Here is a 57,671-nt window from a genome sequence, read left to right on the forward strand (position 1 = left end):
TCCGTACCGCTCTCGGAAGAGACCCAGTAGCAAGTACGCGTATAGACCAGCACCGATAAGGGCAAGGAATCGCCCGATCCCCGTGCTGGCGTCGAACCCAGCGAGCGAACCGTACGCCTCCACGCCGACGCCAGCTGCGAGGCACCCCATCGAGGCAAGCGCTGTCCGGTCGTTGGCACCAAGGAACGTGCCGATCGCTGGCGGGTAGAACTGAAAGGCGACGCCGACGATCGTGAGTCCGAGGAAGCCCAGCAGGTTCAGTCGGTAATGAGCAATCGACCAGCCAGGAGACACACCGGCGAACGCGACGTGGGCGCCCAATGCAACTCCCATAACGCCCATGACGACTCCGGCCAGCGGCCCGTAGAGTCCGACTCGACGACGCTCGGAGCGAACGAAGAGTGAGATGTATGCAATGGCGAATCCGCCAACAGCGATGGATTCAGCGGCGGCGCCAACCCGAAACCACGTCCCTCCCCAGAGGTTCCCGGCGATGAGCGCGGGGCCGACCGCACCCGCAGTGAGGACCACGATGACGAGCACCAGCGGGGGTGAACTCACAAGGAACCGAGGAAGGAGGCGGAAACCCACCGCGAACACCAACAACGCACCAACACCGGCTGCGAGCAGGTGGCTCGCGCCGGCCATCCCGCGTCCGGTGAGCGTCGGAAGAGCCGCCGAGACGGCGACCGTTTCGTAGGCACCAGCAACGAGGTAGGCGAGAACGACCGGGACGAACGCGTTGGCGGCGCGGTCGACCCGCCGGCGATCGACGTTGACCTCGCCGGTGCCTGTCTCGCGTCCGGTGAGGTTGTCTCGGACCGTCCAGCCGACTGCGCCGACGAAGACGAGCGCGCCGAGCGCCCAGCAAACAGCGCCCGCGATACCGACGACGGACGGGATGTCATCGAGGGGCGCCACGGTAAGACCGACGGTACCGAGTGAGAGCAGCGGGAGACTCATGGCTGGCGCCCCAGGATGCGAAAGCGTCCTATCGAAGTAGGAGGGGACGAGCGCGTACCCCTTTCCAGCGACGGTGTGGAGGACGAACCCGTAGAGTCCGAGGACGACGCCTGAGCGGTGGGGCGCATCGACGAACGCGGTGATCTGCCACGCGACCAAGAAGAGTGCGCCGACGGCTACGTGCCGCCGAGCCCCTTGTGAGACGCGCGCTGCACTCATATGCTACCTCAATCGGAGTGGCACCCGCTAAGCGTTTCCCCGTCTCCAACGCCAGCACACCCACCGACATCTTGTCGCATCGGTCTGATGATTTCGCCTGCCCGCTGTCAGTGGTCATGTAATCGACCAGCGACGGACACCAGGCCATCTAGATGCAGGTGTTTGCAGGAAAGACGAATGGGAGCGAGATCTCGCTGTGGGGACCGGCGGCAAACAACCGTCGAATGACTCCAGCCCTTTCGAGCACTATACTGGCATCGTGACAGAACCCACAAGACGGAGCGACTATTGGGCAGGACGACCTACTAGTGACGAGCGGAAACACACTATGCGAGTCGAATTCGATCGCGATACCTGTACTGGGATCTTCAACTGTGTCCACGAGTGGGAGAAGTTCATCGAGGACCGTGATGCGGGCAAAGCGACACTCGTCGGAAGTGACGAAGTCGAGGGCGACCTCTACGTTCGAGAGGTCCCCGAGGGCGAGGAGTTCGATGCGGAAATGGCAGCTCGTGTCTGCCCCGTAGACGCGATCACAGTCTACGATGATGAGGGCGAACAACTGGTACCGTAACTCGGTCACTCGATACGGTCACTGAACTAGATTGACAGTATCGAACGGAACAGAGAAGCCGTAGCCCCACCGTTCCGGTTACCAGAACTTGAGGTTTCGTTTGATGGCCTCGCGTTTCATCTCCTGGATCTCTTCGGTGATCGGGATGTCTTTCGGACAGACCGTGGTACACGAAAACTGCGTGTGGCACTGCCAGACGCCGTGTTCTTTCTCGAGGAGTTCCAGCCGGCGTTCCTGGGCATCGGGCCCCTCGCGTTCGTCCATGTAGAACCGATACCCCTTGACGATCGCCGCCGGTCCGATGTACTCGTCGTCGGTCTGGGCCGGATTACACGACGACGTACAACAACCACACTGGATGCATCGAGAGGCTAGCTTGATCTGCACGCGGTTCTCGGGCGACTGCCGCTGCTCTTCTAGCTCACCGGAGGGGAGGTCGTCGGGCTGGAAGTACGGTTCGACGGCCTCCATCCGTTCGTAAAAGTGGTCCATGTCGACGACGAGGTCCTTGATGACCGGCTGGTGAGGCAGCGGTTCGACGCGAATCGGTTCGTCGAGATCCGAAATCTGCGTCTGACAGCCCAGTCGCTGCCGTCCGTTGATGAAGAACCCGTCACTGCCACAGACGGCCATGCGACAGGAATGGCGGAACGTAAGCGACGAGTCGTAGTGGTCGCGCGCGTAGATGAGCGCATCGAGGACGGTCATTCCCCGTTCGTAGGGGACGGCAAAATCGTCGAATCGGGGGTCCCGTTTGGCCTCGACATCGGGGTCATACCGAAACACTTCGAGCTGGATCGTGTCAGTGTCGGCATCGGCAGCCCGCTCGCCATCGGCCTGTGACTGAACAGCCATCGCCCTTTCGCGTTTCCGCTCAAGCCGTCGCTGCTGGGGTGTCTCTTCGTCGGCAGATTCAGGTTCCGTTGGAGTTGATGGCCGTTGGGAGCTCATAGGCCCCCTTCTGAAGAGTCAGGACCCTCTCGTTTCGCAGCGAGAACGAGCAACGCGGTACTGTCCGCCTTTGCAACCGGAGAGATGTCCTGTGCTCCATCGAAATGAACTACATCGCCCTGAGTCACGTGGTACGGCTCCCCATCGAGTCTGAGTTCGAGGCTGCCAGAGATGAGGTAGAGCACGATTTCTCGATCCGGATGCGCATGCGGCTCGACATTCTCACCCTCGGAGAGGGTTAATCGGATCGTCTTCGGTTCCTCGCTGGGAAAGGCGTTCGCGTGTGGTTCCCCTTCGAGTTCCGGTAGCGATTTGATGTGGACCATAGTGTTCGAATCGATGAGTGGACGGATTCACAGCCTGTCGGTGCCGTTCGCTGCGTTCGTGACGTTATTCGATGTGAGCGCGGACGACGTGGCCCCCACAGCCGCACTGTTCGACATACTCCCAGCGGACGTCCTCCTCCCCGAATCGTTTACTGAGAGCGTCATAGAGGTACGTCTCCGGATGGCCATGCGCTTCGTGGGTGACGAGATTGACGTGGTGACCGCTGGTCGTGTGTTCGATGGCCTCAATCGCGTGTCGTTTGAGCAGAGAACGATCGTCGGCGTATTGTGGTTTCTCGAGATTCGCCGACCACGAGTTGTCGTGAGTACGGTCAGTGACGGGTTCCGTCTCGCCGTGGCCGTGATCGTGATCGTGTGAGTCCGTTGCCATACCTGGCTGTAGGCCCGCTGTTATCAAAAGACGTTGGGTGCAGAATCTCCTGCTAGACGATGTCTTGAAGGAATTCGTATGGTGGGTATCGGTATTCCGCTGATTCTGTGGGGCTAACTCCTCTCAACGTTAGCTTTGGAACGCTGACGTCGCTCTTGGTATCAACGAATCGCGCGGCTACTGCTTCTTGATTAACCAACAACCGCGTCAGTTCCCGTTCGGTGTTGGTTAATGCTGGAACGTCTATCGTGCCCCGGGGAGCCCTGCGGGGCGACGGAATCCCGCAGGAGACTCCTCATGGCCATTCACGACAGCGCAGACCCAGTTAGCAACAGTACTACTGAGACACACTCTGACGCCCGGCAAGCGGCGTACGTGGCGTTCCTCCATCGGGTTCCGTTTGCGATCGATGCGCTGACCCTCGGCTTCCTCCCTGGGTTTCGCGAGGATTGCACGTATCAGCAGTTGCAATTCGATACCCTCGAGTGCCCGGTCGGAATGCTCGATAACGATTTTCGAAATCCCGATCTTGATCGGTACGTCAATCGGGCGCTCGAGTACGAGCCCGACGTGGGTATCATCGGTGACGCCTACGACGCTGCAGAAGCACAGTCGTACGTCGCTAAGATTCGAGAAGTCCAGAAGAGACTGCCCGAGACGGAGTTCATTATCGTCCCAAAATGCCGGGCCGCCATCGAGGCAATTCCCGACGATATCGTGCTCGGCTACTCGCGAGGGTATGCGGACAGACTTGCACACGAGTTCTCCGACCCCGTCGATTGGCGGGGCCGTCGCGTCCACATCCTTGGTGGCAGTCCACCCAAGCAACTCGAAGTCGTGGAGCAGCTCACCCAACCAACGCTGACGGGTGACCCGCCGGCCGACATCGTCGGCCTCGACTGGAATGGTCTGCATCGCGGGGCGCAGTTCGGCGAGTTCTGGACGGCCGACGGTTGGGACGACAGTGGTCGCGACGCCGACCACGTCACGGTCCGGAAGACGGTCCGGCATAGTCTCAGCCGGCTCAAAGAATTCTGGCAGGACCACGGCGTCTGGCCCGATTCGACACCCCAGGCGGACGAGACCGAACTCACCTATTCCGGGCCCACGCCAGGCGATATCGAGAGCGCGGCGTGTACCGAGTGCCGCGCGAATGTGTGGACGACCGATCGTGGCCCGTACGTCGCCGAGTACGACACGGGAGCGGTCTGTGGGTACTGCTGCTATGAGTGCTACTTCTCGCACCGGCATCGGAACAACCTTGAGGAGATTGCTGGCGATCGGAGCGTCTATCTCCCGCCTGCGTGACGCCGCGTCCTGTTTTTCGCGCCCTCCGGAGAGGACGAGGGCGTGCTAGATCAGGCCCTTCAAGATGGTGATTTCCGTGAGCCAACAACAGCATTCGAACGACGTCTCGATCGATGCAATTCCAGTCGACGTAGCGAACAGCCAGTCAACCGGGGTCGAACCAGAAGATGTCCCCGAGGAAATCCGGTCGATTACGCAGGCGCTCGCGTCCGAGCAGCCGCCGACGAATCCACTTGTCGTCCTGAAGGCCGCTCGCTGGTGGTATATCCACGGAAAGGGCGGCACTGATCCGGTGTTCCAGTGGGCCATCGAGTGGGCACGCCACCTCGCGACTGACACGCCCAGCGACGTCAACCAGTTCGATTCATTTCTCGACTACCTCGTCACAGTCGGCTTCGCTGATGAGAAATCCGCCCTCCGGTAACCGCCGTCACGGGTTTTTTATGCGCCGTCAGGGGTGCGGCGCGGGCTGAATCGAAGCGATCGCAGTAAGGCGAATTTCAGAACATCATGGCTACGACGAGCGACTCGTCGGCCTCCTTCGAGGAGACCGACACGCGAAAAGACGAGATGCACAGTACGATTGAAGCATGGATCGACGACCTCATCGACGGCGTCGACGACGCACAGGCCAGCTCGGAGTTCCAAGAGTGGCTCGACGTTCAGAGTCGCTTCCACGACTACTCGCATCGCAACACGCTGCTCATCAAACTCCAGTGTCCCGAGGCAACGAAGGTCGCAGGCTTCAACACCTGGCGGAATGAGTTCGACCGGCACGTCCAGGAGGGCGAACAGGCAATCTGGATCTGGGCACCGATCATCACGAAGCACTGCCCCGAATGCGAGAATTCGCCGAGCTACCACGAGCAATGTGACTGTGAGTACGACGAGACACCACCCGAGGAGTGGTCGAAAGGGCTGGTCGGGTTCAAACCCACTGCTGTGTTCGATATCTCGCAGACCGAGGGAGAGCCGCTTCCCGAGCTGGAGACCGAGGCGACTGGTGACGCTGCCGATCTGGTGCCCGCACTCACAGAGGCTGCGGATGAACTCGGCGTGACGGTTCGAATCGTTGATGCCGACGAGTGGGAGCATGGCGGCGCGAAAGGCGTCTGCACGCAACGGAGTCTTCACGATCTCACGCCGGTTGTCGAGGCGAAAGCCCGCACGAACCAGGCTGACCTTGCGGTCACGCTAATTCACGAGTACGCGCATGCACTGCTCCATTTCGACGTCGACGACGAGGACGAACGGTCGAAGCGCGAAGTCGAAGCGGAAGCCGTCGCATACATCGTGGGCCGGTATTGCGGCCTTGATACGAGCGGTTCAGCGTTTTATCTCGCCGCGTGGCAAGATGACGAGCCAGAGTCAATCCAAGATCGGTTCGGACGGATTAGCAGCACCGCAGAGGAGATCATCGACGTGATCGACGGGTAGGTCAGTGTAGCGCGTCGATGAACAGCTCTCCACGTCGCCGTGAGTTTCTATTGCGCCGTGGAAGGGTGGCGGCGCGCGTGATCGTGCGTCGACCGGGATAGAACGAACCCATGACTGGACAGTACCTCACGACGGTTCTCAACGAAGCCCGCCAGACAATCGAGAGCCATCCGCAAGTCGGCTACGGAACCGAACAGCCACTCCACGAACACCTGCGATTCGCGGTACTCCGGCTGCTGGAGAACGAGGCTGAAGACACCTATACGGGCGAATCACGTGTTCCAGGGATCACGGTCAGGTACGGGAACGATGCGGCGATGTTCGATCACTGGAGAGACGAGGTTGAGTGGTGGACCGACATCGAACCGCAAGAGCACTGTACTCGGTTTCGCATCTTCTACGAGCAGTTAGACCAGGACGAGTTGCCGCGACGGGCGTTGGAGGTGATGACGGCGCTCGGCGCGTGGCGCGTCTGGGAGGGGCCAGCTGCAGCGTGTGGCTCCTACGATCACCGCGGTCGACACGAAGCACACTTTCTCCTCCACTACAATCACCCGATTGAGGAGCACCTTGCTCGCCTCGTTGAACCTGACGACTCCGCTCTCGCCCCGGACGGTGGATGGGTGGCAACCAGAGACACCCAGAGCGCCATCAAACCAGAGACAGATACGGTTTCGGCAGAACCGTCAGCCGATGAACTCACACCGCGAACGCGGCGAGCATGCGACGAAGAGATGGACGTCTCACTCTTGAAGAAGGGCGGCGTGTACGAGGTTCATTCAGAGTCCGGGAATTTCTACGATGTCGATGTCGCTGCTGAGACATGCACTTGTCTCGACTGGCAGCGACGCGAACCTGAAGGGGGTTGTAAGCATATGCGCCGCGTCGATATCGAAATCGATGCAGGGCACGTTCCCCGACCAGACGGACGTCTCCCTCTCACGGAAGCGAATCAACAGTCAGATTCGGTACTGTAGGCTGTCACCATCCAGTTAGACTTAATCTTATTCTTAACATTAAGAGTAGGGCTAGACCGAATCCTCGGGAAGCTAACTAGCGGAACTCTCGTCCACGGTGAATTCTGCAGTCATAAGCACCGACTCAAGGCGCTCGATTTCATCGGCACACTCCAACTCGCCGGTCCATCGATCGGGGAGTGAGTCTGAATATTCGGGGAACGAGAGATCAGGTGAGGGGCGAGTAACTCCGAGCGGTCGAACCGCACTTCGAGGAACTGAATGAGGAACGCTCATCTACGGGAACCGAGACAGAACCAATCCTCAAGAAATATATCACATACAGAAATATATTCATTTCACCACCCGTGAGCCAATCGCGCACTGAACCTCCCGACATTACCGACGCAGACGACAACGACACGCTGCTAGCCAATATTCGTGAGCGGGCCTACATCTCGTATACCGGAGAACCAAGCGCGATCTACGGTGACTCAACGACGGAGACCGAGACTCAGGGGGACTACCACGATCGGTTTATCTATGAACTGTTACAGAATGCGGACGACGCGATCGAAGGGCGTGATGATGCTGCAGTGCGGTTCGAGTTAGATGGATCGACGCTCTATGTTGCAAATACTGGGCGGCCACTCACCGCTAAAGACGTCCACTCCCTGTGCATTCAGGGCTTGAGTTCGAAGAGTGACGACGAGGCGGCGATCGGCCGGAAGGGGAGAGGGTTTACGTCCGTACTGGAACTCACTGACCGACCGCGAGTATACTCAACGGAATACCAGTTCGTCTTCGATAGTTCGCAAGCGAAGGACGCCCTCCAGAAGAACACTCGCGTCGGCACCGACCTGTCGGACACTGATGTTCCGACGCTTAGGCTCCCGTTCGTTCCAGAGACGAAACCCGCCCGGGTGACCGAGCTGTTGGCTGAGGAGTCGCCGTTCACGACGGTCTTCGCGTTCGACCTCTTTGCGGAGATCCAGCCAGCTATCGGCGAAAAGCTACACGCAGTTGATCCCCAGACACTGGTATTCCTCCAGCATCTCCGACGATTGGAAATCAGTGTCGACGGCGACGAGACGACCTGGACGCTCGATCGGATGAAGCCAGCGGCAATGGTCGGGATGGAGGGTCAGCAGGTCATCCTTTCGAAGCATGAATCGGCAACCACGACGCCGCCAATAACCCGGCAGGCCTACGTCCAGTTCGCGCGGACCGGGATTGAGATTACCCAACGTGCCGGAATTCCGGAAGGAAGCTGGGAGGGAATCGAGACTACGCAAGTCGGAGTAGCCTTCTGTGTTGAAACCGACCAACACGGTGAGCCAGTTCGACTTCGACCGGTCCAAGATGACCCCTCAATCCACGTATTTCTGCCAACAGAGCAAGCGAGCCCCGGACGGTTCCTGATCAACGGCGCGTTCAAGCCCGAAAGCTCGCGAACGCGGCTGAAGTTGTTCGACCGAGATGAGGGATACAACGCGCTCCTTTTCGATCACGTCGCAAAACTGCTCACAAGTGACGTCATCAAGTTTGCCCAAGAGATAGAGACGTCCGTCACTGACGTGCTGGAGTGTCTCCATATCAACGCCGTCCGGCTAAACGACGACTGTGAGGAGTACTGTGCAGAGCGAATTCGCCATGAAATCGCCGATGTCCCGTTCATCCCGACTCCGGATACCGACGATACGTTCGAGGTGGACACTACCCGGGCGGCAATCTCTGACCTTCGAATCCCCTCGACCGAACTGCTGCCAGCAGACCTCATCAAGCGGTTTGTCGAGGTCGCCGGCCCCAAGTCGCTACCGGAGTCCGTAAGCGACTCTCCAGCGTATCTACCCAGTGGGGAAGTCGTCTCAGACGCTACCATCGAGGCACTGCTCTCTCTCGGCGCTGACGAGCTTCTGCCGGCGGATATCCCCGCCATACTGGCGGCTGCCGATCCTGAACGAGTCCGCCTCCAACCGTACGAAGCGGTTACTGGGCGGGCGGCAGTCGACCCAATCGTCGAGGTCTTGGTCAGCGTCGACGCCGCGATCGGTGGTGAGCCACAGGAAGCGTTCCGAGACACACTGCCGACGTATGACTTGTTCCCGATTAGGGTTACAGAATCGGGGCGAATTTTGCGGTCGATGACCGAAGACGTAACCCTCCTACTCCCACCCGAGGAAATTGAACTCACCAAGCAGTTCCACGGGCTGAAACTGTTCGCACCGGAGGTTTATCGCCCTGAAGGGTGGGAACAGCCAGCCGGCAAACAGGCCGAGAGTGACGGGTTCAAGGAAGCATTGCGGGGCATGTGGGATATCGACGAGTTCGATTTGGCCTCTCTCGTCCAGGGGGCGATCTTCCCATACCTTCCGCGTGGGTGGGGCGACGCTGTTCTCGAAGCAGAACTGCAGAACTCCGAGACACTCTCGATCCTCCGAGAGCTGGCGATGAGTGGCTCGAAGTCAGTCGTCGACCCGACGTCACCACTCCCCCATGAGTTCCGGAAGAAGTCCGACTATTACCGACTCTGTCTGCTCACCCTCCCGACGAAAGAGGGTGACTGGGTTCGTGCCCATCGTGTATACATGGGACCGGAATGGGTCGACGATGAGGGTGCCTCTGCCGTCCCGCTGCTGCGAGACTGTGATATCGGGCCAGCCGATGCGCCAGAACTCGTCTCGCCCGAATGGTTCCTTGAGTTGGAGGCTTCAGCTCCCGGTGGAACCGATGAGAATGGGGAGGACGAGACCGGGGACGACTCAGAGGAGATCGCGAACTGGCGAGCCTTCCTCCGGTGGCTCGGGGCGACACCCGAACTGAAGCTAACTCCTCTCTGGCACCCGGAACATGAACGAGAGTACCGTTCAACGAGCGGTATTGATCAGCCATCGGCGAAGCACCCAACGCTCGGGGCAGGCGGGCCAGCCACGGAGATTTGGGACCGATTTGCGTCGGAGCTTGAGACGGCTATCGACGACATCGAGGCCGAGGAATCGGTGAATTACTCCATCTATCGAGCGAACCGCCTCGACTTCTGGACGGAGTTGAAACCGAAGCTAGAGTCTCACCGCGAGCTCGGGAGCCGGTTGTTCACGCATCTTGCCTACTGGTGGGAGGAGGTATATGGATCGGCGACGACCGTCGGTGTCGGTCGACACAGCACCTCGGCATCAAACGTGGGGGGTCGGTCGGGAGGCGTTCCGTATCGACATGAGCGACTCTCACTTGGGACGAACATGTGGCTGTGTGAGCTGCAGGCTTCTGAGTGGTGTCCCGCCGATAGTGGCCAGTACTCACCACAGCGAGTGTGGCAGCGCCGCCCCGAGGTGATGGATCGGTTCAGCTTGGACGACGAAAGCGAGACGGTCGTGCTGCCGCTCCTCCCAGAGGCACTCTGGGGGGCGACGTCGGATGTCTCTGCGGACTTCTTCGAAGCGCTCGGGATTCACGCAGTTGTCTCAACGGAGACGTTTGAACCCGCAGATGCGATTGCCGGTGTGAACCGGATTTCGTCGTGGTGTCGAAAGCATCCCGAACAAGTTCGTGGAGCACAGCGCGAACTCCGCACAGGGTACAGAAATATTGCTCGCGCAGTTCCGGATGTCGATGCTGGTGGTGACAAATGGGGTCGGATGAAGGAGGCGCTCGCCTCGACAGAGGTGCTTTGTGAGGTCGGAGATGAGCTTGAATTGTGCCCGGCGGGTGAGGCGTATTTCGCCCTGGACCGACCGGAAGCGGACGCGATTCCGCTTGAGGTGCCGACGTTCGTCCTGAAAGAACCCGACGCAAGTCGTTTTGCATCGGTGTGTGGGATGAAGCGGCTGAAAAGCGCCGTTTCGAAAACGGTCATGCCCGGTGAGACAGTTAACAACGAAGACACGATCAGGGAGTTCCTGCGAGATCGAGAGGACGCGATCCGATGCGTGCTTGCAGGCGATCGCCCCGGACAGCAAGAGTCGGACGCTGAAGATGTGGATCGGTTTATCGATCAGCTTGCTGTCGTCGACTCGCTTGATGTTGAGTATGCACTCCCCGGATATTCGCGAGTGACTGAGTCCGTCGGGTGGGCGGTTGAACGGCACGAGTCTTCAGCCCGACGACGAACGCCATACGTCACTTCCAGTATGTCCGGAGAGCCTCCGATTCAGCGGGTCGCGAAAGCCCTCGCCGACTATCTTCCCTACCCTGGGGTGAGTGAGCTCATCCTCATCCTGCAGGCCGCCCCAGCGGAGTTCGAAGAGCGGCTCCGTCTCCTCGATGCCCCTTTTGACCTCCTCGAGGAGGATATTACGGGAGCGGAGCAATCTGTCGTGTCGTTCAATAGTGATGGTTCATCGACTTGGGAACCGACATCGACGATCGCCTCAGCAGTGGGTAATGGGCGGAATGCTGAACCTAGGTCGTCGACGACCCAACAAGACCCTGATGAGGGCCGCACTACGACAGATACTGACCCCCAGTCGGAGTTAATCGATCCTGCGGAGGTGACCTTCGCCTTCGAATCACGGTTCGACCTCGAGCCCGAGCCGACAGCTGGAACGACGATCGCTTCTGAGTCATCAACGCAATCTCGATCTTCGGGGGGAAGAAGGTCGAGCAATCCCCAGGCCGCAGGCAAGCGTAATGCGACTGATCGTGTTGGCTCGGCCATTCTGAAACGGTATGAGCTGAACCGCCTCGCACGAGATAATCCGTCATACTCCCAAGACGTCATCGAGTCCTGCATTGTCTCCGTTGAGAAGCCGGACGATGTCGCCAATGCACGTGAGACCGGGTCTATCGAAGCTGTGCTGGAGTGGCTGACCGAGACAGTCGAACTCGACCGACAATACCCAGGCTTCGACTATCTCGTCCTCGAACCGTCCTTCGTTGCTGGGTGGGACGGCGAACCGGTCGACGATACATCGGCGATCAACCGGATGATCGAACTCAAGTCACTGCGTGGGGATGGCCAGGTATCGCTGTCGCTCAACGAATGGCTGACTGCGACGACTGACGTTATCGCTGACCAGTACTATCTGTACGTGATCGGCAATCTGAGCATCGATCGAGGCGAAGAGTTCATTCGTGAAATCCAGAATCCGTCAGCTGTGCTTGAGACGCAGTGGGAGGAGCATCAGCAGACGGATGTCTCCATCAAGGTCAACTCGAAGCGGTTCAGTTCATCAGGGGCGGTCACACAGACGCCGTTAGAGCGCGAGGAATAACTCGCTGACCGAGTTCGATTGTGGATAGACAATCTCGGAGGATGATTTTGATGCGTGGCATAAACACATCACCTGAGCAATGAGTAGTGATCTTTTGTTCCGTCTATTTAGTAAACGAGCATTAGCATGGGATTCGATCGGAGTACGAATAGGAATAGAACGTTGTCTCGAAGAACAATCGATGTCCGGAAAAGATACTTACCAACTTACAACTAAGTACGGATAGATGGAATATTCGCGGAGACGATTTCTCGCTGCCGCCGCTACAACGGCCGGCACGCCCCTCTTCATACAGCAGGCTGCGGCCCATCCCGCGGATCCGCCCTCCTGCTACGAGTCACGCCAATACAACCATCCCACACCGACGGCACCAGACCAACCCGCTCACGACGCCGTCATCGCCGAAGCCTACGGCGAACTGGTGCTGAATGCAAACCGCCCATACTGGGTGTGGCCCGTTTGCTCGATCTCTGATCCCGTCACCATCGAATACGAGGTCCGAACATCGAACCGGACAGCCACACCAAGTATCCTCGTCGCCGATGACGAAGGCTTCCGGAAGTACGAGACGAAAGTCCGCGACCATCCACTGATAGACGGCCCGCTGATCTCTACCACCACAGAAGACTTGGGCCGACTGGGTTCGTGGGACGTCCCGACCGGCGTCAACACCGAGAACGTCCATCCGTGGAATCTATTCAAACAGGGCGACAGCAGACAGCCGTGGGATGAAGACTCGTCGATCGTGGATCTCTACACGTTGCAATGTCTCAATTCGGCCGAAACAGGGTCGGTCCGACGGCACCACACGATCGAGCCCGGCCGCTACTACGTTATATTCGATTGGACGGATGGCGTCCTACACTCCCCGACCGACGACCAGGTCGCCGCACAGGTGTCCTTACGGGCATCCCATTCCGTGGAGGACCAGGTCACAGAGACTGCACCGGCAACCATGGCACAGCTGTACGGGCAGCTGGCCGGTGGATCGTCTCCGGTGGTGACGACGGCGGTCTCTCTAGCCGAGGCCATCTGCCGGCAGGTCCCCGAGGAATTTCAGGATGTTTCGCTCACGGAAATCAATGCAGTCGCACCGCGGACAGGCCAACTGGTTTCCAGCGTGAACCTCGTGCTCACTATCGTAGCGGACCAGCTCGGGTTCAGTCCGTCAATCATGGACCGTGTCACGGCTCGTACGTCGGTCTGGACACGCTGGGGGTTGTCTGTCCTCCCGGTTGCCAGTAGCATCGACCAGCTGCTCAATGACGCCTGTGCCGTGGCGGCCGCAGATCCGGCCGAAGTTACGGACGACGTGGAGAATATGCTGATGAGTCTGGGGATTTTAGTCGCCGATCTCGTGGCTGCGTATTTCGGTGTTGCCGGCCGCGCTGGCGCGTTTGTGACGCGGTTTGCGCACAAGTACTTGCTCGGATTCGTGGCCCGGACGCTTAGCCTGCGAACGTATCTGGTGCTGCTCCGGGAGCTGTATACGTTGACGCGGAGCGGGGTTGCCGAAGTGCTCCGGATGATAAAGGCGGTGACGCGGACGATCGCCCGTAAATACGAGTTCCTGAGTGACGATGATATCGAGTCGGTCGAGAAACTCGATAGGAGGTCGCTGCACTCACTGGACCTGGATATCGATTTGTTCAGTCTCAGCCCCGAGTGTACGACGTAATCGCAGTAGCAAGGGCTGCTATCGGATGGAGAAGAAGTAGTTGATCGCCGCAGAGATACCGCCAAGATCACGGAAGAACTTCGCCAGGGTACCAAGCCCAATCGTCCCGAGGATACCGCCGACCAGCGGGTCGACCGCCATCCCGATCCGGAGCAGCGTCCCGAACTGGAACATGTCGACGAGTAGCAAACCGCCGGTGAACATGGCGAAGTCGACCGGGACAGCGATCCCGTTCTGGTAGAGGGTCCACAGCGTGGCACCCCCACCGGCCAGAACCCAGAATAGATACTTGCGGCCTCGCTGGGTGGCGCTCTCGGGGTCGCCCTTCCGCCAGTTACGGAAGTAGTTCGCCGTCTGCAGGAGGGCTTTGAGTAGTCCGGGCGCCATTCAGATGTGTTTACCAACCTCTGAAGCACGTATAAGCTTTATTCCGACGATAATCCGGCTTATGAGCCGCACGTAGACCGCCTGTATTAGGACCAGATATTTAAGGAATATTGACGTACAATTTGAAAATGACGGTAGTCGGCCGTCTTGGCGCTCTGTTCGTGGTCCTCGGCGGGGCAGCTCTCCTGCTCGTGGACGGCCTCCGTTCTCCACCCAGCCTCTGGTACGCGGCCGCAAGTATCGCAGCCGGAACAACGATGGCCCTGTATCCGGTTATTTCGTCGCCATCTCCGCGGCGTCCGCAGCCTGCTCCTGAACCCGCGTCTCCGAACACGTCCGAGGAGTCCACGACGGGTCCACCGATGCGGCAGACCGATTCACAGTCGGCTGATACAGAGCAGACGGCCGAGTCCACAGGATCGAGCGAGCAGGAACCTGAACCAGCGAACGACAACGATCCGTATCCACCGCAGCCGCTAACGTCGGAAGAACCGGAGCCGCCGACATCGGAGCAACCTGAACTGTTGTCGACCACGGTGAAGAAGCAACACTCACACCCGGCCGATACCGGGACGACACAGCGAACGACCTCAAACACCGGTTCCTCCCAGACAAGGAAAACGGCGAGAACCTTGACCCACCGGCAAAGACACGTCACCTCCACAGCGTCACCACGTCGGAACCCATCCGCCGAGACCAACAACCCGTATTTCAAGCCGGTCGATTCGAGCCGTGAGATCAAGTTCGTTCAGGTCGACACCAAGTTCAGTTACCTCGACATTGACTGGGGACCGGAATTCATCGGTTTCGACCCGATTCCGGACCTCGTCGAGGTCGATGTCGGGCCGAGTGTCGTGAGCCACGAGCTGGTGCGCAGCCCGATCGAGATTAAGATCTCCTCGTTCCTCAAGGCCTTCCTCACCCCCACTCCGCGTAGCTCCGGTACCGCGGCCTCGAACGACAGTACGTGGCCGTCGACGGCACCGGACAACCACGCTCGCCGGCGGACTGACGACACCGCCACCAGACGGAGATCGGCACCCCGCGATACCTGGGAGACTCGGTACCTTGAGCAAGACAGGCGTGTGGACCGCCGCCGTGAGCCGCTGACAGCCGCTGATAGACGGCAGCATCCAGCGGAGACATGGCCACGGTCATCCGGCCCGGAACCGGAGAACCACCGCCCAACAACTGCTGACACAAGCGGCTACGGTAGCCGTGAAGAGATTGGCACATTAGACGTCGGACGTTCCAGTATCCGTCGCTCCCTTGGCTCGGAGCCGGTCATAGACGAGGAACCGATTGGACCGCAGGATGTGGTTGTAGCCGATGAGCCGGCGGTTGATGTGGGGATGGATTATTCACCGCAGTGGGATGCCGATCCTTTCGGACTGACCGATGTCACCTCGGGATTCTCCGAGCTTGAAGAATCAGCGGTGGAACCGGTTGAACAGCCAGAATTCGGGTTTGGAATGTCCGACTGGCGGCCCGGAGTGTTGATCGAAGAACCCGTGATGGGTCCGGAAATCGGTGGGGAGATGTTGGGCTTGGACGGGTTCGCGGAGTCGCCAGAAAGCGCGGTCGATCTGCCTGGCCCCAACGTCGAAAACGGATCGAACCCGTTGTTCCCCGAAGCGGAGAGCTTCTTTCAAGAAGACGCGGAGGACGACTGGCTGACGTTCTGACGTCGCTTGCATGGGTTAGCCGAGGCAGGTCAATAGGCTGTGCAGCCATCGCCACCGATACTTGATTGAAGACAGGCGTCGACGGCGACATGCACCACGCGCCGGTTCTGACGGCAGGCGAGTGTGTCGAGTTGGTCGCTTCGGCATTGATACCGCCTGGCTGAGCGACGGATTCCCACCGGGTTCGCCGATTGGGAGTGGCAACGCTCTGGAGGAGCACCGAAATCCGCCCAATTTCTTATGCTCGCTCGATTACCTCGTCCAGAATGGGGTGGAAACTAGCCTCTTGATGGGAGATTGATTCTGAGTCAGTGGATATTTTATCCAAAACTGGCCTATTCACGCAACTGTGTTGGATAGAAAGAGCGGTAATCCATATCGCCATATACAGTTTATGTAATCAGATTCGGACCTTTCACAACCTGTATTAGCCGAATTCGGCAGTATTCAGATATCAACTTCCACTGTGTATTATCCCAGTTGTACACAGTAGATTTACGTGGGTCGCCGCCGTCGGTCGAGCACGAACCATGGAACCCGACGAGGGCGACGCTACACCCGGGGGAACACCAGTCGAGACGGCCATCCAGCAGTACCTCGACAGCGTCGAGGCTGGTAACTCCAGGAAGAACTTCGCGTCGACCCTCGCGACGTGGCGCACCTGGCTGTGCGAGGAGCGCGGTGTGACGAGCCTCGAGGACCTGGACGTCCTCGACTGCCGCCGATACGCACGGCACCTCAAACAGCGAGCTCGCGACGGCGATCTAAAAGCAAGCACCGCGACTACCTACTACGCGTACGTCCGCGCGTTCCTCACGTTCTGCGTCGCAGACGAACTCCTCGATACGAATCCGGCGAAAGCGAAGCGCGCGACGGACGAACTCCCGGAGGACCTCGGTGACACCGACCGGCAGTTCTGGCGGGAAAAGGAGCGGCAGGCGATCATGCGCTACGTCGACGAGCGTGTCGACCACGCCCTTGACGAAAAAGTGGACGTGAGTCGTGAGCAGGCCTTTCGTGATCGAGCAGTCGTTTATCTCCTGGGACTCTCGGGCGTTCGCGGCGCGGAGGTGTTCGCTGAACCCTCCGACGACAAGCGGAACGGCATCACCTGGGGAGACATCCAACTCGACGCCGGCGCCGTCCGCGTCCTCGGGAAGTCACGAGCATACGAGTACGCACAACTTCCCGAGCGGGCCGCCACGGTACTAGAGCGGTACAGGACTGTCCTCGATCCACCGACCGACGAGTGGCCAGTCTTTCCCAGCGGGCACGCTCCGTCGAAATATCGCGCCGTTCGCGAGCAGCTGGCCCACGAGGGAATTTCGGACGACGAGATCGAGACCATCCTCGACGACAGTGATATCGACACAGTGCTCCGAGAATATGAGGTCGTCCCACCAGCGCTCTCGACGAACGGTGCTCGCAACCTGATGAAGCGGCTGTGTGATGACGCTGACCTCGACGTCGACGGTGACTACCTGAAGCCACACGGCGCCCGTCGAGGGCTTGGTCACGAACTCTATGCGAGCGGCCACGCAGAACTCGCCCAATCAGCACTCCGACACGCGAGCATCGAGACGACCCACGAGTCTTACTCCGACATCCAAGCAGCTGAAACCGCGAAGCAAGTCGACGATCTCCTCGGGGAGTGAGTTAACCAACGGTATTCCAATTGTATGGAGACTGTTGGTTAAAGCAGATGAGAACTCCCCAGACCATCAGTTAATTCTAATATTAAGATTAATTCTGGGAACATCCGGTCAGCTGTAGTGACTCAGCTATCATTGGTTACGGATGGAAGCGTGAGAACTCCCAGGCTTTGTTGAGCACTTGAGGTCTGAGAAGTTTCTGGAGTCGTGCTGAACGTAGAGCGCTATCGGGTACGAAGGCGGGACGATGTGCCTGGTGACTATATCGCTAAGTACAGACGAAATATCTATTTCACACACCAATGATACTCTGGCAAGATGCCAGGTATGGACCACGGTCTCGAACGAGGTTTCGGGATGATTGTCGAGACCGTCGTTGTTGCCCTCCTGATTAGTGAACTCGTTCCTCTGCTGGTTGAGCAAGGTATGCTCCCATCAGGTATCTTCTGGTGGGTGATTCCTGTTTCAATTGTGAGTGCGGTAATGACTGTAGATGCGTCTCGATACTGGTCGTTCGGATACCTCGCAGGCGTCTGTATCGGAATCTATCTCGCGATCCCAATCTTCCTCGAAGCAGGATTACTGAGTCCACTTGACATACTGATTTACGGAGGTCTCGCACTTGCGGCAGTTGGCCTCCGAGTCAAGATTCACAGTTCGGGATTCTGACCAGCTGCCTGTCCAGTAGTTACATAGAACCCGGCGGCTCTGTTGAAATCCTATGCGTTCGACATCATCATCGCTAAAACAACCGTTCGGTAGGTGTGCGGACTTAGCGATTCGCCCTCTAACTCAAACGGCCTTGGAGAGCGCGAGAGGGTTGAGAATCGGTCAGGCTGAATCAGTCTTTTCGCGTTGCTTTTGTGCGAGATACACCAGCAACCCGAGTATTCCAAAGACTCCGTATACTACTCCGCGCAGTTTCGGTGAAGACAAGCCCCGCTTGGTGGAATCTCGATAGACGTAGTAGCCGACGGTGGGCCAGAAAATCAGGAGATACAGACCTACACGGACGAACAGCCCGTAATATGCCGTGAGCCAGTCCATATCGGATACAAAAGAACGAACTGACAAATACCTTGTCTACACCTCACGTTGAGAGGGCCTTGTCGATATTGTGGGTGAGACAGCCGACAGCGAGTTCCCGGAACTGCTTCCACCAGTGGCGTGAGCGGACGAATGCACCGTACTTGCGTTTGAGTCGGGAGTTCACCGTCTCGTTCTGACTGCGCTGACCGTAGATATCGGCGTCCAGCCGAGCGTTCCATGCCTTCTGTAGCGATGAAAACTCGCGGTGTTTGATGAGCGGTCGAACACCAGTTGCACGGGCTAATGTGCGAACCTTCTGGTCGTCGTATCCCTTGTCGCCGAGGAGAATCGCCACCTTCCCAGTATTTCGCTTGATGAGCGATGGTGCAATCTGAGAATCGTGCTTTCTGGTCGTCGTTACGTGTAAGTCGATGATTGCGTTCGACTTCGTGTCTACGAGAAGTGTGACTTTCAACTGCTGAATCGTCAGCTTTGTCCGCTTCGTGTAGTGCTTCGAGGCGTGACTCCGGTCGAACCCGGATGCATCGATACCGACGACACCGTTGGTCGGAAGGGGTGTGACCGAGAGGTTGAGCAGGACACGCCAAACCGCCATATCGAGTCGGTTGAACGCTTTACACAACGCCGAAGGCGATGGAAGTTCCTCAAGGTCGATAGCGCTCCGAATCCGAGGCATCTCGATGAGTTCGTCAAGCAGGATTCGGTACGTTGTATTCTTCCGCACCTTGAGACAGAGCAGGACGATGTGCTGGTGAAGTGTGTACCGTCGTTTCGAGAACTTCGAAGAGTAACGAGCGACAGCTCGCCGAGCCAAGTGATACGCCTGCTCAACGAACCGGAGCAACCGCGATTTCGGGAGGGTCTGCATTCGGTCAAACTACCGGGTGAACTTGTAACTCTCTGAGGGTTTCAACAGAGCCAACCCGGCTAATTCTCCCCTCGTGATGAATCGGATTACGCTAATCGCTCGCCTTTCTCTTCTTGCGACAGCCTTGTATTTCGTGGAAAATTTGTGTTAGTCATTTATGGTATCAACAGAGCCAACTCCAACGCCATACTTGTTCCTATGAGTCACTCAGCAACGTTTAATGTTAAGATTAGAATTAATGTCAACGCAGCCCATTCGTAGTCTCACAGCAAGGCGCCAAGATAGCGGTAGCTTAGAGCGACCATGGTAGCTCTGAGAGAACATTCATCGGGGAAGACACCATGAATACCAACTCAGATGAAAAGGCGCTCGCAGCCATTCACCATCGCTTCCAACAGTCGCAGCGACGGATATGGCGTTCGAAGTACCAGCCAACCTGGCGGCAGCGAAAAATCACTCTCTTCGAGACCCACCTAACAGACCGCTAGGGAGCCCCAGCCGCTTCCAGATTCGGTTCGTCGAATTCGAGTGCCTCTCTCACGGCTTCGGGAAGCGTCGGTCGCGGTGCGTCCTCGTGGCGCTGCACCCGCTCAGATTTTTTCGTCTCCTCGTAGACCGCTCGTGCAACCGGGACGCCCCGCAGGAAATTATGCTCGTAGAGGATCTCAACCCCGCGCTCGGTTGGTCCCCAGAACTTTGACGGGAGATCTCGCGTCGACACGTTGGGTTCGTGCACGTAGACGTCGAGGATTCCTGCCTCTTGGAGTGTCTCGAGCTGGTCGAGGATAGCTGCCTCGTTCTTCGGAATCATGTAGTCGAGCTCGGCCAACGACGCGAGGTGTGCTGGGTGACCGAGGATCAACTGCAAGATGAGGTGGCGCGTCTCCTGGGAGAGCAGCTCACGCATCCGCTGCTGCTCTGCGAAGGGATCCTCGAACCCTTCCGGGGCCGTGTCGCTCATACTGTAGAGTAGTGGGCTCGACTGCATAACGGTTTGGGTTGAATAAGTCAATAGAATCGCCGAAGCACTGAGTTAGTTAGAAACGCCTTTTATTCAGCCAGTACAGTTCCCACGTATGAGTGCTCCATCTGTGCCCCCGAACTCGGGCGAGATCATGAAGGCTGTGCAGCAGGCCTTACGCGGGCTCGACGTCGGGTCGACGGAGGCCGTGCAAATCCTCTCGTGGGCAAACAGTGAGACACCAGCAATCTACGACCGGGATCAAACCGCGTATCTCGTCCTCGGAAGCTACCGTGATCCGTATCTCCGACGCGTACGGGCAGTCAGTGATCGGCTAAACCGCCGATACGGAACATATGCCTTCCTCATTGGAGACCTCACAGACATCGACCTCCACCGACTTCCGGAGTTCCGCGTGAAGTTCCATATCACGGCGACACTCTGTGATTACGTGGCTGCTGTATTCGAGCAAGATGCGGGCGGTGAGATCAACGAACTCGGCAAACTGGGCGAAACCGAGTACTTCGAAAAGGCGTACGCCTTCCCACGTGCATACCAGTGGGAAACGGAGGAACACCTCACTGACGAACGTGATGTGATCGCTGCTGCTGCGCAGATCAGCGCTGCCACCGACATCGATGACGAGATGAAGACGGCAGAACTCGAAGCCCTCGTCGAACGAGCGGACGACGCTGGAATCGACATATCGGTCGATGCGGTGAGGACCACGCTTGAGGAGCACGATATCGAGGTTCCGTCGTACAGCTGGGTGCATCTGAACGACTTCCGTCTCTTCGAACTCCACGGACGATGTTATCCCTGGACGACTGAGGAAGAGCTACTCGACGCTACAGATGATCTTCCGGGGTCGCCGAGACCGGGGTGGGAACAACGGTAAGGCTTGTTTTAATATTAATTCTAATCTTAAGAGTAGGCCTTCCGTTGTTGCTCGGCATCAGTGTATCCAATCGAAAGTCGTCTTGTCCGAGAGAAAAGCCGTAGTTCCCACAGATTTGAACTGGTCCTCATTGAAACGGCGCCGTCCGTTATTCGGACAGAAGGTGCTATTAACCTTAACTCTAAGATTAAACTGGATTCACGCACGGTATCAAGAGGCGTGACTGGCAAATTCCGTCCCAGTATTCGGCTTAACGGGAGCTACCTAACGGAGGTGTAGCTTGGAGCGATTCCTTATCAGACACCGCCTTTACGATGTCGACTAGGTCGTCCTGTGAGAGGGGGTCGATCTCTTCGCGAACGCCGTCGACTGTATAGAGAATCGATGCCGAAATCTCACGCTCAGGGTATAGCTCCCGAAGCACGTGATGGTAGACACTGAGTTGTTTTCGGTACTCGGCTTCCGCGTGCCGACCTCGGTCAGTCTTGTAGTCGACCACTTCGATGCGGTCGGCTCGAACGTGGACGAGATCGATGATTCCGGAGATCATCATACGAGTCCCGTCGACGTCCAGCGGAAGGTAGGCGTCCTCCTCGACGAGCAGGTCGCCCGACAGGCCGTCGAGAAACGACATCACGTGCTGTTTGTCGTCCCATCCGGGATCGTCCCGATTCAGTTTTACATCATCGCCGCGCGCGTACGCTTCCGCAAAGTCGTGGACGTCGGTGCCGAACGCCTTCCCCATACCATCGTCGACGTCCTCGAAAACATCCTCACGCATCAGCGAATGCGGTGAGTGTCCGACCGGCCCCTCCGGTGTCGGTACCGTGATCAGCAACTCCGTCTGCTCGGTCTCGTCTACGGTGTCTGCATCAGGTTCAGTGTCCCACGCTTCGATTTCGACCGGGAGTTCTTCGAGGAACGTGTTTGGATCCTCCCCGGCCGAGAAGATCACGTGGCTCTCGGCGCGCGTAATCGCCACGTAGAGCAGTCGGCGCTCCTCGTCGTACTCCCTGGGCAAACACCGGCGGAGGATGTCAGTCCGCCAGTCATCGTACACGTGGGGGAGGCCGTCAGCCTCGGCGTAGCGTTTCCGCTGTCGGAGTCCGACCGGATCCTGAAACGTGATCGTTCCACTCCCGCCGCCCGATGGCGGGAATCGCCCACTGTTCATGTTCGCGAGCACGACGATCGGATGTTCGAGCCCCTTCGCTGCGTGAATCGTCTGGACCGTCACTGAGTTTGCACCGGCGTTCGCGTGAACATCGTGGGTACTGCCCGCTTCGATGCCGCGCTCGATGAACCGGATAAGGTCTCCCCGAGTCAGTGTCGTCGCGGTATGTACTGACTGAATCGTGTGGAGGACGACGTCGGCCGTAGCACCGTCGTACCCGTACCGCGAGAAGACACGTTCTGCTACGCCGCCGAGCGTCTCCAGTTCTGCCAGCTTCTCGCGGAACGAGCGCATGTTCTCGGGATACGCCTCGGTCTCCAGGACGTGCTTGATCTCATCGAGTGTGTAGCCTGCTTCCTCGAGGACAACCGCCCAGCCGCGGTCGGTGTCGGATTCAAGGATGCGGAGCCACGCCAGCAGTAACTTCGCCTGAGGCGTGCGGAACAGCTCGATCCCGCCCTCGTACGCCATCGGCAGTCCGTACTCCTCAGCGGTCTGCAACAGGTCGCGGCCGAACTCTCGTGTTCGCGTGAGAACTGCGACGTCTCGATACTCGGGCGTCCGAAGCGACCCGTCATCGGCCTCAACCCGGTAGGCGTCGTTGCCCACTATCTCCTGTATCTTCGCGACCACCGACTCGTGTTCCTCCGGGCTCGCGATCGCTTCGATTTGGGTGTTCTCGTGTTCGGTGTTGGTCGAGAGTGAGACGATTCGATCCTGGATGGCCTCGACATCGACGTTGTCCCGGTTCGCCGCCGGAACGAGCAGCCCGTGCTCCGAGAAGTCAAGGATCTCCTGGGTGGAGCGGTAGTTCTCGATAAGCTCGATGGTATGAATCGGCTGGGTGTCGAAGGTAACCCGTTCGTGGTCGGCGTTCAGTTCGTCGACGAACCGATTGAGGCGGTCCTCGAAGGCAGTGATGTTCTCGACTTCGGCGTACTGGAAGCCGTAGATGCTCTGTTTCCAGTCGCCGACGACACAGAGGTTGTTCGTGCCCGCGAGTAGCAGCGTCAGCTTGAACTGGATCTCGCTGGAGTCCTGAAACTCGTCAACCATCGCGTAGTCGAACGCAATGGACTCACGAAGCGCGTGATCCTCACAGAGCAGGACGAACGCGAACAGTTGGAGGAAGCCGAAGTTGAGGTAGTTCCGGCCGAGCGCGAATTCGAGGTACTCGTAGTAGACATCGTGAACGAATGCCTTGAGTCCCTCGCGGTCAGCATCGAACACCATCCGAGCGACAGCATCGGGGACGCTCTTCGTGCCCTGCCCACGAATCTCGGCCTTCTCAGGGGCGTCTGGCAGGTAGCATTTGTTCTTCCCGTAGCGATTGAGCTTCGAGCGAAGTCGTGACTGCTTGCTCCCGCCATTCTGTGGCTCATTTACCTCGTCGAACAGCGATTTGAACGCCTCGAAATCCCCGTCGAGATACCGTTCGCCGTTTCGATACCAGCCGTCGGCTGTCGGGAACACGCCCTTCGAGGCGAGTTGTGAGACGAGTCCGAGGAGTTCGGTCGGGTCCGAGACGATGCGGAAGTAGTCATCGTACTCGGGGTGGTCGTCGCTGAACCGGTCGATGAACTCCTCGAACAAGGCTTTCTCGACGAGGTCGTCCTCGACGATGCGCGTCGACCCCGTGATGCGGTCGTCGATCCCGAGGTGCGTCGGCGCGGAATAGCCGTGTTCCTGGAGGAGATCGTGGCAGAGCGAGTGGAACGTCTGAATCGGCGCATCAGCGAGGTCGCGCATCCCGTACTCGCAGTGGCCGACGATCCGGTCTTTCATCTCGGTTGCAGCGTTGTTCGTGAACGTCACCAGCAACACGTCTTCAGGGGCGACGTCGTCCTCGTCGACGATGTTCGCATAGCGGCGCGTGATGGTGAACGTCTTCCCCGTGCCTGCGCCGGCGTCAACGAGGTATAAGCCGTCGGTGCTATCGATGAGGTCCTGCTGTTGAGGGTTGGGTTCAGTCATGGTCAAGAAGGAGGTCGCGGTTGTCCACTCGACGGTAGTTCGGTTCACCGGCAAGCCCGTTCACAGGGAAGCGTTCTTCGCCAGCGCGTCGGTGATTCAGTTCCGTCATGCGCTCGGTGACGAACGCCTCGAAGGCATCGAGGTCCTCTTCGAAGTAGTTCTGACTCCGAACTCGTGCCAGCTGGCGAAGCAGCTGTTTACAGCCTGACGAGACGTATTTGTACTCACCGACACACTCCTGCAGTCGGGTTTGCATCGCCTGCCCGAACTCGGAGTCGATGAGTTCGTCACTGTCACGCGTCGCCGGTAGCGGGGCCGTCTCGAACGCGGCTTGGTAATCAGCGTACGCAATCTTCGAGAGCGTCTTCTGACAGTTCTTTGCCCCGTCATCGCGGAGCGCCTCGAACGTCGCTCGCGACCGGGCGTGCTCCTCGAACTGGGTCGGATGATACTCAATCGTCGTCAGCGTCTCCTCTAAGTCCGCCTCGCCAGCGACGACGTCGTCGAGCGTCTCGAGAAAGTGGAAGAACGTGAACTGTAGGCGCTCGCCTGGGCGCTCGCTCCGACGGTGGGCGAGATAGAGAAGTGCCTGGAAGTTCGGCGTATCGCTCGGTGGATCGAGCGCGGAGTTCTTGACGACGCGAGATGCCCGTTTCCGACTCCCACTCTTGTAATCGAGGAGGTCAGTCGGTCCATGAACAAGGTCGATCTTGCCTTTCAGTCCGAGGTCTTCGTTCTCGAACCAGCGCTCCGTGAACGGCGAGTCGACTTCCCTGTCAAAATGGGCCGCGAAGAAATTCTGCCCCCACCCACTGTTCGGAGTGAGCAGGTCGTCACCCTCCGGGGTGCGTTCGTCGAGCAGCTCGACGATGGTTTTGAGGCCGACCCGGTACTTGGTACGGCGCGTTGGACGGTCGACGCGCCGCACGAACGGACCCGCCTCCTCGAGCATTACGTCTACGAGGTCTTCGATGGTCTCCTCGTCGATCAGGTCGGGATGGTTGACGTAGAACTCGGCGAAGTCGTGGAAGAGATTCCCCTCCTTGAAGTAGTCCTTATCGGGGCCATCGACAAGCCGACTGAAGAGGTAGTCACGCGGGCTGTTGACGTACGTACTCAGACTGGACTGGCTGACGGTGTCGATTTGCGTCGGTGAGACGTCGAGTGATTCCTTCTCGAACCCATCCTGGGTCGCACTGAAGGTCCGTCCGTGAGTCACCGTGTCGAGATCGCTGAACCGTTCGAAGTCATCATCGAGGAGGTCCTCGAAGTAGAGACACGGCGTTGCGGGTGAGCCGCCGATCGTGTCCTGAACGAGGTAGTACTGTTCGACGCCGTTCTGGAGGAGGAGCTGAAACTGCGTCAGGTTCCGACTGAATTCAGCGTCACGGTCGACCCATGGACGACGTGGTGGAGAGTGAGTCCACGCTTCGTCGAGGCCGAGGTAGAATACGACGGGGCGGTCCACGTAGGCTGCTGACTTTGCGTCGGCCAGGAGAACCCCTTCGTCTTCGCGGTCGACGGGGACCTCGTAGCTCTGAAGGTAGTATTCGAGCCGATCAATGCCCTGTCTAGTGACGTCATCGGTAGCGATCCCGAGCGCCTCGAGTTCATCTCGGAACGCATCAAGGCTGATCCCGGCCTGTCGTTCGTATGCAGTAAGTGCTCCAGTGAACGTTGTCTCGCCGATCTCCGCGCTGAACTCCTGAAACCACGTCAGACTGGCGGCGTCGACATCCTGTAGCCGCTTGTCGTCGTGTTCAACGTCGACGGCGATCCCGAGGCTGGAGAGAACAGAACGAATGGTCTTCACGCGCGTCTCCGTCCCGCGAGTAGCGGCGCGAAGGAACTGGACGAATCCGCGGTGGTGCTGTTCGTCAGCGAACCCGGGGCCACCGATAAACGGAATATCGGCGGCTTCGAGCGCGCTCGGGACTAGCGTTGCATATTCACTCCCGCGATCCGCGACGACCGCAACGTCCTCCGCATTGTCGGCAGAGACGATGCCGAGTACAGCGTCGACGATTGCTGTACTTGAGTCGAAAATGTGGAACGGCGGTCGGTCGAATGCGGCATCGGTGAATGGATCGAACGTATCGTACTGCGTGGGGAGAATCGATCGTTCGAGGGTCGTGAGTTGGTCGTGGCCGACGACGGCGACGTCTTTGCTGTCGTCGATTTGGTACTCGTCGAGTCGCCGGGAGGTCGTATCGAGCGTTGAGAGCTGTTCGACGGTGGTCTCCGTCGCGGATTCGGCGTAGGCGTCGTAGTCGAGAACGGCATCAACGCGTCCCTGGTGCTCCCAGCATTGGAGCGTGTTGCCGATCGCGTATGCAGCCTGCTTCCACTCGAGGTCGGTAGTCGTAACGAGTTCGAGAAAGGCACTCCGGTCCTCGGCGCGTTCGCGACGACCTGCTGCGAGTCGACGCGGCGTGATGGCAAATATACCGAGATGAGCGCGGTCAAGACGTCGGTTCAGCCCACTGGCAAGCGGCGCATCAGGAACGATGACGAGGTCATAGTCTCGGACTTCGTCGTAGAGAGAGTCAAGTGGTTTCGCCCGCGTAACTGGCACGGCAACAACAACTCAGCCAACAATTCATATAATTATCGCCAAGTGTGTATTTGATAGCGGTCACTTGGTATCGATGAGAACGAAGTCGCCGGCTAAGACATCAATCCCCTTCATATGCGGAGAAGTGGGTCGAAAAGCGCAGGACAGTCGTAATTGAAGGCCACCGTTTAACCAACAAAATTAAGCCTTCGAGACCCATCTGTTGGTTAAAGTGCTCCCATGTCGTACTCAGAACCAGCGACCCCACCAGAGGTTCCCGAAGAAGTAGCGTCCTCACTCGAGGAGTGTAATGCGGAAACGCTCCGATCTATCGCCAAGTATGCTGATGCACTCGCGGAGTATCGAGAGCGAGAGGCACGGTTGAACGAAGCTGATGACGATGAACCTCAAGAACGCTCTGAGGATTTACCTGAAGACGTCCCTACCAAGGCCACACTGACAGAGAAGGAGATCAACGGGAATCGGTATTACTACTGGCAGTGGAGAGAGGGTGACAAAATCAAGTCGAAGTATAAGGGGCCGGTAAGTCAGACCGAATGATTAACCAACGGTATCGAGCTGGTGCGTGGGTTGTTGGTTAAGATGGTGGCATCGATTGTCGGCCGAAGTAGGTCAAAGACAGTTATAGCTTAATCTTAAGATTAATCTTCAACTTAGATTTAAGTCGGAGCAGTATGATGAGCCACTATGAGCGATCAATTCACCGACGCCCTTGACCAGACGGAGGAGGCACAAGCGGCGTACGCGAAACAGCTGGGGATCAAGCCAGATCGGATTCCCTTCACTGCCGAAACCCTTCCGAACGCCAGTATCGCCGTGCGAGTCAATCAAGATCTGCTCAATGAAGTAGCGAGTCACATACTCAATCGTGCTGGCCACATCTCGATCATCGACGAACGTGGTGCTGGCAAATCTCACTTCCGTGACTTGGTGTACGATGCGCTCTCGGACGGCCCGCGAAGTGACGAGTTCCGTGTAGCCAGAATCCGTGAAGTCGAGTCAATCACTACACGTCGATTCTACACGCGGTTACTCGATGAACTCAGTTCGTTTGACGACCTCGACGTTCCGGACTCATATCCACATGCCACGGACGAAGTACGAGAAATTGTAGAGGACGTTGCTGACCAGCTCGAAGCACAGGACATCGCATGTATCATCCAGGTCGACCAACTCGAGGACGCAGCCAGGAACACTCGAACATTCGAACAACTGCTCGCGGCGTTACAGAGCGTCGGTGACCTCGGCGAGAGCGAGCCCGTATTCATCCTCTTCTTGTTCGGAACGGAGCGTGCAGGGAATCGTATCGATGAGCTGCGTGAAACGCTGAGCTCTCGACTCGTCGCGAAGGATCGAACACTCGAACGGTTTGAGTTCGCAGAGACAGAGGAACTCATCGCTCGCTGGTTAGCCTGGGCACGCGAGGAAGAGTATGACGGTGGGTATCCCTCCGACCCGTACACAGCGAGCGCGATCGATACTATCGTCGAGTACAGTGATGGAACCCCACGGAACACCCGGCAAAAATGTTATCACGCATTCCGCGCGGGTGCACAGCAATTTGCTGCCGAAGACGTCATCGAAATCCGTGACGAGACGTTGGACACATACCTTTAAGATTAAGCTTAAGAATTAGCAAACATGAGCAGCGACAATCCGTTCGGTGAGGCGATGGACGACGCCTCCGAGGAGAAACAGCGTGAGGAACGGCGAGAGGCATCCGACTTCGACCTCGATCCCTATTACAACGCGCTGAACACGGGTGTGAAAGACCACACTATCGGCGTGTCAGTGAGTGAAGAGATGCATCAGTTCTGGCGAGAACTCCAGGACACGGATGACGTGGACATCAATCCAGCGCAGTCCATTCGCAACCACCTCGAGAACCTAGCGCACCGTCATCCCGACGTATTCGAACGGGCGATGCGCAAACTCGAAATCGATCGCGAGATGTGAGCCACTTCTTTAACCAACGAGACAGGTGAGAGACGGCTGTCTGTTGGTTAAGGGAGGTTGCTCTGTATCAAAGACACGAGAGTCGTACGTAGCGATGTTACAGTGGTGTAGATTCCGTTGCTCGTATTCTGTTTGACTGAATCTGGAGGCACACCCCTATCGACTTGTTTTCCGAAACCACGTGCAGACACAGAGTCACCCCTATCGATTTGTTCGTGAAGGATGCGCCCAAGGGGATTCTGACTCACGCGAAAGAGTACCTCTGAGATAGACGTGAAGCTGCGAACGAGAAGATCTCAGTTGAGAGCTGAATCTGCATCGTGGAGTACTGACTCGGGAACCACTCTCTCACCCCTATCGATTTGTTCCCGTACGAAAGAGCACCACAGGACGAGCTTTGGCCCGATGAAAGTAATCGGAGATCTCACGATTGGTGGCCCAAGGTGTAATCCCCCTCGTTTAAGCCACTATTTTACCGATTTCTGGGAGATGGCGTTGATATCGAACAAATCGATAGGGGAGACCGGACGAACTTAGAATGGCGTCTAAGGACTTGTATTGCTGGAATCGAGACCGATCGTATCCACACTAAAGACACCTGCTTAAGTAAAGCACACGGGTGAAAATCGGGCGACTTCGACCAGTTAGAACAAATCGATAGGGGTGTGTTTACTCTAGCTAGGCTAGTCTAGAACTAGAAGAAAGAAGAAGAGATAGAGAGAACAACAACCAATTCAATGAAATACTCGATCTAGAGGTAGTGACAACGCAATCGGAATCGAGTCACCCCCACCCCTCCTTTGTGGTTAGAACAAATCGATAGGGGTGAGAGGGTGTTCTTCATTTCCCACGATATCGTGCCACGAAATCCTTCCAAACAAATCGTCGGAGGTCTACGAGCAAACCGCTGAAACTCTCCGATTCTCTACCTCTGAGCCTCGTAGAGGGAGAAAACAAATCGACAGGGGAATCTTTTAGTATCCTGATAGAGAGGGAAGGGATATGCCCACGGATCCTGGTCCCGAGGAATCATCTGAGTCCACGGGTTCTATTAAAGATCTCATCCTCGAGCAGGAAGAAGCCGCGAGTCTCATCAAGAATCGATCTCTTCTCGAACCGAACGAGATCGTCGACGAAGAACGTATCGTCGGTCGCGACTCCCAGCTCACCGACATCACCCAGCACCTTCGAGTCGCGATTAGCAATGAACGCCCACCAAACCTCTTCCTCTACGGGCCGTCAGGGACTGGAAAATCGCTCATCATCAATGCCGTCTGTTCGAACATCCTCGAACTCTGTGAAAGCCGTGACATCAGATTCGGCGTAATCCAGATGAACTGCCAGAACGTCGGGACTCTCGGTTCTGCCGTTTACGAGCTAGCCCGAAAAGTCGCGAACGACGTCGGAGCGACCGTTGAGGTTCCAGAACACGGCATCCCGAACAAGAAGAAATGGCGAGAACTCTACCGCCTGATTAATGAACACTACGACACTGTCGTGTTCATCCTCGACGAACTCGATATGCTCATCGGTCGCCGCGATATGGAGGAACCTGCCTTTTCCCGTCTTCTGTACCAGCTTTCTCGCGCTGGGAGTACGGACGAGATTACCGCCCAGGTCTCTGTGACTGCCATCACCAACGACACGAAGATGATGGAGAACGTTGGCAGTCGAGCACTCAGTTCGTTCACGCCGGAGGACGTCCACTTCAGCGACTATGATGCCAACCAGCTCCGAGAAATTCTCTGGGCACGGGAAGATGCCTTCCACGAGGGCGCACTCAGTAACGACGTGATCCCACTGGCTGCAGCATTCGCTGCCCAAACGAACGGGGACGCACGGAAGGCGATCGATCTGATGCGGACTGCAGGCTCAATCGCCGAGAAAGCAAACGCGGACCAGGTTCGTGAAGAGCACATTCGAGAAGCCCAAGACAAGGTCGAGAAGAACCGCGTTCTGGAGGTAACTCGTGGAATTAGTACCCAGAAGAAGCTCTGTCTCTTCGCGACTGCTGCCGTTGCCCGGGAGACCGGGGGAGCAGCGAAAAGTCCGCTCGGGTATCGAGTGTATCAGTATCTGACAGGGACGCTTGATGCAGATCAGTATCACCAGGAGACGTACGTGAACAAGATGAAGGAACTCACGACGTATTCGTTGGTCGAGACAGAGCGGAAGAGTCAGGGTCCGCACTCGGGAAGCTACCTCGAGTTCACGTTTGGGGAGAACCCGAACACGATTATCGAGACGCTTCGAGAAGATTCGCGACTGAAGGACGTCCACGTGGATGAACTACGGGCGGTGGTGCGGGCTCAGATCAACAAGTAGCTCCATATCGGAACAAATCGATAGGGGCGAGGGTGCTGCAGCGGTCTAGTTCTCTCGACATCGATAACAAGTCGATAGGGGTGCGTCTCTAGGGTTTGGTGGTCTCTCCCACAACAAATCGATAGAGGTGTGTCCCTTCCGAATCCAGAATTCTGGATGACCATCGCATAATGAAAACCTGGTGTAAGTAGGCGTCTAGCGCTCATGTTGCCAAACCTCACGAAGTAACTCTCGGGGCAAATAGTGGGTGAAATTTGCACTTCAAAGCCCGTAACGCTTGATTTTGACCCCTTAGCGTCTCTTCTTGGCCATCTTCTTACGAGGAGGGAATTCGGCACCTGCTGAACTAACCACCTTCTAACACTCAATCTGAATGCCAGCCGCCATCTTTAACTTACGTTAATTCTTACGTTTTAGTGGATGAGAGCTGACTTCGATATGGAGCGAGGCGGGCCACTTCACGAAGCTGTGAAGCAATACGCCCGCGACCACGGGATACGTCACTCTCGAGCGTACCCCGAACTCCTCCGCAAAGCACTCGAATCCGAAGGCTACGATGTCAACGACTCAGACAGCGTCTAAGACCCTAGAAGCCACGCTCGCACCGCCCACACGGTGCAAAGAGCAACGTCTCCAGCAAACGCTGTCTGAATACCGAGACGCACTCGAAGACGCCTTCGAGCAACACTGTACGACGATGAGTGCCACGAACGACGTGGTGACGCCGTACAACCTTCCCTACCAAGCGAAAGACGCTCTCAAATCCTACGTCCCCAAACTCCACAACACGTACAACGCCAAAGAGTTGGACGAGGAACACCCACTCCGGTTCGTCAACCGAGCTGGGAAGTTCGACCACGACTCTTCGCGTGAGTATGAAATTTGTTGGAACGTTCCGCAACCCGGTCGCGGAACCAACTTCTGGATACCACTCCGACTGAACCCCGACCAAGAGGAGCTGTGGGAGGGCCTCCTCGATGAGGAGTCAAGTACGAAAGTGGGCGAACTTCGCTTGCAGAAACACCGAACGACGTGGACGCTCCACGTCACCGTCGAATACGAGATCGAGGACACGGCCGAGTTGCCCGAGAACCCGACTCGGGTTGGGTTCGATATTGGCGAGTCGATGTTGGTCACGGGCTGTGCCCTCCAACACGACACCCCCACCAAGCCACTTCTCATCAACGGGAAGGAAGCCAAGCGAATCCGCAAGGAGATGTTCACGACGCTCAAGCGCCTGCAAGAACGAGACGCTTCTGAGTGGCGCGTCGAAGAACGCTTCTCGTACTACCAGAACCGGCTCACGGACATCATCGAGAAGGCGTCTCGGGAGTCTGTGGAGTACGCTCAACAGTTCGAGAATCCCGTCATCGTGATGGAGGACTTGGCGTACATCCGTGAGTCGCTGGACTACGGGACATACATGAACCGACGCCTGCACTCGTGGGCGTTCGCTCGGTTGCAGGGGCGTATCGACGATAAGGCGAAGGACGCGGGTATTCCGGTTCGGTACGTCCACCCACAGTACACGTCGCAGACGTGCCACTCATGCAAGCACGTTGGGTATCGGCCTCGGCAGGCCGAGTTCACGTGCAAGAATCCCGAGTGCCACGTCTCGACGTTCCAAGCGGATATTAACGCGAGTGCGAATATCGCACGTCGCGTCAACCCGTGGGGAGAGAGCCTGCCGTGGAAACAGGCAGGCGATGACTCGCCACAGGACGGGAGCCGTTGTGACACGGCCACGACTCAGTGTGAGCAGATCGAGACACCCTCGCAGATGACACTCACACCGTTCCAAGAGTCAGAACCCACTGCCAGCGACGACTAACTGGCATTCCCACCGTGTGGGAAGCCCTGTCGATTACGACGGGGAGGATGTCACGCAAGCGTTTATACGTTAGAAGAGTCAAGATTAGATTGACCAATGAGTCTTGATGAGGCGGTTGACGAAGCGCTCGCGACGTACAATATGTCGCGCAGCGAAGAGGCCGAGGAAACGGGCCGAACAGTCGCCACGCTCCAAGACTAACAGCGCCACTTAGTCGAGGTTCCGAATCTTTTCAGCGAACGCTGCTTTCGATAGCCCCGGCGTTTCCTTCAGCTCCGGATAGCCTGCGCGTTCGACGGCCTCCTCGACGAACTCGATCCAGAGTTCTTCGTGCTGCTCCGCGTAGACGACCTTCGCCTCGCTCGGGTATATATCCAGCTCGTATGCAGTCAGGTCGATTTCGACCGCGTGTTTCCGCTCAAGCGTTCTCGCGCCGAAGCGGTACAGGTGCTTGAAGAGGACGTTCTTCCGTCGAACGGTCAACAGCCGCTTCGATTCGTTGATGTACTCGTTCACCCACTCCCGCCAGTCGTACGATTCTGGGTCGACTTCGACGGACGTTTCCGGCATCGAGAAGGCCGGATTCAGACGCCGGAGGTAGAACTGGACTAGTGCGACAGCAGTCCGGTGGTTGGCGTTTGGAAGTGCGTGTTTCAGAATCAGGTTCGAGGCAAGCCGACCTGCAACGGCTGTTGCTGAGCCCTCCCAGGACGTCCGATCAAGCACGTCCGGTAGCGCGTCGACGTCGATCTTCTTGTATGCCTCGACAGGAACACCTTCTTCTTCCTCGTTCTGAGCGATGAGGGCGCGGTAGATCTCGAGCAGCCGAACGACGATGGTGCTGTTGTCCTCGCTCATCTTCGCGAGTGACGCCTTGAGGTCGAAGTCGATCTCACGAACGGGCCCACCACCGACGCGAGACGTGTAGACGACGTAGAACGCTTCATCGATATCATAGGACTGGACCTTTACGGCAACGTCGTCGTCGTAGCCGACGATCTGCGAGACGACTTCGGCAGGGTCCGGATGCACAAAGTCAAGAGAAAACTGCTTGTCACCGGGATGGTGGTAGTAGACGTGGCCCATCTGGTATATTGTACTCCTTCATCAGTACTTATTAACCCAGTTTGTTGGGCAGGAGGTTTCTAGGCGTTGTGCTCGTGGTTGCGTTTTTCGTAGTAAGACGAGTTATACGCATCAATCTCTTTTCGAGGTCACCATCTCAGGAATCGTCATCCTCGATCACATCTGTCCTGATACCGTTGCTATCATCGACCTCCAGACCGATCTCGAACGGCACGCCGAGGATGAGGATCGGGAGCAGCCCAGCGTGTACTATCTCATATCGGATGAGTGGTTCTCTGAATGGGGAGTGACTGCAAGAATCTTCTATACGGCCGAGAGTAGGTGCGGGGATCTAGACCCAATCTCGTTGTCATAACCCGCCGAACCGCTTGCAGTAACCCACTGAGGCCAACAGTTGTGGGGTGCTCCAATATTAACGAAATATAAAGTGGGTCGGTTCAGTCTACCAACGTATGACCTATGCATCCGACGGGAGTGACTCTCCTCTTTCGTCGCTGTCTCGCCGGCTTTCTTCAGGGGACGTAAATATGGATTTGACCATGTGCGGCCTGCTTGTTGAGCGAGCCGAGGAACTTGCTCAACTCTACGCCAAACATGGCAACTGGAACGACGTCAAGGAGGTTTGGTTCGATGAACGGTTATCCAACAGAAGTACGAGGGGAAGCTCACAGAAGATCTATCGGGTACTTACCTCGCGATTCAAAAACGCATCTACTGCCCTCCCGAATCCGAGTGCGCTTCCGTCGGTCTTCGACGAATGCAGGACATCACAGGATAAGGCGCAGATTCTCTACCTCTACCTCGTCTCTGACGATTCGTTGGTTCGGTATGTCGTCCACGAATACGTCGGCCGTCTTTCGAATGGCGTGACAGAGCCACTCGATTTTTCGAACGACACGCTCAGTCAGATCCTTGCTCAGCTTGAGTACTCGGATGGAACAGAGTTCGACTATGCAGATTCGACCACAGAACGATGGTGCGAAGGCTTCCGATCCGTGATGCGCGAAATCGGGGTACTCGAAGGACAACAGTCTACTGTCGGCGAACCGCCGTCTGTGGGTGATGTCCCGCTACTCGTCTCAATGGACTATTCATTTGGCGTTGATGACGAGGAGTGGGTCACTGCACCCCGCGGGCTTCTCTATCTGTTCCAGCCCGAGAGTCGCTGGGAAGAGCTGTTCGACCGAGCCGCCAGCACCGATGCGTGGGAATACTTCGAACTTCACGGAGAGCTTGACCTGCGGCCCACAGATGAGCCCTATTCTTGGGTGCAAGACGGGGGTACTGCCTGATGGTCGACACGGAGTGGTTCGACGATCTGCCCGACGATTTTGAGGAATCTGTCCGCATCGACCGAGATGAACGCGACCACCGTGAGCGAGCGATTCGCTCGTACCATGTAACGGCTGATTCACGGAGGTTTATCCAAGACTTCGTCGACCGGATGCTTGGTCAGGCAGACGATATGCGGACTGGCTCGAACTACTGGCTTTACGGCTACTATGGGAGCGGGAAGAGTCACCTACTTACGGTTCTCGATGGGCTGTTGGACACTGACTGGCTCGCGGGAAGACGCGATGCAGTCTGGTCCGACCTCGCTGGGGATGTGAGTGACGAGAAGTTAGACCAGCTCCGTCGCCACTGGCGAGAAATTCACGACGAGCACTACGTGATCCCGATCTCGGTCAATCTGCTGAAGTACCAGGGCCAGAAGCAACGGAGTTTCAGTGAAATTGTGCTCAGGCACGCACACCAAGATCCTGACCTCACTGGCGTCGACGACGATATCTCGAAGGGATTGTCCTCACAGCTCGATGTAGCCTACTTTGAGAAGTGGTTCCGCACGACCGATGCGTGGCCAGAACGGCAAGACCGGGCCGAGACCACACTGAAAGGGACCACGGCCGCATCCGGTACGTACGACTGGAAGAGCGATGGTCTCTGGAAGGACATCCAGCAGTACGGTGCGTTGGCTGATGTCGTTCTCCCGCGACTCTTCGATGAAGTCAATGGAACCCGCGATGGGTATACCGACCTGCAGCCGTCGGATATCGATCCAGAGGAAGTGGTGAGTCGGCTCGAAGAGCTCCGCTCCGAGCGAGAGGATGAACTGGGGAGGCCAGTGAAGCTCGTGTTACTGCTGGACGAAGTGAGCCTCTTCATTGGAACTGACTTCGAGCGGTTGACTGAGCTCCAGACGTTAGCCGAAAACGTCGACGACATCGGCGACGGCGACATCCAGCTCGTCGCGACCGCACAGGCAAAAATCGAAGACGTACAGCCGAAGTTCGCCGCCCACGGTGCTGACTTCAGCATCGTCAAGGACCGCTTCCCACACCGATACCAACTTCCCAGCAAACACGTTGGAGATATCGCAAAGCGGCGTCTGTTCGAGAAATCCGATTCCGGAGAAACGGCTGTGCAGGAGGTTCTTGAGCAGGCGTCGGTGAAACCGACGGAGTCGTTGGTGTATAACGAAATCAAACAGAATACGAAGCCGCCGCTCGACAGTATCGACGATGGGGAACTCGTCGAGTTCTATCCGTTCTTACCCTATCACGCTCCGCTCTTCCTCGAGATTTTGTTCAATCTCCGGCAGGAGGCGAGTGACCCGGCAAAGTCGATCTTCTCTGGCACCGCACGTGCGATCCTCGCGCTCATGCACAATCTTCTACAGACGTGGATCGAAGAAGACGAACCAGATCACGTCATCTCGCTGGTGGACTTCTACGAGCAAATCGAACCGGAACTCCGCGAGATACTCACGCAGGATATGCGTGTTATCGAGGGAACCCGTGGTGATCTGGACGATGGCGAATCCACGGAAGAGGACAGTGATCTCGACGAACTGGACGCGAGCCGTGGAATCGCTGACGAGGTTCGGGAGGGTGAACTGGAACCGTTCGACCTCAATGTGGCGAAGGCGGTCTTGCTGTTGCAGCACGTCCACGACATCGTGCCGCTCAACGAGGGGAACATCGCTGTCTCGGTGATGTCGGATCTCAATGGACGGTCCTGGATTAGCACACAAAACCGAGTCGAGGAGTCACTCAACAGGCTCCAGAAGTTCATCCGCCCAAACGAAGACGAGAGCGCCGCACGGTATCGATTCGCCACTCAGGAGGAACGCCTCATCTACGACGAGGCAGAGGATAACGAGACGAATCCCGACTGGGACGCTGTGATGAGCTCTTTGGACGAGCATCTCTGGAGCCGTATTACCCAGGACCTCTCACTTCCAGAGTCTGTACCGTACGGTGACTCTGGCGAGGAGTACCCCGTCGCGTACGGATTCCGTCTCGACGGCACTGAGTTCGAGACGACTGTCGACACCGAAGGTGGGCTGGACGTCTCCATCGAGGTTCAGGGTGTTCAGCCGGACGTGACTGCGGACAAGGGCGAGGAAGAGACGCTGTACTGGTCGATCGATACTGACGGCTTGGACGACCTTCGCAAACACCTCGTTCGATGGTGGGCGCTTCGAGACGCGATTTCGACACACACGACGCCCCCTGCAGTCGAACGAGACCTCTCTCGCCGAGCCGACACTGTCCGGAGTAAGCTCGTGAGTGCGATGCGGAGCGGTTCGTACACGGTGAAGGATCGAACGGATATTGGAGGGCTATCCAAAGCAGTCCAGACTGCAGTCGACGTCGGCTATCCTGACGATTTCCATCCGATGATGTTGCAGGTGACGGACGACCGTCTGCAGGAGTTGGCCGAACTCTCTGCTGATGACCCACTACCAGCGTGGGCGCACACTATTCAGGTACCATCGTCGAATCCCTCTGCCAGTCAAGGCAAGAAAACGATTCAGAGTAACGTGATGGCGCTGACGGGTCGACAGCTGAAAGATCGTGACGACGGGCTCAATATGAATACCGTCCTCGACGGGATTGTCTCGAAGAAACCGTTCTACGATGAGGCGCGTCCTGCCCTTTGTGCGATTATCTGGGGCTTCTGCCGCGAGGGTCGGCTAGTCCCTGTCGACGAAGACGGGAACACGCTCGAGAACGAGGCCGTCCTTGATCAGAGCCGGCTGTCGACGACTAGACTGAAGCTCCTCCCGCGTCAGCCAATCGGTAAGCTCCTCGAGAAGGGGGGGTTCAAGGAGACGACTGAAACGGTCGCAGACGGCCTCATTAACCTCCAGGAGGCAAACCAGCGATTACGGTCCTCGATCACAGGATTACGAGAGGACGTCCAATTGGTGGCCAGTACGGACGTTCACTCAGATGCAGTATCGGGGCTCCTTGACGCCTTCATCGAAGAGTTGGCTGAACGCGCTGATGCAACCACTGACCGTTTGTCCGTGGTGCGATCACAGGGCGACGGTCTCGGCGATGCAATCGAGCAAACGAACGAGTCGCGGGAGTGGTTCGGCGAGGTGAAAGACATCTGGAACCGGCGGCTTGAGTCACTCTACCGGTTCGATGCCCAGCTCACCGCGGGTGATACGCGATTCGAGTGGGTAGACCAAAAAGTGCAGTCAGTTGTCGATACACAGCGTGACGCTCTCGAAACCTTCGAGGGGGACTGGTGGACGACAGATGGCTGGAAAGCACTCGTGAGTGGGACGGCGACCGGCCTCGACGATGATATTCAGAAGGCTTGGGATGCTTACGTTGCCAAGTTAGGCATTTCCGATCTTGTCGGCCGTGTTCGGGAACACTCCTGGATCGTTCCCGCGACGGAGTTGCCGACTGGCGTGCAGGTTGCTTTCGAGCGAACCTACATTACGCCGCTGCGAGAACTCCGGCAGTGGTACGAGACGATTGACGAGGCGATCTCCTCGCTCTCGTCGGACGATGAGGATACTCTCCTATCGGCCGCTGACGACTTCGCTGGCGTGGATCCACTTGCTGACGCAATCGAATGCGACGTGACAGAGTTGGAGAGTAGACTCGACCGACTCTCCAAGATCGTTGGCGACCGAGCGCCGACTGAGGTGGACCAAATCGGTATGCTCCCCGACGACCGGCAGACCGTGGATAAGCGGCTCGAACGTCTCGTGGAGGATCGAGAGTTGGACATCGAAACGACGGACTCGGGGGTGATCGTTCGATGACAGCGTCGCCCTATCGAGCCTTCAAAGAAAAGCTCTGTACGTTCGCCCAAGGACAAGCGGGTATTCGAAATCCGTTCGTCATCGCAGCTGTGGATCCTGCTGTTGAACATCGAACTGCCGACCGACTCAGTTCCTGGGCGGTGGGCGCCGGTGAACCACCAGCGATCGACGAGCCGGTTACCATCCAGCCGATTTGGCTCGACGAACTACTCCCACAGACCAAAGTGTACAACCTGTGTGTGGCTCTCGGTGGCGAGACGAGCCCAAACCGTATCGAGGACACCATGCAAGATCGTCTCGCCGAAGAGCTCGTCGAGGAGATGGTCTCCTCGCAGATCGACGCTGCAGACCTAGAGAGACAGAGTCACATCGTCCTCCTGCTCAACCTCGGAAGCCTCTACCCGTTTACACGTGCCTCTGAACTCTTCGACGAACTTGACCGCAGGAACGTCAGATCGACTATCGGGATTCCGTACCCTGGAGACGACGTTGGCGGGAAGTTGAGCTTCTTTGACGGAGACTCACGACACTACTATCCAGCGCACCAGATTCCTGGTCCGATTCAAGAGGTGCATCTCCAACAATGAGTATCAAAGAACTATTCCGCAGCGATCCAACCCGCCAACTCGAAGAGGTCCAGAAGGTCAACGCTCGCGAACGAGCAGAGACCGATGTCGCAGAGTTCTACGAGACAGAGAGCGCAAAGCATGTTCTCACCGAACTCGGAGACGTCATTCAGACACACCCCGGAGAAGCAGCTCGTTTCCTCTACCTTCACGCAACGTTTGGTTCCGGGAAGACGCACCTGTTGAAACTGATCGGCCTTGTCGCTGACAGGGACTCTGAGTTTGCCCACCTGGGTGAAACGCTGGCAGAGCAGTGGCCTGGTTTCGACAATCTGGCACAGTCGATCGACGCCTCACACATCGACCGACTCAAGCCCGTGTTCTTGAATCTCCTCGACCGGGACGCCTCGAAAGAGCCGCCGCTCCCGTTCCTCATCTTCGAAGCAATCGGTCGTGAGCTCGGGTATCCGACCGACCCGAACTGGCTGCTCGAGTGGGCCTGGACCGTCGATATGGAGCACGACGGCGTATGGGACGCACTCACCTCTGGCGAGCGTGGCGATGCGTTCAACGAGGTTCTCGAAGAGCGTGCGTCCCTGCGAAAGTGGCTCTACGAGGCGCTGCCGTCGATGCCGGAAACGACCGGCACTGACCTCGATAGCCGTCAGGGTGTGAAAGCGTCCATAGAACGAGCTGAAGCGGAAGTCGACCCCGAGTCATTCGACCCAGACGAGCTGGTAAAACGAGTCGAGACCGTTACCGAGGCACTGAATGATGATGGGCGGCACACCGAGATCCTCCTCGGTCTTGACGAGGTCGCACTGTTCGTCGGTGATAGCCGGCACCGCTATCGCGAGTTCGAAGAGACGATGGAAGCGCTCCAGTACGGCCCGAACCCGGTTGTCGTCACCACGGGACAATACTCACTCCCCGCGACCAGAAAGAGCCTCATAGGCAAGCCTCCCGAGGACCACTGGACGCATCAGCAAGTGCCCCTCGAAGGGGCCGATACGGAGATTATCGTCCGGAAACGGTGGCTGCAGAAAGACGGAGCAGGCACACAACGTGTCTCATCGCTCATCTCGACGTTGCCTGACCTCTCACTGGAGGCGTATTCGCCGGTCGGGAGTTCCGATCCTGATCCAGTCGAGTCCTATCCGTTCCGCGAGTACGATCTGACGCTTCTGCGGAAGGTGATGCAGGAGTTAATCACACAGGGTCGGGCCACAGACCGGGATTACATCCAGGGGCGAGCACTTCTCGTGTTGGTTCGGTCGTTATTCACCAAATTCGGTTGGGCCACTGCGGAGGAGGGCGACCTCGTCACCTGGGACGAACTGTTTGACCTTCTCGTCGAGGAGACGACGTACGTCCCGCTGTGGGTCCAAGAGATGCTTGAGAACACGTTGATCCCGACCTTCGATGGGAACGAGGACGCGTGGGAAGTACGCGTCTCGAAGGCGCTGTACCTGCTGAACCAGACGCCTGCAGTCCCGGCGACGCCAGAGAACCTGGGTCGACTGATGCTCAATGATGTCGAGGCGTCGGTCGAAGACACTATTGCAGAAACGACGTCTGCGCTGAACACCCTCGTCGACAAGCGGAAGGTGCTCACGGAGACCAACGACAAGGGCGACGAGGTGTACACGCTGGTCTCGGAAGAACAGGAGAGTATCCTAAGTCGCGCACAGACGAAGGCCGAGCAGATCTCGCCCCACCAGCTCTCTGCATGGCTCGAGACCCGCCTCCGCGAGAACGACGACTTCTTCCGAAGCGACGGCACACTCCACGAGGCAGATATCGGCGACGAGCGACTTGTCCCGCTTCGATACGAGTACTCTATCCTCGATCCGGTTGGTAGAGCACCGAAGACAGAGTACGATTCGCTCCGAGTTCGCGTGCTCGCAGACGACCCGGACACGGTCGCTGATCAGGTCGAGACCTGGCAGGACGTGAATGATGGCCGAGAGGGCGGGGAGCATATCCTCATCTCGATCGACGTGCCAGAGACGACGCTCGACAGGATTCGGAACGTCATCGGGATGGGCCAGGTTCTCGAAGAAGAGACGGAGAGCCACGAGGAACTCGAACGCGAACACCGAACCGACAAACGTCGTCTGGAGTCGTCCGTAAGCGACCTGCTCGAGAACGCTTCGGTCTACACGGTTCACGATTACGAGGGAGACCGGCCGAACGCCCTTGACGACGTCGTGGAAAGCCAAGTACAGGCTGTCTTCGGCTCGACGCGGAGGGTTCTCTCGCGCCCGCTCGTCGAAGTCGACGACGCGAAGGAGCTTGCCAAGTTCTTCCGCGGGAGTAGTAACTGGCCGCTCGCGGACGACGACGCCGTGATGCTGGGCGTCGATACAGCGACTGCCGAGATCGGAACGACCGGATGGTGTCGTGAGTTCATCGACGAGTACGAATCCAAGACGGCCGTAGACGTCGAGACCCTGCTACAACAGACGCGGACCGCGAACGGAGACTACCGTGGAACACCCCAAGAGTCGATTGCCGCGCTGCTCATCACACTCGCCACATCGAACGAGAAGGTTGCCCTCAAGCAAGACACGGACTACGTCACTGACCCTGCTGCGATCGGTCGTCAGGTGCGGACGAAGGGCGGGCTCACCTCACTTCAGGCCCGATTCGGCGTCGACACGGTCAACCCGAAGGAGATTCGGAACGTCGTTTCGACGGTCCTCGGCCACGACCCAGACGGGGACGACCCGGACGCGTGGGTCGCTGAACTCGGCTCGTGGGTCGCCGACAACAGTGTGCTGGTGAAGCGGACGTTCAAAGGCGTGTCACGAGAGTTCGGCGTTTCTCTCGATACACTCGAGGCTGTCCTGTCACCGGCGTACAGCGACGGCGAGATTACCACGTCCGAGTTGGTCGACGACGGCGTCCAGTCGGAGGCAGAAACGTTCGCAGACGCTCGCGAGCTCTTTGCAGCTGCATCCGGAGAGAAAACGCTCTGGGAGCAGTTCACTGAGACACTCGAATTATTTGAGGAGTGGTACCCGAGTGCGACAATCACCGGTCGTATGCAGACCACTGCTAACAGCGGGTCTGTCCCGACGAAGTCGACGGTGACCTCACGCCTTACGGATGCAACAGGCCACCGGGTCGACGAACTCTCCGAGCAGTATCTTCGAGTGACCGGCGAAGCCACCGACACGACGGATCCAGACGGGATTTGCAAAGAGGTGACTGAGTGGCTCCGTGAAAACGAGTCAGACGTCGAGGCGCTCCTCAAGGACGCCACAGCAACATTCGAAGGCGTCTCGTTCGACGATCTCGAGTCGGTGTTCGAGGCCATCTGGAGTGGCAAGCAGATCTCTGAAGGGGAACTGGTTGACTCATCCGTGCGCCAACAGGCCGAGGGGTACGAAAAGATGCGCGGCCTTCTCGAAGGCGAGCCGAGTCCGTGGTCGGAACTGCAGTCTGCCAACGAGGACCTTCAGGAGAACCATCCGGACTCTCCGACGACCGAGTCGGTAGCGACCGTGCTGAATGCGTCGCGTCCGCCGTCGCTCCAGCGAGTTCGGCAGCTCATCGAGGAAGCGAAGGACCCCAAGCCACGGGGTGCTGATGATGACGCGTGGGCGGAGCTTCAGCGCGTTGCTGAGGAATTGCGGCAGGAGCTTCCGAACGCCGCTGTCACTGACGAGGTGACCGGGTTAGTTGACGCCGACGACCGACCCACCGACGAACGAGCGACGGAGCTACTCGACGAGGCTGAAGAACTATTGGCTCGAATCCGGGAGGTCAGAGGGGCACTAGACGACGTCGACGACGGCAGTATCGTGCTGATCGAAGAGTAGCTATCTCCGGGCAGGCTCGTCGGCAACATTAAAGACGCTCCTGTCAGTCGGTGTTAGCATACTGGATTACGTTCTATGGATGCCGATTCACTCTCTCAACGGAAGGCGCAACTTGACAAAGCCGAACGTGAACACCTCGAAGACGTCGTCGAGGAGTTGCGTGAGCGGGTCGAGAACAACGTCAGCTTCCAACTGACGCAGAAGGGACTCGATGACGAGCCGGAAGATTCTGAGGAGCTAGATGAAGAGACGCAACAGCTCGTCGAGGCGATCGATCTCGAAGCCGTCGATGGCCACACGTGGGACGAGGCGTTCGAACAGTACGTCACGGGTGTCGGGTACACCATCGTCAACCGCCTTGCAGCGCTGCGCTGTATGGAGGTTCGTGACTTCGTCGGCGAGGAAGTAACGGTCTTCAAGGAGAACGGCCTGACTCCGGCCGCCGAGACGCTCGTCCACGAAGAGTTCTTGCTGGAGGACGAGGCCATCCTCGAAGCGTACCACAATGTCTGTGATGAGCTGGGAGAGGAAATCGAGATTCTCTTTGACCGTTCGTCTGCCTACAGCCTGCTTGATCCAGACGACGACACGTTTGAGGAGCTTTGCCGGATGCTCGACGAGGTCCCCGATGAGGTCTGGCGAGCAGATGACGTGCTCGGGTGGGTTTACGAGTATTACAACACGAAACTACTCGACGACCTGCGGCAGAAAGGCGACCGCGTTGGTCTCGACCCCGAAGACGTCCCGCCTGCGAACCAGTTCTATACACCCCACTGGGTAGTCCGGATGCTCACCGACAACTCGCTCGGGAAGCTCTACCTCGAACACACTGGCGAGTTGCAGGACGTGGTCGAAGCCCAGGAAGAATTTAGCCCCGACGAGCGAAAGAATCGACCGCTTTCGCCCGAGGAGTCGCCCGATATTGCTGACTTCTGTACCTATCTCGTTCCGTCCGAAGAGGAAGGTGAGCCGACTGACTTCAAACACCCAAAGGAGCTTCACGTCATCGACCCCGCTTGTGGGAGTGGACATTTCCTGTTGTACGCCTTCGACGTGCTGGAGCGAATCTGGCGTGCCGAGACCGACCTGCCCCACGAGGAGATACCGCGGAAGATTCTGCAACACAACCTCTACGGCGTCGACCTCGACATGCGCGCCTGTCAACTGGCAGCGTTCAATCTGTATCTGAAGGGACGAACTCGGACCGAGGCCGAGGGAGCAGATGACTTCGAAATGCCCGAAGTCGGAATCGTCTGTGCAGACTCGTCAGTCGCCGATATCGACGGCGTCGAGGAGGTGTTCGACGAAGTGGCCGGTGACGACCAGAAAGTCGAAGGCGCACTTCGGCGCATCCTCGACGCGTTTGAGGAAGTTCACGGACTCGGGAGCCTACTCGACGTGCGTGGGACGCTGGGTGACCTGTTCGAGGACGACAGCGATGTAGGTGGCGTGCAGATTACCCTTGACGATGACCCCACAGAGAGCCACACGCTCGGGCAGGTTCTGCACAGCCTACGGGAGGCCGTCGATGAACACCGAGACTCGGACTCGTTCCTTGCACAGGACCTCCGAAGCTTCGTTCGGCTACTGGATATTCTGGCGCAAGACTACGACGTAGCTCTAATGAATCCTCCGTATGGGTCGCGGAACAGGATGCCAAATGTAGTTACTTCCTACGTAAACGAGCACTATCGCTATCGGCCTGAATTTTATATTAACTTCTTTGAAACGTGTGAGTCATTGGTTTCAGACGATGGTCGAGTTGGTATGCTAATACCGCGGACATTTATGTATAAGAGCTCTTTTGAAGACTTCAGAACCGATTTCGTCGGAAGTAGAGGTTCTTTTGACTTTTTGGCCGAATATGGTATTGGAGTATTAGATAACGCTACTGTGCGGACTGTTGGTAGTGTCGTGAGAATCGGAGCAGACAGCCAACAGTCACGGGGGAGTTTCTATAGACTCCATGATCTTAGCTCATCGAAAAAGGAAGAAGGGTTCTTACAGGCAGCATTTTCTGGTACTGAGGAAGAAGGTGTGAAGCGGTCGTTCGAAGTTGATATGGACGAGTTCCGAAGAGTTCCTGGAACACCAATCAACTACTGGGTTCCGGCTTCTATCAGACGGTTATATGAATCAGAGACCGTGTTTGATGCCATTAACGGGGATCTCGATCGGAAGAGCCACGGTACGACCAAACAGGGGCTGATAACTGGTAACAGCGATAGATTTGTTCGGAACTTCTGGGAATCAATTGATTTTGACTGGGTACCTCTAGCAACTGGTGGCGAGGACGCATGGGTAATCCCACAGGCAAATCAAACTGTCCTCTGGGAGGGTGAGGGGAGAGAGATTCGCAGAATCCAGAATTCCCGTACCAGAACGTTCAGTGTCCGATTTGACCAAGCCTTAGCATACAATCGGATCAAGGAAACAGCGAGACGGTTTGGGTTGCTGAATTCAGATTCCATATTCAGCGACACAGGTATGGTGTACGATCCGAATGATAGCCCATTCAAAACCCTTGCTTACGCAAACAGCGATATTCTAACCTACCTCGCACTAGGTCTTACAATCGGAAGGCACTGGAATACGACTGAAGTCGGTAAATTCCCCTGGCCTGATGAACTGGCTGAAGCTGACGCAATAAGTGATCTCGCACGACAACAGTTCTATACGCTAGTGAATATGAGGGTCCATGATTTGACCAGCCCGTATTATATTGGCCCTTCGTTGCTGCCCCACACAGGGGGCTCAGACTCGTTCTACGAGCACCCTCACGCGAAAGACGCACTGGATCATATCTCACACGATATATTCCCAAAACCTGAACAGACCATTCAGAAATCATCACGAATGGCTGAAAAGCTCCGATTGAAACAGCAGAGCGAGATGGAGCACGTTGCCTCGAAAATTGACAATTCCTTATTCGATGCGCTTTCGCTCGGAGACAGCGATAAAAAACAAGTCCGTCAAGAGATCTTCCTTCGAACATCAGAGTCCCCCGAAAATAGAGAGGTCCCGGATCCCGAATCTGTCCCTGAAGTCCCCGACAACATTGATACTCAGGTCAAAGACTTGGTTCATCACTTCGCGATGGAAGCCGTCCGTGAGGAGGATGACGGAGTCATTCCGCTCCACGGCACCGAAAGACAGGCAAACATGCTTGAACGCATCGTTGAGCGCTTCGAGGACGCCTACGGTGATTATGCTGAGGATAGATTAGTTGAGGTTGACAAGATCCTCGGGACAATATCTGCTACCGAAGAGGCCTACCCAAACCTCCGGGAGTTCACTAAGAACGACTTGTTCGACTACCACGTCAACACGTTGGAGAACACGCCGATCATCTGGAAACTCACCACAGAGCGGCTCATTGCCGACTCAACCGACGAGGGATTCGCGTGCTTCGTCGATTATCACAGTCTCGATTCAAGCCTGTTCGACAGGCTCGCGAACCGGTACCTCGAACCGCGGAAGGCCGAACTACGCGAGCGACGGAGCGCTGCAAACCGCCGCCGGGGTGATGACTCACTTTCGACCAATGAACAGGCCGAGGCGGCCGAGCAGTACGAACGCTGTGCGAGCGGTCTCAACCAGATTAGCGTCTTCGAAGAAATTATCCAGGAACTCGGCAGCACCGACGAACGGGACTTCGACGGCGAGGATCGCCAACGTGTCGAGGAACTGGCCCCGAAAGTCGCCACCTTCCGTGAGGAGACCAGCGAGCGCGTGGACGCACTGGCAGAACTGCGCGAACGCGAAGGCGAGAATTGGTTCAAAGACACCTTCTCGGATAAGTTCTGGGAGGCCGTCGACGAGTGGCGCGATGAGTGGCTCGACGCGCTTGACGAACTCGAACGCGCCTGCGAAGAATACGCTAAACCGGTTGATGAACCGGTAGAGGCACACCTCGCGGACCTATTCGATTACTTCAATTGGCGGCTCAAGGGCTCGGACCATTACTCCAGTACGGGCATCCTCTTCATGACCTACTACTTTGAGCGTGAGGGTGCTGACCTGCTCAATGAGGACGGTCAACCGTTTGAGAATCTCACCGAGACCGAAAGCTTGCTCGCCTCACTCGCGATGGGGCTTGACGACCCTTCGATCGTCGACAGTACGTATCTGGAGGCGATGACCGACGATGACGAAAGCGTCGACGACCTCCCGCCGCTTGCGGAGTTCAAGGCGTTGGCTGAGGAAATCGGTGACCGCTGCAAGGCTGTCGACAAGCGAATTCCATCGGATTGGTCCGACCGCGCGCTGTCGGAGATTACGACCGCCGGCTACCAGCCGAACCGGAAACACGGCGTCGAAATCAACATCACGCCGCTGGCGAACGCTGAGGTCGTTCCGAAGACTGTCGACGACAAAGTCCTGTAATCATGCCTGCGACAAAGACCCTCCCAGAGTGCGCCCACGACGCCATCGAGACCGCCATCGACGAGGCAGCCGACGAGGATCCCGTCATTCTCTGGTGGGACGACGGCGGCTATCTCCGCGACATCGTCGAACAAGCCAGCACGCAACTCCGCTGCGAGTTCCGTGCTGCTGAACAGACGCCATTAGAGCTCCGTGCCGAGGCCCCACGCCACCGGACTGTATGGTACGTTCCTCAGCCCAGCAGTGGCGACGTGGACTGGTTCAAGGACGTCGAACACACTGGCGGTGTCGTCGAGCAACACATCGGTAAGCTAGCTGCACGCTGCTTCGAAAACGAACGCCTCCAAGCAGCGACGATTCGCACGGCATACGAGGACGCTGAGGACCGCGAGAAGGTCGCCCAGACGCTCTACGAGGAACTCAACGGCGAGGGTGGCCTCCCGTCACTCCAAGGCCTCCAGACGAAGATCGTGCTGGACGGCCACGACGATCCCGTGCAGTTTGTCCTCGAACACGGGACGCGAAACCTCCCAGAAGGCGATGAACTGCTGAAAATCCGTGACTTGCTGGTCGACGACGGCGTCGCTGCCGTCGAGGGGCAGTCCGACGCTCGCACCATCGTCGAACGAACACGCCGCTGGGCGGTCGCTGAGTGGCTCGTCGACGAAGGACTCGACAAATCGCTGCTCCCGCAGGAGTACCAGCCCGAGCCGAGTACGGGCTTCGGTATCTCGAGGCCCGAACTCCGGTCGGTGCTGAGCAAGACCGAACGGAAAGGGGAGTTGGCGAACGTCTATCTCGACCCAACCAAACGGTTCTGGCACGACATTATTCGCACCCACGACGAGCCGTGGAAACTCGCCGACTGTCCCGTCGACGCCTCGCTCGAACACCGTCTCTGGGACGAGTGGACCCAGTCGTTCAACAGCGGGGACTACGAGACCTGCGTCACCCACGCGAAGCAGCGTCACGAGCGCCTCGAAGCGACGTACGGTGACGTCCCGTGGACGCACGTCTGGGAGCAGGCTATCGACGTGGCACGGCTCGCGAACGAGCTCCAAACCTGGGACGAGCGCGGCGACACGAGCGACGTCGTCGACCTCTACGGTGACGTTGACGAGGGTACCTGGCAGATCGACAACGCCGTGTTCAATTTGGTCGTCTCAGGCAAGCCCGAGAAGAAACTCTCCCAGGAGCATCCGGCGACGGCCACGCTCGATAACTTCCGAACCTCTCTGGTGGAGTCGCAGTACCTGGAGTATCTCACCGATCTTGGCGACCTCGTTGTCGACCAAATCGACGCTGGATCACCGTTTGTCGGTGAGAACCACGCTCACCAGTTCTTCGCCGAAGAGCAAGAACATCTTCAGAGTGGCCAGAGTGTCGCGCTGTTCATCATCGACGCGCTACGCTTCGACCTCGCCCACGAACTCGCAGAATCCATCCGACGCGAGATCCCCCAGCTCGAAGTCGAGGAGAGTACGTGGGTCGGTACGCTCCCATCCGATACCGAGTTCGGGAAGGCTGCGCTCACGCCCGGAAGCAAGTTCAGCTTCAACATCGACCTTAACGACGGAGAGTTGGTCCCAGAGCGAAATGGGCGAGAAATCACTAACTACCGTCGGCAGACGCTCCTCGAGAACGACGGTTGGAGCTACATCATGCGGGATGAAGACGACGAGGTTGGCTGGAGCAACACTCGTGTCGCCTACTACTGGAACGATATCGACGAGACTGGTGAGAAGGAGCTGACGAATTTCGAGGAGCTGTTCAGCGACCGCATCGACGCCATCTCGCGTATCATCTGCGAGAAGTTGCGAAAAGGCGAGTGGGACCGTGCGTACATCCTCTCAGACCACGGCTTCGTCTCGCTCCCGAGGCACGTCGACATCGACGACCTGCATCCGCCAGCTAAAGCGGAGAAAGTCACCCGTCGATGGGTCGCAGGCAAGAATCTCGACGACGATGCACCAGGAGTGTTGCTCGATGAGGATACCCATCTGGGCTATCTTGACGAGGACGCCAGAGTTAGCATCCTCGCCGATCCGATCCAGCGCTTCCGCAATCAGGGACTCCCAGATGCTCGGTTCTACCACGGTGGCGTCCTCCCTCAGGAGTTCGTACTGAACTTCGTCACCATCACGCAGGAATAACTATCCATGAACGACCTCGCACCCGGAGATACGATTCTTCTCAATGACAATCCCGCCGAGGTCATCAAGACGTACTCCGTCGGCAACCTCGAGTACCTTCGGGCCTACGTTGAGAACGTCGGCGTCAAGACCGTCTGTATTGACGACGTGGACATCGAGCGAAAGCAGGACCAAATCGGTGCTCTCGAACCTGCGACGGCTTCTCAACTGCACCCTGAGCACGAGTCAGTCTCCGCTGAATGGTTCGACCTCCGGTCACAGGCGCTCCAGCTCCAGATCGCCCACGAACAGGGCCAGCTACTGAGTATCTCAAACTCGCTCGTCCGCCTCGAGCCGTACCAACTCGCCTGTGTGAACTGGGTGATGCAGAAGCTCCGACAGCGAGCGCTCATTGCGGACGACGTCGGGTTGGGGAAGACCATCGAAGCGGGGCTCATCCTCAAAGAACTCACCGCTCGCAACCGCGCCGACCGCGTCCTGTTCGTTGTTCCGGCCCATCTTCAGAAGAAGTGGATTCGTGACATGGACCGCTTCTTCGACATCAGCCTCACACCAGCGGATCGTCAGTGGGTCGAGGGAGAGCGACGTCGTCTCGGCGAAGAGGCAAACATCTGGGACCAGGACCACCAGCAGATGGTTACGAGCATGGCGTTCCTCCGCCAAGAGGAGTTCCGCGATGAGCTTGACGACGCGTTTTGGGACATCGTGGTGGTCGACGAAGCACACAAGGCGGCCAAGCGTGGCGAATCCCCAAGTAAGACGTCGAAGATGGTTGAGCGGGTGGCCGATAACTCCGACTCGTTACTCCTGCTGAGCGCAACACCCCACGACGGTAAGGGCGAGGCCTTCCGGTCGCTCATCGAGTACATCGACCCGTTCCTCGTCGCCGAAGACCAGGATCTCTCGAAAGAGGCGGTCGACCGCGTGATGATGCGCCGCGGCAAGCAAACCATCTACGACGACAACGGTGAGCGAATCTTCCCGAATCGGGAAGTCGGGACCATCCCCGTACAGATGACCCACGAGGAACGCCAGTTCTACAGAGCCGTGACAGACTACGTCAAACACGTCTACAATCGCTCTGAGCAGCTCAACGAGCCCGCCGTGGGCTTCGCGATGGCACTGATGCAGAAGCGCCTCGTCAGCAGTATTGGAGCGATCAAGGCAACGCTTAGCCGCCGACTCGCGAACCTCGTCGACCAACAATCGACGGCGACGTCATTGTCTGAAGAGGCCCAAGCCTATCTCGAGGGAGAGGACCTCGACGAACAGGACCAGCAGAAGGCCGAAGAGGAGCTTGCAGGGCTCACGATCACCGAGAGCGACGCCCAACTCGAAGAGGAGATCGAGACGCTCAGAGACCTCGTCTCGCTCGCAGAGGGCATCCCTGTCGACTCGAAGGCCCAGAAGGTCCGACGGTACATCCAGCAACTGCTCGAAGAGCAGCCCAACGAAAAGGTGCTGCTGTTCACGGAGTACCGCGACACGCTCGACTACATCCTCGAACTCGTAAAGGACGAGCCGTGGGCCGACGAGATTCTCGTCATCCACGGCGGCGTTGACAAGGAAGATCGCGCTCGCATCGAGGACGAGTTCAACCACGGTCAGTCCCGTTTGCTCTTCGCGACCGACGCAGCCAGCGAGGGAATCGACCTCCAGCACAGCTGCCACATCATGGTCAACTACGAACTTCCATGGAACCCGAACCGCCTCGAACAGCGGATTGGTCGCCTCCACCGCTACGGCCAGGAGAAGGAGGTCAAAGTGTGGAACTTCTCGTTCGAGGACACCCGCGAGAGCGAGGTGTTCGAGATGCTCCAGGAAAAGGTCGAGAACATCCGCGGCCAGCTGGGGAACACGGCCGACGTGCTGGGGATGCTCGACGACATCAACGTCGACTCACTCATCATGGAGTCCATCCGGAACGACGAACCAGCGAGTGCGACGAAGGAGGAGCTGGAGGAGCTCATCGATGAACGCCAGCGGACGCTCGCAGAGTGGTACGAACGAAGTCTCATCGACACCAGTACCTTCGACGAAGAGAGCCGCCGGAAAATCCAGGAAGTGATGGATCAGTCCGAAGACGTCTACGGTAGCGAAGCCGACATTCGGCAGTTCTTCGAACTGGGCATTTCTGCCCTCGGCGGAGACGTCGAGAAAGCTGGAAACAATCTGTTCCGCGCCGAATTGCCCGACTCACTTCGTCGCTCACGAGACGGCGAACCCTACGGGCCGTTTACGTTCAACCGTGAGTTCGCGATGGACCACGAGGGAATCGAGTACATCTCTCCTGACGCAGACTTGGTTCAGGAACTCATGCAGCGAGTACTCGACAGCGAACAGGGCGCTGTTGGGCTCAAGCTGCTCCCATTCGTCGACGAACCGGGAATCACCTACAACTACCGCGTCAGGTTCGAAGACGGTACAGGCGAGGTGATTCGAGAGGAGATTCTCCCCGTCTTCGTGGATGCGGCACACCGCGATCCACAACAGCGACTCGGTCAGCGGGTCATTGAGGGTGACACGATCAAAGGACCGCCGGATGGGGGTCGCGTCCGTTCGCTTCTCGAACACGAGCGTGAGATGCGTTCATCGGCCGAACGCTACGTCAGTCAGCGTGTTGAATCACGACGGGCCGAACTCCAGAAACGCCGACGAGAAGAGACGCAGGAGGAACTCGATGACCTTGAGGCGTACGCGGAAGCCGAACGCGAACGCATCGAGATGTTCATCGCTGACTACCAGCGGAAAGCTGAAGCAGGGACTAACATGGACATTGCAATTCGGAGACAACGGAACCGGCTATCAAAACTTGAAGGACGTATCGAGAAGCGTCGGTATGAGCTTCAACGGAAGGCACAAGTTATCTCGCTTGCTCCAGAAGTCGAAAATCTCTGTCTTACACTTTCAATTTAGACGCCTTCGGGATGATGGGTTCGCCGTGGAAGCTATTGGAGTACAGCCTAGGTTTATGCCGCCTCGAAATTCCTTTTCAATATGAGCCTCGAAGAGACGGTTGGCTTTCTCGCCGAGGAACTGGACCTCAAGCGAAGTGAGCACGTCCGAGAGGTCGGTCAGTCGGTCGCAAAGCTCCGCGATTGATCAAACAGTCGGATAAAATCCCGTTCGACGAGCCCCGATTCAGGAGAGTCGATGGGCTCCTCCATTGCTGGTCTCGCTTTACCTAGAATCTCTTCTCGGTCTGCACGCTTGCTCCCGAGGGTGAGAAGCCTTGCATTGTACGCCCAGTGTAGCTTATTGCATTAGCTTAGCCGATCGGTCTGAACTCATCGTCGACAAAATGGGGCGACCCCCCTCGATAACCTGCACTTTGCCAAAGGCGATTCAGCTGCTCACGAATGGCATTTGAAGCAGATTCGTCGTACGACTCTATCTCTACAGGATTCGTTGAAAAGACCTCTTCAGTAAACCGTCGGAGGTTTCGAGGTCGAGACCTACCTGCCGGTGGTTGCATCGTATATCCTTCGACACCGATTAGACTGAGAAAGACGAAAAATGGGGGTCGATACGACTCATGTTCTGCGTTTTCGTACCGGTCGAGTACTGCATCGAGAGTTCGTACAACGAGCTTGTCGAGATCTCCACGCACGGTGGGTTCGTCACCATGTCCCCAGCCGGCGCTATTCACACCCTCGTACCAGCCTTCTTCATCAATATAGCCATACGTTCGAACGGGGAAGCCACCTCGTCCTTCGGTTAGTCCAAGTTTTCCCGTTCCTATTGGTTCATCAACTCCGAAAGAGGAACCGAAGTCGGGAGGACAGGGGATCTCATCAGCTAGCGTCTCGTAGCTCCCCACTGGGACGACATGGAGGACAATGTATGGGCCCTCGTCGCTGAGTTCCCGGAATGGGCGACCGTCTCGAATGGCCTTAATCCTCTTTTCGTGGATTTCCTCTGCTGTCTCTCTTGCATCTTCAAATAGGGCAGATGGATCTACGCTGAGATGTTCTCGGGCGAGATCGTGATTCTCGGGGTTTCCCATGAGGGCATTCCGAAGAAACTCGAAGTCCCGAATCCGTGCTCTGAAGCCATACTCTTCGGTTATTTCTTCTTCTAACCGATCACGTAGAACTGTTGAGCGATCCTGATTCGTAAAGAAGAGAAAGAAGTCGAAGTCCTCCGGTCGCTCTGCTGCTTTCTGGGCGTCTTTCTTAATCTTCGTCTCCATCTTCTTATTGATGCTGCAGTGGACAATTCCTAGCTCCCCGTCTTTTTCTACAAGTGAATCGCGCTTATTGTCTGGGCCGCTATTACTCGTCGGCTCAACAGTGAAACCTTCGCGAGACAGAAGATCATCGGCAAGTTGCTCCAGTGTATCTTCGTGAATTGCGTGGAGAGCTGCTTCAAGCCGGGTGTTGACCATACTCGTCTTAGTGAATAGACATACTTGAATGACTGTAGTTGTCCCCGGCCAGATTTCTCTACTATCTCTCCATTTTCACTGAACTCCGGTGGCTTGCCTACTTCGATGCTTTCGAGGTCCTGTAGATTCTACGAAGGTTTACTTGAGAGGAGGAAGGAAGTAGCGATATGCCAGAACTACGACGAGGGGTGAGGGTTATGCTCTTCGCGAGTTCCTATATCCCCCTATTCCTGATTCTGGCAGCTATGTCGTATCCTATTCAGTTTACTCTCTACGGATTCGCCATACCCTGGGTTACGGGAGTGCTTCTTGCTCTCTGTATCATTCCACTCCCGCTCCCATTTCTCATCATGCGGGTTCGCTCTACTGGAACCACCGATTACGAACCGGTCGAGGAGTTCAGACAGCGGAATGATTTGGTGACTAGCTACCTCTTAGTGTACGTCTTCACATACCTCGGACTCAATTACGCCGATTTAGTGAGCTGGCTTTCGTTCCTGATCTTCTTCAGTGTCGTCGCGATCATCCAGCTGCGCTCCGAGCAACTTCACGTCAACCCACTGCTCGCGCTTGCAGGGTACGATATCTACGAGGTCAAGATGGAGCGAGGAGTTCGTCTCGTCGTCAGCAAGCACGAATTGGAGGAGCAACTCGTCCCGCCGGACGACTCAGACGGCGCCCCCGATTACGCATCAGCCGAACGATACCTTGAAATGGCTGAACTTGGCAATGGTGTATATATCACGGTGTGACTGGATGAGTTCAGAGGAACACGTTGACAGGCTCGAACGCGCACTCGACTTTCTCCGAAGCGATCGCCGTACCTCGCAGTACCTTCTCGCCCAACAGGAGGACGACGAATACGAGTTCGGCATTGCTCCTCTCTCGGCACCGATCCTAGATAAGGCGGAGATGATTCTGGAGCAGACACTGGAAACGATGATTTCGGGTGTGACCGAGGGCCCGAAAGACGTTACCGAATTCTCCATCGCAAACACGAATCGGAACATCACCCCCGTTCAGTATCTTCCCGTCGACGATCTCCCAGACGGCGCACGATTAGATTATCTCCTCACCGATCCAAACCTCGGCGAGAAAACGTACGAAGACTGGCCGAACCCTGGGTTGCAAATCATCCGCGTCAAGGAGCCTAGTGGTACGCCACTTCTTGGGCTTCAGGAGTTTACCAATCACCAGGTGGTGGGGAGCAGCAAACCAATCTTGTTCTCTCGCGGCGATCAGCAGTACGACGTCGTCGAAGATAGTCTGTTAACGATCCCGTCGAAAGTCAACGCAGTGTGCTTCGACGGATTCGTCTACATCTACACGCCGAAAGCTTTTGAGCGGATGTATGACGTCCGGGGGCAGTACGAACAACACACCGATGATGTGATCGATGGGCTTGCTGGGCAGGACATCGAAATCGCTGATCTCTCTGTCGTCGATACGTTCAAGAACGACATTCGGTGTCTGCGGCGCATCCACGAGATCAAACGTCACAACATCCACGAGACCCTCGAACCGAGTGCCGTCATAGAGGTCGTAGACGAGTACGATGTCCCCGTTATTGCGGAACAACGAAATGGCTCATTGGTGTTAGACATCGAAGATGGGTCGAAACGATGGAAGCTGCTCGATCTTCTGAGCGACAGTTACCTGAGGTCGGACATGACTGAGAACCAGTACAATGCACCAAACAAGCAGATGCTGGACTAACTTTCGATCATCTCCCGCACGAACCGGAGATACTCCTCTGCGACCCACTCGCCCCGACCAGTTAAGGAATATTCTTTTCGGCGCTTGTCGCTTTCCTTCGTCTGTTTGCTGATCAGCCCAGAGTCAACCATCCGGTCGAGACTCGGGTACAACCGCCCATGATTGATGTCCTCCGGGTAGAGATCTTCGAGCGCATTCTGGAGGGTCACTCCTTCCACTGTCTCAAATCGATAGATGAGACAGAGGAGATAGGTCTGAAAGGCGGTGAGGTCGGTTGGTATATTATACGTCGAAAAATCAATCGAACCGGCTGTAGGGGGGTCTTGGTCGCTTGCCCCCTCTTCATCCGGTGGATCTGAATCAGCCATATTCACCCATCCTAGCACCGATGCATAAAATTCTGTGCTTCAATTCAGACTGGACTCGATAGTTGTCATATCTTATTGTGCAGTAGCCAGGCGATTTACTGGGATTCTTCAGCCGACTAGCTATGCTTACACCACCTCTATATCGATCTAAAGCCGATGCGTCTGCGCTCCCCTGTGATTTCGGTTAGAGTGGTGAAAATCGGACTCTTAGCGGCAATGAGAGTGTTTTTGATCCCAACGGATTGGTTTCCTTGTAATCCGACCGTCTGAATACCATTGGTATGATGGCACTGAACCGTCTCGAAACCCCCGCCTGAACGCAGTCTACTTGCCATTTTAGTGTGTTAGAAGCACTATCTGTCGTCTAAGATAAATGCATCAATAGTCTTATCTAAGGTTTTTAGTGCCGTCACAATAATGAATGAATCATGCGCCATCGTCACGGTGTCGCACGATCCCTGGTCGTCCTGTTCGCGTTCACCGCAAGTACAGGCGTCGCTGCCGCCCAACAAAGCGAAATAAGCAGCTCACTCACGCAGATCGAGGAGTTCGTCGCCACAACCCTCGGTCAGATCGGCGTGATCGTCTTCCTCGTCGGCGCTGCCGTCTGGTTCGTTTCCAGACGCAGTGCCGACCGCGCCCAATGGGGCTGGCGCGGTATGTGGGGTGGCGCCGGGATGATCGTCCTCTCGGTCAGCTACAACGTGTTCGTCGGCCTCTTCGAGAACCTCGCCCCGGGGATGATCGTCCCAGTCCTTCCCTGAG

Annotated in this window: 39 protein-coding genes (1 of these 39 only partly in view); 26 read left to right on the forward strand and 13 right to left on the reverse strand. The window is 57.2% G+C overall.

Annotation, left to right across the window (positions count from 1 at the left end; genetic code table 11):
- Positions 1–1,182, reverse strand: partial view of a hypothetical protein gene (locus NKG96_RS19275; RefSeq protein ID WP_254538677.1) — the 5' portion only. 6 nt of this gene lie to the left of the window's left edge; only the first 1,182 of its 1,188 coding nucleotides appear in the window; it begins with the start codon at positions 1,180–1,182; its stop codon lies off the left edge, out of view.
- Between the two features lie 328 nt (positions 1,183–1,510).
- Here NKG96_RS19275 and NKG96_RS19280 point away from each other — a divergent pair, with 328 nt between their 5' ends.
- Entirely contained in the window at positions 1,511–1,756 is a 246-nt protein-coding gene (locus NKG96_RS19280) for a ferredoxin (RefSeq protein ID WP_254538678.1), read from the forward strand.
- A gap of 78 nt (positions 1,757–1,834) precedes the next feature.
- Here NKG96_RS19280 and NKG96_RS19285 read toward each other — a convergent pair whose 3' ends face one another.
- From NKG96_RS19285 to NKG96_RS19295, 3 genes are all read right to left on the reverse strand, one after another.
- On the reverse strand, positions 1,835–2,707 hold the full coding sequence (locus NKG96_RS19285; RefSeq protein WP_254538584.1) for a succinate dehydrogenase/fumarate reductase iron-sulfur subunit: 873 nt from the start codon (positions 2,705–2,707) through the stop codon (positions 1,835–1,837).
- The gene (locus NKG96_RS19290) at positions 2,704–3,033 is read right to left on the reverse strand and encodes a cupin domain-containing protein (RefSeq protein WP_254538585.1); all 330 of its coding nucleotides are present in this window, start codon (positions 3,031–3,033) and stop codon (positions 2,704–2,706) included. The genes NKG96_RS19285 and NKG96_RS19290 overlap by 4 nt, the downstream gene beginning before the upstream one ends.
- A 64-nt stretch (positions 3,034–3,097) precedes the next feature.
- Positions 3,098–3,424, reverse strand: coding sequence for a CGCGG family putative rSAM-modified RiPP protein (locus NKG96_RS19295; RefSeq protein ID WP_254538587.1), 327 nt, complete (start codon positions 3,422–3,424; stop codon positions 3,098–3,100).
- A gap of 297 nt (positions 3,425–3,721) precedes the next feature.
- On the opposite strand from NKG96_RS19295, the gene NKG96_RS19300 reads away from it, so the two are divergent.
- From NKG96_RS19300 to NKG96_RS19325, 6 genes are all read left to right on the forward strand, one after another.
- A complete protein-coding gene (locus NKG96_RS19300) occupies positions 3,722–4,732 on the forward strand; it encodes a DUF6610 family protein (RefSeq protein WP_254538588.1) in 1,011 nt (336 codons plus the stop codon).
- Between the two features lie 76 nt (positions 4,733–4,808).
- On the forward strand, positions 4,809–5,156 hold the full coding sequence (locus NKG96_RS19305) for a DUF8013 domain-containing protein (protein ID WP_254538589.1): 348 nt from the start codon (positions 4,809–4,811) through the stop codon (positions 5,154–5,156).
- A gap of 86 nt (positions 5,157–5,242) precedes the next feature.
- Entirely contained in the window at positions 5,243–6,169 is a 927-nt protein-coding gene (locus tag NKG96_RS19310) for a M78 family metallopeptidase domain-containing protein (protein WP_254538590.1), read from the forward strand.
- Positions 6,170–6,279: 110 nt separating this feature from the next.
- The gene (locus tag NKG96_RS19315; protein ID WP_254538591.1) at positions 6,280–7,146 is read left to right on the forward strand and encodes a hypothetical protein; all 867 of its coding nucleotides are present in this window, start codon (positions 6,280–6,282) and stop codon (positions 7,144–7,146) included.
- Positions 7,147–7,493: 347 nt separating this feature from the next.
- On the forward strand, positions 7,494–12,335 hold the full coding sequence (locus NKG96_RS19320) for a sacsin N-terminal ATP-binding-like domain-containing protein (RefSeq protein ID WP_254538592.1): 4,842 nt from the start codon (positions 7,494–7,496) through the stop codon (positions 12,333–12,335).
- Positions 12,336–12,561: 226 nt separating this feature from the next.
- A complete protein-coding gene (locus NKG96_RS19325; RefSeq protein ID WP_254538593.1) occupies positions 12,562–14,013 on the forward strand; it encodes a hypothetical protein in 1,452 nt (483 codons plus the stop codon).
- An 18-nt stretch (positions 14,014–14,031) separates the two neighbouring features.
- Here NKG96_RS19325 and NKG96_RS19330 read toward each other — a convergent pair whose 3' ends face one another.
- Positions 14,032–14,400 (reverse strand): hypothetical protein, encoded by a 369-nt coding sequence (locus NKG96_RS19330; RefSeq protein WP_254538594.1) that lies wholly within the window; start codon positions 14,398–14,400, stop codon positions 14,032–14,034.
- A gap of 362 nt (positions 14,401–14,762) precedes the next feature.
- Between NKG96_RS19330 and NKG96_RS19335 the strand changes: the two genes are divergently transcribed.
- The 3 genes from NKG96_RS19335 (at position 14,763) to NKG96_RS19345 (ending at position 18,406) form a co-directional block, all read left to right on the forward strand.
- The gene (locus NKG96_RS19335) at positions 14,763–16,085 is read left to right on the forward strand and encodes a hypothetical protein (protein WP_254538595.1); all 1,323 of its coding nucleotides are present in this window, start codon (positions 14,763–14,765) and stop codon (positions 16,083–16,085) included.
- 530 nt (positions 16,086–16,615) lie between these two features.
- On the forward strand, positions 16,616–17,740 hold the full coding sequence (locus NKG96_RS19340; RefSeq protein WP_254538596.1) for a tyrosine-type recombinase/integrase: 1,125 nt from the start codon (positions 16,616–16,618) through the stop codon (positions 17,738–17,740).
- A gap of 354 nt (positions 17,741–18,094) precedes the next feature.
- Entirely contained in the window at positions 18,095–18,406 is a 312-nt protein-coding gene (locus NKG96_RS19345) for a hypothetical protein (RefSeq protein WP_254538597.1), read from the forward strand.
- Positions 18,407–18,568: 162 nt separating this feature from the next.
- On the opposite strand, the gene NKG96_RS19350 is transcribed toward NKG96_RS19345, so the two are convergent.
- The 3 genes from NKG96_RS19350 to NKG96_RS19360 all read right to left on the reverse strand — a co-directional run bounded on the left by NKG96_RS19350 (position 18,569) and on the right by NKG96_RS19360 (position 20,616).
- Complete coding sequence (locus NKG96_RS19350) at positions 18,569–18,784, reverse strand: hypothetical protein (protein WP_254538598.1); 216 nt, start codon at positions 18,782–18,784, stop codon at positions 18,569–18,571.
- A gap of 43 nt (positions 18,785–18,827) precedes the next feature.
- Positions 18,828–19,655 (reverse strand): IS5 family transposase, encoded by an 828-nt coding sequence (locus NKG96_RS19355; RefSeq protein ID WP_254538599.1) that lies wholly within the window; start codon positions 19,653–19,655, stop codon positions 18,828–18,830.
- A gap of 484 nt (positions 19,656–20,139) precedes the next feature.
- Complete coding sequence (locus NKG96_RS19360; protein ID WP_254538600.1) at positions 20,140–20,616, reverse strand: ArsR family transcriptional regulator; 477 nt, start codon at positions 20,614–20,616, stop codon at positions 20,140–20,142.
- Positions 20,617–20,731: 115 nt separating this feature from the next.
- Between NKG96_RS19360 and NKG96_RS19365 the strand changes: the two genes are divergently transcribed.
- A complete protein-coding gene (locus NKG96_RS19365; RefSeq protein ID WP_254538601.1) occupies positions 20,732–21,514 on the forward strand; it encodes a DUF8170 family protein in 783 nt (260 codons plus the stop codon).
- Positions 21,515–21,764: 250 nt separating this feature from the next.
- Here NKG96_RS19365 and NKG96_RS19370 read toward each other — a convergent pair whose 3' ends face one another.
- Entirely contained in the window at positions 21,765–24,662 is a 2,898-nt protein-coding gene (locus NKG96_RS19370; RefSeq protein WP_254538602.1) for a UvrD-helicase domain-containing protein, read from the reverse strand.
- Entirely contained in the window at positions 24,655–27,237 is a 2,583-nt protein-coding gene (locus tag NKG96_RS19375) for a PD-(D/E)XK nuclease family protein (RefSeq protein WP_254538603.1), read from the reverse strand. Before NKG96_RS19375 ends, NKG96_RS19370 begins: the two co-directional genes overlap by 8 nt.
- Positions 27,238–27,456: 219 nt before the next feature.
- Here NKG96_RS19375 and NKG96_RS19380 point away from each other — a divergent pair, with 219 nt between their 5' ends.
- The 5 genes from NKG96_RS19380 (at position 27,457) to NKG96_RS19400 (ending at position 33,349) form a co-directional block, all read left to right on the forward strand.
- Complete coding sequence (locus NKG96_RS19380) at positions 27,457–27,777, forward strand: DUF6788 family protein (RefSeq protein WP_254538604.1); 321 nt, start codon at positions 27,457–27,459, stop codon at positions 27,775–27,777.
- 147 nt (positions 27,778–27,924) lie between these two features.
- On the forward strand, positions 27,925–28,854 hold the full coding sequence (locus NKG96_RS19385; protein ID WP_254538605.1) for a hypothetical protein: 930 nt from the start codon (positions 27,925–27,927) through the stop codon (positions 28,852–28,854).
- Positions 28,855–28,878: 24 nt separating this feature from the next.
- The gene (locus tag NKG96_RS19390; protein ID WP_049969050.1) at positions 28,879–29,193 is read left to right on the forward strand and encodes a hypothetical protein; all 315 of its coding nucleotides are present in this window, start codon (positions 28,879–28,881) and stop codon (positions 29,191–29,193) included.
- A gap of 1,002 nt (positions 29,194–30,195) precedes the next feature.
- Positions 30,196–31,518: an orc1/cdc6 family replication initiation protein gene (locus tag NKG96_RS19395; protein ID WP_254538606.1), complete on the forward strand. Its 1,323-nt coding sequence runs from the start codon at positions 30,196–30,198 to the stop codon at positions 31,516–31,518.
- A gap of 556 nt (positions 31,519–32,074) precedes the next feature.
- Positions 32,075–33,349: an RNA-guided endonuclease TnpB family protein gene (locus NKG96_RS19400; protein ID WP_254538607.1), complete on the forward strand. Its 1,275-nt coding sequence runs from the start codon at positions 32,075–32,077 to the stop codon at positions 33,347–33,349.
- Between the two features lie 210 nt (positions 33,350–33,559).
- Here the strand turns inward: NKG96_RS19400 and NKG96_RS19405 are convergent, their stop codons facing one another.
- Positions 33,560–34,435, reverse strand: coding sequence for a DUF8172 family protein (locus NKG96_RS19405; protein ID WP_254538608.1), 876 nt, complete (start codon positions 34,433–34,435; stop codon positions 33,560–33,562).
- Positions 34,436–34,887: 452 nt separating this feature from the next.
- Here NKG96_RS19405 and NKG96_RS19410 point away from each other — a divergent pair, with 452 nt between their 5' ends.
- The 7 genes from NKG96_RS19410 to NKG96_RS19440 all read left to right on the forward strand — a co-directional run bounded on the left by NKG96_RS19410 (position 34,888) and on the right by NKG96_RS19440 (position 53,351).
- Positions 34,888–35,727 carry a BrxA family protein gene (locus tag NKG96_RS19410; RefSeq protein ID WP_438267442.1) on the forward strand — a complete coding sequence of 280 codons (840 nt, stop codon included), beginning with the start codon at positions 34,888–34,890 and terminating at the stop codon, positions 35,725–35,727.
- Positions 35,727–39,503, forward strand: a complete 3,777-nt coding sequence (locus tag NKG96_RS19415) for a hypothetical protein (protein ID WP_254538609.1) — start codon at positions 35,727–35,729, stop codon at positions 39,501–39,503. Before NKG96_RS19410 ends, NKG96_RS19415 begins: the two co-directional genes overlap by 1 nt.
- Positions 39,500–40,090 (forward strand): BREX protein BrxB domain-containing protein, encoded by a 591-nt coding sequence (locus NKG96_RS19420; protein ID WP_254538610.1) that lies wholly within the window; start codon positions 39,500–39,502, stop codon positions 40,088–40,090. The genes NKG96_RS19415 and NKG96_RS19420 overlap by 4 nt, the downstream gene beginning before the upstream one ends.
- A complete protein-coding gene (locus NKG96_RS19425; protein WP_254538611.1) occupies positions 40,087–43,896 on the forward strand; it encodes a hypothetical protein in 3,810 nt (1,269 codons plus the stop codon). Before NKG96_RS19420 ends, NKG96_RS19425 begins: the two co-directional genes overlap by 4 nt.
- 75 nt (positions 43,897–43,971) lie before the next feature.
- Positions 43,972–48,282, forward strand: coding sequence for a BREX-5 system adenine-specific DNA-methyltransferase PglX (gene pglX, locus NKG96_RS19430; protein ID WP_254538612.1), 4,311 nt, complete (start codon positions 43,972–43,974; stop codon positions 48,280–48,282).
- Between the two features lie 2 nt (positions 48,283–48,284).
- Positions 48,285–50,435: a BREX-5 system phosphatase PglZ gene (gene pglZ / locus NKG96_RS19435; protein ID WP_254538613.1), complete on the forward strand. Its 2,151-nt coding sequence runs from the start codon at positions 48,285–48,287 to the stop codon at positions 50,433–50,435.
- A gap of 6 nt (positions 50,436–50,441) precedes the next feature.
- Positions 50,442–53,351, forward strand: a complete 2,910-nt coding sequence (locus NKG96_RS19440; protein ID WP_254538614.1) for a helicase-related protein — start codon at positions 50,442–50,444, stop codon at positions 53,349–53,351.
- A 352-nt stretch (positions 53,352–53,703) separates the two neighbouring features.
- Here NKG96_RS19440 and NKG96_RS19445 read toward each other — a convergent pair whose 3' ends face one another.
- Positions 53,704–54,822, reverse strand: coding sequence for a hypothetical protein (locus tag NKG96_RS19445; protein ID WP_254538615.1), 1,119 nt, complete (start codon positions 54,820–54,822; stop codon positions 53,704–53,706).
- A gap of 167 nt (positions 54,823–54,989) precedes the next feature.
- Between NKG96_RS19445 and NKG96_RS19450 the strand changes: the two genes are divergently transcribed.
- Together NKG96_RS19450 and NKG96_RS19455 are read left to right on the forward strand one after the other, a co-directional pair.
- The gene (locus NKG96_RS19450) at positions 54,990–55,574 is read left to right on the forward strand and encodes a KwaA family protein (RefSeq protein ID WP_254538616.1); all 585 of its coding nucleotides are present in this window, start codon (positions 54,990–54,992) and stop codon (positions 55,572–55,574) included.
- Positions 55,575–55,578: 4 nt separating this feature from the next.
- Positions 55,579–56,538 (forward strand): Kiwa anti-phage protein KwaB-like domain-containing protein, encoded by a 960-nt coding sequence (locus tag NKG96_RS19455; protein ID WP_254538617.1) that lies wholly within the window; start codon positions 55,579–55,581, stop codon positions 56,536–56,538.
- Here NKG96_RS19455 and NKG96_RS19460 read toward each other — a convergent pair.
- Positions 56,535–56,906, reverse strand: a complete 372-nt coding sequence (locus NKG96_RS19460) for a PadR family transcriptional regulator (RefSeq protein WP_254538618.1) — start codon at positions 56,904–56,906, stop codon at positions 56,535–56,537. The genes NKG96_RS19455 and NKG96_RS19460 overlap by 4 nt on opposite strands.
- A gap of 428 nt (positions 56,907–57,334) precedes the next feature.
- On the opposite strand from NKG96_RS19460, the gene NKG96_RS19465 reads away from it, so the two are divergent.
- Positions 57,335–57,670 (forward strand): hypothetical protein, encoded by a 336-nt coding sequence (locus NKG96_RS19465; RefSeq protein WP_089872516.1) that lies wholly within the window; start codon positions 57,335–57,337, stop codon positions 57,668–57,670.
- Position 57,671: the final 1 nt, after the last annotated feature.

This window comes from Halomarina litorea, from assembly GCF_024227715.1.
In the GTDB taxonomy this organism is placed as follows: domain Archaea; phylum Halobacteriota; class Halobacteria; order Halobacteriales; family Haloarculaceae; genus Halomarina; species Halomarina litorea.

Excerpts from the sequence above, each read along its gene's own strand:
- NKG96_RS19280 (WP_254538678.1), top strand. The coding sequence starts at position 1,511 with ATGCGAGTCGAATTCGATCGCGATACCTGTACTGGGATCTTCAACTGT.
- NKG96_RS19285 (WP_254538584.1), bottom strand. The coding sequence starts at position 2,707 with ATGAGCTCCCAACGGCCATCAACTCCAACGGAACCTGAATCTGCCGAC.
- NKG96_RS19290 (WP_254538585.1), bottom strand. The coding sequence starts at position 3,033 with ATGGTCCACATCAAATCGCTACCGGAACTCGAAGGGGAACCACACGCG.
- NKG96_RS19295 (WP_254538587.1), bottom strand. The coding sequence starts at position 3,424 with ATGGCAACGGACTCACACGATCACGATCACGGCCACGGCGAGACGGAA.
- NKG96_RS19300 (WP_254538588.1), top strand. The coding sequence starts at position 3,722 with ATGGCCATTCACGACAGCGCAGACCCAGTTAGCAACAGTACTACTGAG.
- NKG96_RS19310 (WP_254538590.1), top strand. The coding sequence starts at position 5,243 with ATGGCTACGACGAGCGACTCGTCGGCCTCCTTCGAGGAGACCGACACG.
- NKG96_RS19315 (WP_254538591.1), top strand. The coding sequence starts at position 6,280 with ATGACTGGACAGTACCTCACGACGGTTCTCAACGAAGCCCGCCAGACA.
- NKG96_RS19325 (WP_254538593.1), top strand. The coding sequence starts at position 12,562 with ATGGAATATTCGCGGAGACGATTTCTCGCTGCCGCCGCTACAACGGCC.
- NKG96_RS19330 (WP_254538594.1), bottom strand. The coding sequence starts at position 14,400 with ATGGCGCCCGGACTACTCAAAGCCCTCCTGCAGACGGCGAACTACTTC.
- NKG96_RS19335 (WP_254538595.1), top strand. The coding sequence starts at position 14,763 with ATGCGGCAGACCGATTCACAGTCGGCTGATACAGAGCAGACGGCCGAG.
- NKG96_RS19340 (WP_254538596.1), top strand. The coding sequence starts at position 16,616 with ATGGAACCCGACGAGGGCGACGCTACACCCGGGGGAACACCAGTCGAG.
- NKG96_RS19345 (WP_254538597.1), top strand. The coding sequence starts at position 18,095 with ATGATTGTCGAGACCGTCGTTGTTGCCCTCCTGATTAGTGAACTCGTT.
- NKG96_RS19350 (WP_254538598.1), bottom strand. The coding sequence starts at position 18,784 with ATGGACTGGCTCACGGCATATTACGGGCTGTTCGTCCGTGTAGGTCTG.
- NKG96_RS19355 (WP_254538599.1), bottom strand. The coding sequence starts at position 19,655 with ATGCAGACCCTCCCGAAATCGCGGTTGCTCCGGTTCGTTGAGCAGGCG.
- NKG96_RS19360 (WP_254538600.1), bottom strand. The coding sequence starts at position 20,616 with ATGAGCGACACGGCCCCGGAAGGGTTCGAGGATCCCTTCGCAGAGCAG.
- NKG96_RS19365 (WP_254538601.1), top strand. The coding sequence starts at position 20,732 with ATGAGTGCTCCATCTGTGCCCCCGAACTCGGGCGAGATCATGAAGGCT.
- NKG96_RS19370 (WP_254538602.1), bottom strand. The coding sequence starts at position 24,662 with ATGACTGAACCCAACCCTCAACAGCAGGACCTCATCGATAGCACCGAC.
- NKG96_RS19380 (WP_254538604.1), top strand. The coding sequence starts at position 27,457 with ATGTCGTACTCAGAACCAGCGACCCCACCAGAGGTTCCCGAAGAAGTA.
- NKG96_RS19385 (WP_254538605.1), top strand. The coding sequence starts at position 27,925 with ATGAGCGATCAATTCACCGACGCCCTTGACCAGACGGAGGAGGCACAA.
- NKG96_RS19390 (WP_049969050.1), top strand. The coding sequence starts at position 28,879 with ATGAGCAGCGACAATCCGTTCGGTGAGGCGATGGACGACGCCTCCGAG.
- NKG96_RS19395 (WP_254538606.1), top strand. The coding sequence starts at position 30,196 with ATGCCCACGGATCCTGGTCCCGAGGAATCATCTGAGTCCACGGGTTCT.
- NKG96_RS19400 (WP_254538607.1), top strand. The coding sequence starts at position 32,075 with ATGTCAACGACTCAGACAGCGTCTAAGACCCTAGAAGCCACGCTCGCA.
- NKG96_RS19405 (WP_254538608.1), bottom strand. The coding sequence starts at position 34,435 with ATGGGCCACGTCTACTACCACCATCCCGGTGACAAGCAGTTTTCTCTT.
- NKG96_RS19410 (WP_438267442.1), top strand. The coding sequence starts at position 34,888 with ATGACCTATGCATCCGACGGGAGTGACTCTCCTCTTTCGTCGCTGTCT.
- NKG96_RS19415 (WP_254538609.1), top strand. The coding sequence starts at position 35,727 with ATGGTCGACACGGAGTGGTTCGACGATCTGCCCGACGATTTTGAGGAA.
- NKG96_RS19420 (WP_254538610.1), top strand. The coding sequence starts at position 39,500 with ATGACAGCGTCGCCCTATCGAGCCTTCAAAGAAAAGCTCTGTACGTTC.
- NKG96_RS19425 (WP_254538611.1), top strand. The coding sequence starts at position 40,087 with ATGAGTATCAAAGAACTATTCCGCAGCGATCCAACCCGCCAACTCGAA.
- pglX (WP_254538612.1), top strand. The coding sequence starts at position 43,972 with ATGGATGCCGATTCACTCTCTCAACGGAAGGCGCAACTTGACAAAGCC.
- pglZ (WP_254538613.1), top strand. The coding sequence starts at position 48,285 with ATGCCTGCGACAAAGACCCTCCCAGAGTGCGCCCACGACGCCATCGAG.
- NKG96_RS19440 (WP_254538614.1), top strand. The coding sequence starts at position 50,442 with ATGAACGACCTCGCACCCGGAGATACGATTCTTCTCAATGACAATCCC.
- NKG96_RS19445 (WP_254538615.1), bottom strand. The coding sequence starts at position 54,822 with ATGGTCAACACCCGGCTTGAAGCAGCTCTCCACGCAATTCACGAAGAT.
- NKG96_RS19450 (WP_254538616.1), top strand. The coding sequence starts at position 54,990 with ATGCCAGAACTACGACGAGGGGTGAGGGTTATGCTCTTCGCGAGTTCC.
- NKG96_RS19455 (WP_254538617.1), top strand. The coding sequence starts at position 55,579 with ATGAGTTCAGAGGAACACGTTGACAGGCTCGAACGCGCACTCGACTTT.
- NKG96_RS19460 (WP_254538618.1), bottom strand. The coding sequence starts at position 56,906 with ATGGCTGATTCAGATCCACCGGATGAAGAGGGGGCAAGCGACCAAGAC.
- NKG96_RS19465 (WP_089872516.1), top strand. The coding sequence starts at position 57,335 with ATGCGCCATCGTCACGGTGTCGCACGATCCCTGGTCGTCCTGTTCGCG.